The 56753-nt window shown below is 71.9% G+C and carries 52 protein-coding genes; 34 read left to right on the forward strand and 18 right to left on the reverse strand.

Features of this window, described 5'->3' with window-relative positions:
- Together ACWEEU_RS28140 and ACWEEU_RS28145 are read left to right on the forward strand one after the other, a co-directional pair.
- Nucleotides 1–375: ATP-binding protein (locus tag ACWEEU_RS28140; protein ID WP_451736010.1), on the forward strand; the 375-nt coding region annotated here is incomplete at its 5' end.
- 250 nt (nt 376–625) lie between these two features.
- Nucleotides 626–3223 (forward strand): SpoIIE family protein phosphatase, encoded by a 2598-nt coding sequence (locus ACWEEU_RS28145; protein WP_385742164.1) that lies wholly within the window; start codon nt 626–628, stop codon nt 3221–3223.
- Nucleotides 3224–3245: 22 nt separating this feature from the next.
- Here the strand turns inward: ACWEEU_RS28145 and ACWEEU_RS28150 are convergent, their stop codons facing one another.
- The gene (locus ACWEEU_RS28150) at nt 3246–4793 is read right to left on the reverse strand and encodes a hypothetical protein (protein WP_451736013.1); all 1548 of its coding nucleotides are present in this window, start codon (nt 4791–4793) and stop codon (nt 3246–3248) included.
- A 238-nt stretch (nt 4794–5031) separates the two neighbouring features.
- Between ACWEEU_RS28150 and ACWEEU_RS28155 the strand changes: the two genes are divergently transcribed.
- Entirely contained in the window at nt 5032–7167 is a 2136-nt protein-coding gene (locus ACWEEU_RS28155) for an ABC transporter family substrate-binding protein (protein ID WP_385742160.1), read from the forward strand.
- 78 nt (nt 7168–7245) lie between these two features.
- Here the strand turns inward: ACWEEU_RS28155 and typA are convergent, their stop codons facing one another.
- Nucleotides 7246–9153, reverse strand: a complete 1908-nt coding sequence (gene typA, locus ACWEEU_RS28160) for a translational GTPase TypA (protein ID WP_199585084.1) — start codon at nt 9151–9153, stop codon at nt 7246–7248.
- 914 nt (nt 9154–10067) lie between these two features.
- Between typA and ACWEEU_RS28165 the strand changes: the two genes are divergently transcribed.
- The 6 genes from ACWEEU_RS28165 to ACWEEU_RS28190 all read left to right on the forward strand — a co-directional run bounded on the left by ACWEEU_RS28165 (nt 10068) and on the right by ACWEEU_RS28190 (nt 16534).
- Nucleotides 10068–11714, forward strand: a complete 1647-nt coding sequence (locus tag ACWEEU_RS28165; protein WP_451736018.1) for a peptide ABC transporter substrate-binding protein — start codon at nt 10068–10070, stop codon at nt 11712–11714.
- A gap of 180 nt (nt 11715–11894) precedes the next feature.
- On the forward strand, nt 11895–12821 hold the full coding sequence (locus ACWEEU_RS28170) for an ABC transporter permease (protein WP_451736021.1): 927 nt from the start codon (nt 11895–11897) through the stop codon (nt 12819–12821).
- A gap of 33 nt (nt 12822–12854) precedes the next feature.
- Complete coding sequence (locus ACWEEU_RS28175) at nt 12855–13778, forward strand: ABC transporter permease (protein WP_385742154.1); 924 nt, start codon at nt 12855–12857, stop codon at nt 13776–13778.
- A 51-nt stretch (nt 13779–13829) separates the two neighbouring features.
- A complete protein-coding gene (locus ACWEEU_RS28180; RefSeq protein WP_385742152.1) occupies nt 13830–14876 on the forward strand; it encodes an ABC transporter ATP-binding protein in 1047 nt (348 codons plus the stop codon).
- Nucleotides 14869–16023 (forward strand): ABC transporter ATP-binding protein, encoded by a 1155-nt coding sequence (locus ACWEEU_RS28185; protein ID WP_385742150.1) that lies wholly within the window; start codon nt 14869–14871, stop codon nt 16021–16023. The genes ACWEEU_RS28180 and ACWEEU_RS28185 overlap by 8 nt, the downstream gene beginning before the upstream one ends.
- A gap of 118 nt (nt 16024–16141) precedes the next feature.
- The gene (locus tag ACWEEU_RS28190; RefSeq protein ID WP_385742148.1) at nt 16142–16534 is read left to right on the forward strand and encodes a VOC family protein; all 393 of its coding nucleotides are present in this window, start codon (nt 16142–16144) and stop codon (nt 16532–16534) included.
- Nucleotides 16535–16550: 16 nt separating this feature from the next.
- Here the strand turns inward: ACWEEU_RS28190 and ACWEEU_RS28195 are convergent, their stop codons facing one another.
- From ACWEEU_RS28195 to ACWEEU_RS28215, 5 genes are read right to left on the reverse strand one after another with little or no spacing between them, the layout of a single operon-like run.
- Nucleotides 16551–17546, reverse strand: coding sequence for an ABC transporter ATP-binding protein (locus ACWEEU_RS28195; protein WP_451736082.1), 996 nt, complete (start codon nt 17544–17546; stop codon nt 16551–16553).
- Nucleotides 17547–17566: 20 nt separating this feature from the next.
- Nucleotides 17567–18583 carry an ABC transporter ATP-binding protein gene (locus ACWEEU_RS28200; RefSeq protein ID WP_451736026.1) on the reverse strand — a complete coding sequence of 339 codons (1017 nt, stop codon included), beginning with the start codon at nt 18581–18583 and terminating at the stop codon, nt 17567–17569.
- Entirely contained in the window at nt 18580–19503 is a 924-nt protein-coding gene (locus ACWEEU_RS28205) for an ABC transporter permease (RefSeq protein WP_385742144.1), read from the reverse strand. Before ACWEEU_RS28205 ends, ACWEEU_RS28200 begins: the two co-directional genes overlap by 4 nt.
- Nucleotides 19500–20564 (reverse strand): ABC transporter permease, encoded by a 1065-nt coding sequence (locus ACWEEU_RS28210; RefSeq protein WP_385742142.1) that lies wholly within the window; start codon nt 20562–20564, stop codon nt 19500–19502. Before ACWEEU_RS28210 ends, ACWEEU_RS28205 begins: the two co-directional genes overlap by 4 nt.
- 46 nt (nt 20565–20610) lie before the next feature.
- Nucleotides 20611–22479, reverse strand: a complete 1869-nt coding sequence (locus ACWEEU_RS28215) for an ABC transporter substrate-binding protein (RefSeq protein WP_451736030.1) — start codon at nt 22477–22479, stop codon at nt 20611–20613.
- A 405-nt stretch (nt 22480–22884) separates the two neighbouring features.
- On the opposite strand from ACWEEU_RS28215, the gene ACWEEU_RS28220 reads away from it, so the two are divergent.
- From ACWEEU_RS28220 to ACWEEU_RS28240, 5 genes are read left to right on the forward strand one after another with little or no spacing between them, the layout of a single operon-like run.
- A complete protein-coding gene (locus ACWEEU_RS28220; RefSeq protein ID WP_451736033.1) occupies nt 22885–24507 on the forward strand; it encodes a peptide ABC transporter substrate-binding protein in 1623 nt (540 codons plus the stop codon).
- 6 nt (nt 24508–24513) lie between these two features.
- Nucleotides 24514–25437, forward strand: a complete 924-nt coding sequence (locus ACWEEU_RS28225; RefSeq protein ID WP_385742139.1) for an ABC transporter permease — start codon at nt 24514–24516, stop codon at nt 25435–25437.
- A complete protein-coding gene (locus tag ACWEEU_RS28230; protein ID WP_385742138.1) occupies nt 25430–26413 on the forward strand; it encodes an ABC transporter permease in 984 nt (327 codons plus the stop codon). The genes ACWEEU_RS28225 and ACWEEU_RS28230 overlap by 8 nt, the downstream gene beginning before the upstream one ends.
- Nucleotides 26414–26420: 7 nt before the next feature.
- Nucleotides 26421–27395: an ABC transporter ATP-binding protein gene (locus tag ACWEEU_RS28235; protein ID WP_451736037.1), complete on the forward strand. Its 975-nt coding sequence runs from the start codon at nt 26421–26423 to the stop codon at nt 27393–27395.
- Nucleotides 27388–28434, forward strand: coding sequence for an ABC transporter ATP-binding protein (locus ACWEEU_RS28240; RefSeq protein WP_451736040.1), 1047 nt, complete (start codon nt 27388–27390; stop codon nt 28432–28434). Before ACWEEU_RS28235 ends, ACWEEU_RS28240 begins: the two co-directional genes overlap by 8 nt.
- A gap of 117 nt (nt 28435–28551) precedes the next feature.
- On the opposite strand, the gene ACWEEU_RS28245 is transcribed toward ACWEEU_RS28240, so the two are convergent.
- Complete coding sequence (locus ACWEEU_RS28245; protein WP_451736043.1) at nt 28552–30672, reverse strand: alpha/beta fold hydrolase; 2121 nt, start codon at nt 30670–30672, stop codon at nt 28552–28554.
- 202 nt (nt 30673–30874) lie between these two features.
- On the opposite strand from ACWEEU_RS28245, the gene ACWEEU_RS28250 reads away from it, so the two are divergent.
- Nucleotides 30875–31069, forward strand: a complete 195-nt coding sequence (locus ACWEEU_RS28250) for a hypothetical protein (protein WP_018544306.1) — start codon at nt 30875–30877, stop codon at nt 31067–31069.
- A gap of 46 nt (nt 31070–31115) precedes the next feature.
- On the opposite strand, the gene ACWEEU_RS28255 is transcribed toward ACWEEU_RS28250, so the two are convergent.
- Genes ACWEEU_RS28255 through ACWEEU_RS28265 form a run of 3 tightly spaced genes read right to left on the reverse strand, consistent with a single transcriptional unit; the run spans nt 31116 to nt 32777 of the window.
- The gene (locus tag ACWEEU_RS28255; protein WP_451736047.1) at nt 31116–31658 is read right to left on the reverse strand and encodes a hypothetical protein; all 543 of its coding nucleotides are present in this window, start codon (nt 31656–31658) and stop codon (nt 31116–31118) included.
- A 16-nt stretch (nt 31659–31674) separates the two neighbouring features.
- Nucleotides 31675–31905, reverse strand: coding sequence for a DUF397 domain-containing protein (locus ACWEEU_RS28260; RefSeq protein WP_451736049.1), 231 nt, complete (start codon nt 31903–31905; stop codon nt 31675–31677).
- Nucleotides 31902–32777 carry a helix-turn-helix domain-containing protein gene (locus ACWEEU_RS28265; protein ID WP_451736052.1) on the reverse strand — a complete coding sequence of 292 codons (876 nt, stop codon included), beginning with the start codon at nt 32775–32777 and terminating at the stop codon, nt 31902–31904. Before ACWEEU_RS28265 ends, ACWEEU_RS28260 begins: the two co-directional genes overlap by 4 nt.
- 158 nt (nt 32778–32935) lie before the next feature.
- Between ACWEEU_RS28265 and ACWEEU_RS28270 the strand changes: the two genes are divergently transcribed.
- The 8 genes from ACWEEU_RS28270 to ACWEEU_RS28305 all read left to right on the forward strand — a co-directional run bounded on the left by ACWEEU_RS28270 (nt 32936) and on the right by ACWEEU_RS28305 (nt 40822).
- Nucleotides 32936–33406 carry an ATP-binding protein gene (locus tag ACWEEU_RS28270; RefSeq protein WP_385742126.1) on the forward strand — a complete coding sequence of 157 codons (471 nt, stop codon included), beginning with the start codon at nt 32936–32938 and terminating at the stop codon, nt 33404–33406.
- Nucleotides 33407–33456: 50 nt separating this feature from the next.
- On the forward strand, nt 33457–34299 hold the full coding sequence (gene mshB, locus ACWEEU_RS28275) for an N-acetyl-1-D-myo-inositol-2-amino-2-deoxy-alpha-D-glucopyranoside deacetylase (RefSeq protein ID WP_385742124.1): 843 nt from the start codon (nt 33457–33459) through the stop codon (nt 34297–34299).
- 20 nt (nt 34300–34319) lie between these two features.
- Nucleotides 34320–34712, forward strand: a complete 393-nt coding sequence (locus ACWEEU_RS28280) for a DUF6113 family protein (protein WP_385742226.1) — start codon at nt 34320–34322, stop codon at nt 34710–34712.
- Nucleotides 34713–34864: 152 nt separating this feature from the next.
- On the forward strand, nt 34865–37177 hold the full coding sequence (locus ACWEEU_RS28285) for a hypothetical protein (RefSeq protein ID WP_451736056.1): 2313 nt from the start codon (nt 34865–34867) through the stop codon (nt 37175–37177).
- A 171-nt stretch (nt 37178–37348) separates the two neighbouring features.
- Nucleotides 37349–38281: an ABC transporter ATP-binding protein gene (locus ACWEEU_RS28290; protein WP_385748073.1), complete on the forward strand. Its 933-nt coding sequence runs from the start codon at nt 37349–37351 to the stop codon at nt 38279–38281.
- Complete coding sequence (locus ACWEEU_RS28295; RefSeq protein ID WP_385748071.1) at nt 38278–39021, forward strand: ABC transporter permease; 744 nt, start codon at nt 38278–38280, stop codon at nt 39019–39021. Before ACWEEU_RS28290 ends, ACWEEU_RS28295 begins: the two co-directional genes overlap by 4 nt.
- Complete coding sequence (locus ACWEEU_RS28300) at nt 39018–40211, forward strand: sensor histidine kinase (protein ID WP_385748069.1); 1194 nt, start codon at nt 39018–39020, stop codon at nt 40209–40211. Before ACWEEU_RS28295 ends, ACWEEU_RS28300 begins: the two co-directional genes overlap by 4 nt.
- The gene (locus tag ACWEEU_RS28305) at nt 40208–40822 is read left to right on the forward strand and encodes a response regulator (RefSeq protein WP_451736060.1); all 615 of its coding nucleotides are present in this window, start codon (nt 40208–40210) and stop codon (nt 40820–40822) included. The genes ACWEEU_RS28300 and ACWEEU_RS28305 overlap by 4 nt, the downstream gene beginning before the upstream one ends.
- A gap of 163 nt (nt 40823–40985) precedes the next feature.
- On the opposite strand, the gene ACWEEU_RS28310 is transcribed toward ACWEEU_RS28305, so the two are convergent.
- A complete protein-coding gene (locus ACWEEU_RS28310; protein ID WP_451736063.1) occupies nt 40986–41876 on the reverse strand; it encodes a transglutaminase-like domain-containing protein in 891 nt (296 codons plus the stop codon).
- 8 nt (nt 41877–41884) lie between these two features.
- The gene (locus tag ACWEEU_RS28315) at nt 41885–42901 is read right to left on the reverse strand and encodes a GNAT family N-acetyltransferase (protein WP_451736085.1); all 1017 of its coding nucleotides are present in this window, start codon (nt 42899–42901) and stop codon (nt 41885–41887) included.
- Nucleotides 42902–43041: 140 nt separating this feature from the next.
- Here ACWEEU_RS28315 and fdxA point away from each other — a divergent pair, with 140 nt between their 5' ends.
- Together fdxA and ACWEEU_RS28325 are read left to right on the forward strand one after the other, a co-directional pair.
- Nucleotides 43042–43362 (forward strand): ferredoxin, encoded by a 321-nt coding sequence (gene fdxA / locus ACWEEU_RS28320; RefSeq protein WP_018544323.1) that lies wholly within the window; start codon nt 43042–43044, stop codon nt 43360–43362.
- Between the two features lie 128 nt (nt 43363–43490).
- The gene (locus tag ACWEEU_RS28325) at nt 43491–44588 is read left to right on the forward strand and encodes a bifunctional succinyldiaminopimelate transaminase/glutamate-prephenate aminotransferase (RefSeq protein WP_385748063.1); all 1098 of its coding nucleotides are present in this window, start codon (nt 43491–43493) and stop codon (nt 44586–44588) included.
- Between the two features lie 132 nt (nt 44589–44720).
- Here ACWEEU_RS28325 and ACWEEU_RS28330 read toward each other — a convergent pair whose 3' ends face one another.
- Both ACWEEU_RS28330 and ACWEEU_RS28335 read right to left on the reverse strand, forming a co-directional pair.
- Nucleotides 44721–45011, reverse strand: coding sequence for a hypothetical protein (locus ACWEEU_RS28330; RefSeq protein ID WP_385748062.1), 291 nt, complete (start codon nt 45009–45011; stop codon nt 44721–44723).
- A 101-nt stretch (nt 45012–45112) separates the two neighbouring features.
- Complete coding sequence (locus ACWEEU_RS28335) at nt 45113–46105, reverse strand: heavy metal transporter (RefSeq protein WP_385748060.1); 993 nt, start codon at nt 46103–46105, stop codon at nt 45113–45115.
- A 73-nt stretch (nt 46106–46178) separates the two neighbouring features.
- Between ACWEEU_RS28335 and dapE the strand changes: the two genes are divergently transcribed.
- On the forward strand, nt 46179–47258 hold the full coding sequence (gene dapE, locus ACWEEU_RS28340) for a succinyl-diaminopimelate desuccinylase (RefSeq protein WP_385748058.1): 1080 nt from the start codon (nt 46179–46181) through the stop codon (nt 47256–47258).
- Between the two features lie 106 nt (nt 47259–47364).
- Complete coding sequence (locus tag ACWEEU_RS28345) at nt 47365–48123, forward strand: LOG family protein (RefSeq protein WP_385748056.1); 759 nt, start codon at nt 47365–47367, stop codon at nt 48121–48123.
- Nucleotides 48124–48168: 45 nt separating this feature from the next.
- Here the strand turns inward: ACWEEU_RS28345 and folP are convergent, their stop codons facing one another.
- Nucleotides 48169–49029 carry a dihydropteroate synthase gene (folP, locus tag ACWEEU_RS28350; protein WP_385748054.1) on the reverse strand — a complete coding sequence of 287 codons (861 nt, stop codon included), beginning with the start codon at nt 49027–49029 and terminating at the stop codon, nt 48169–48171.
- 139 nt (nt 49030–49168) lie between these two features.
- Here folP and ACWEEU_RS28355 point away from each other — a divergent pair, with 139 nt between their 5' ends.
- Both ACWEEU_RS28355 and ACWEEU_RS28360 read left to right on the forward strand, forming a co-directional pair.
- Nucleotides 49169–49516: a DivIVA domain-containing protein gene (locus ACWEEU_RS28355; protein ID WP_451736070.1), complete on the forward strand. Its 348-nt coding sequence runs from the start codon at nt 49169–49171 to the stop codon at nt 49514–49516.
- Nucleotides 49516–50112, forward strand: coding sequence for a DNA-3-methyladenine glycosylase I (locus ACWEEU_RS28360; RefSeq protein ID WP_385748050.1), 597 nt, complete (start codon nt 49516–49518; stop codon nt 50110–50112). Before ACWEEU_RS28355 ends, ACWEEU_RS28360 begins: the two co-directional genes overlap by 1 nt.
- A gap of 31 nt (nt 50113–50143) precedes the next feature.
- Here ACWEEU_RS28360 and chcB read toward each other — a convergent pair whose 3' ends face one another.
- Nucleotides 50144–50947 (reverse strand): 2-cyclohexenylcarbonyl CoA isomerase, encoded by an 804-nt coding sequence (chcB, locus tag ACWEEU_RS28365; RefSeq protein WP_385748048.1) that lies wholly within the window; start codon nt 50945–50947, stop codon nt 50144–50146.
- Nucleotides 50948–51323: 376 nt separating this feature from the next.
- Between chcB and ACWEEU_RS28370 the strand changes: the two genes are divergently transcribed.
- The gene (locus tag ACWEEU_RS28370) at nt 51324–51491 is read left to right on the forward strand and encodes a DUF3117 domain-containing protein (protein ID WP_018544333.1); all 168 of its coding nucleotides are present in this window, start codon (nt 51324–51326) and stop codon (nt 51489–51491) included.
- Between the two features lie 87 nt (nt 51492–51578).
- Here ACWEEU_RS28370 and ACWEEU_RS28375 read toward each other — a convergent pair whose 3' ends face one another.
- The gene (locus ACWEEU_RS28375) at nt 51579–52277 is read right to left on the reverse strand and encodes an O-methyltransferase (RefSeq protein WP_451736088.1); all 699 of its coding nucleotides are present in this window, start codon (nt 52275–52277) and stop codon (nt 51579–51581) included.
- A gap of 172 nt (nt 52278–52449) precedes the next feature.
- Here ACWEEU_RS28375 and sigE point away from each other — a divergent pair, with 172 nt between their 5' ends.
- The 4 genes from sigE (at nt 52450) to ACWEEU_RS28395 (ending at nt 56516) form a co-directional block, all read left to right on the forward strand.
- On the forward strand, nt 52450–53229 hold the full coding sequence (gene sigE, locus ACWEEU_RS28380; protein WP_385748045.1) for an RNA polymerase sigma factor SigE: 780 nt from the start codon (nt 52450–52452) through the stop codon (nt 53227–53229).
- Nucleotides 53226–54176, forward strand: a complete 951-nt coding sequence (locus ACWEEU_RS28385; RefSeq protein WP_451736075.1) for an anti-sigma factor family protein — start codon at nt 53226–53228, stop codon at nt 54174–54176. Before sigE ends, ACWEEU_RS28385 begins: the two co-directional genes overlap by 4 nt.
- A gap of 147 nt (nt 54177–54323) precedes the next feature.
- Entirely contained in the window at nt 54324–55994 is a 1671-nt protein-coding gene (locus tag ACWEEU_RS28390; protein WP_451736078.1) for a trypsin-like peptidase domain-containing protein, read from the forward strand.
- 84 nt (nt 55995–56078) lie between these two features.
- A complete protein-coding gene (locus ACWEEU_RS28395; RefSeq protein ID WP_385748039.1) occupies nt 56079–56516 on the forward strand; it encodes a sec-independent translocase in 438 nt (145 codons plus the stop codon).
- Nucleotides 56517–56753: the final 237 nt, after the last annotated feature.

The raw sequence follows: 56753 nt of genomic DNA on the forward strand, positions 1-56753 counted from the left end.
GCCGAATGGACGTTCGCCGCGGAGCCGGGCGCGGTGCGCGCCGCCCGCGCCGCCGTCCGCGGCCAGTTGCGCCACTGGGACCTGGACAGCCTCGCAGAGCTGACGGCGTTGCTGGTCAGCGAGCTGGTCACCAACTCCCTGCGACACGCCACCGGCCCCATCGGCGTCCGTCTGGTACGCCCGGCAGGACTCGACGGCTCCCTCCTGGTCGAGGTCTCCGACCCGCTGCCCGACCCGCCGCGCGAGCGGATCGCCCGCCCCGAGGACGAGAGCGGCCGCGGACTGCAACTGGTCGCGGGCGCCTCGCAGCGCTGGGGCACCCGTCCTGGTGAGACCGGTAAGACCGTGTGGTTCGAACTCACGGTGCCGGGGTGAACCGGGGGCGCGCCGCGCCGTGCGCCGGTGGCGCCGCACACCACGCCGACGACGCGTGCCCGTGTGGGTGATTCGAGGACGTGTTCCCTGGTTAGAAGAGTGGAAGTGTTGTCGCGGCCCGGTCCGGAACTCACCCGCACCGAGCTGTGATCGTGAACACCGTGTCCTACGGCGCCGTAGTGCTGGATACTGCGGGCAGCCGCCCCCGGTGACCGGTGCCGGACGCGGTGAGCTGGAGGGGACGGTTCGCGTGAGCGAGATACCAGCGAAGGCCACGGAGTCCGAGGACCCGTCGGACGGCGCCAGGAGTGAGGTCGCGGCTGCCGCCGCGCGCGGTGAGACGCCGTCCGCCGACCTGTGGCAGAGCAGCCCGCCCGGCTCCATCTACGAGTACATCAAGGTGGCGTCCTTCTCCATCGGCCCCGGCGGCCTGGTCGAGCAGTGGAGCCTGCGGGCCGAGCAACTCCTCGGCGTCCCGGCCGAACGCGCCGTCGGCACGGACCCCATCGAGGCGTTCGTCGACCCCGACCTGCACATTCGCGGCCACCGTAAGATGGCCGAGATCCTGGACGGGCGGGAGTGGACCGGCGTGGTCCCCTTCCGGATGCCGGACCGCGAGGACGGCACGCGCGGCGAGGAGGGGCTGGCCGAGGTCTACGTCATGCCCACGAGGACCGCCGACGGGGAGAACGCCGCCGTCTGCATCGTCGTGGACATCCGCACCCTGCGCAGCATCGAGACCGATCTCGCCGCCTCGCAGGCGATATTCGGCCAATCTCCCTTCGGCTTCCTGCTGATCGACGACGATCTGACGGTCCGCCGGGCCAACGCGCGGTTCGCGTCCATCTTCGGCGGGACGCCCGACGACCACCGGGGCAAGGGAGTTCACGACTATCTCCCGCGCGCCGAGGCCGACCGGGTCGCCGCCACCCTGCGCCGGGTGATGGAGACGGGCGACTCCATCACCGACATGCACGTCACCGGCTTCGTGCCCGGCTCCGACGAGCGGCGGCACTGGTCGATCAACCTCTACCGCGTCTACAGCGGCAGCGGACGCCCCATCGGCATCGCCTGGCTCGGCACCGACATCACCGCCCGTCGCGCCGCCGCCCGCGAGGCCGCCGCCGCCCGGCGCAACCTCGCCCTGCTCAACGAGGCCGGCGCCCGCATCGGCAACAGCCTCGACCTGGAGACCACCGCGCGCGAACTGCTCGACGTGGTCGTCCCCGGCTTCTGCGACCTGGCCACCGTCGACCTCTGCCAGGGTCTGCTCACGGGCGACGAGAACCCGCCCGGTCTGGCCGACGGCAGCGCCGAGCTGCGCCGGGTCGCCTTCGCCAGCGCCGTCTCCGACGTGCCCTTCGACGACTCCGATGAACCGGTCGAGGTCGGATCGGTCCACCGCTTCCCGTTCAACTCCGCCTGCGCGGACGCCCTGCGCACCGCCCGCCCGCAGCGCGTGCCCGCCGGGGAGGGCGGGCTCGTGCAGTCCACGCTGGCCGTTCCGATGGTCGCGCACGACACCGTGGTGGGCATCGTGCAGTTCGCCCGCACCAAGGGCAGCGAGCCCTTCGGGGACCGCGACCGTGACCTCGCCGTCGAACTCGCCGCGCGCGCCGCCGTCTGCATGGACAACGCGCGCCTGTACCGCCGCGAGCACGAACGCGCCCTGATACTCCAGCGGTCCCTGCTCCCGCCCGACGACCCCGAGGCGTCGGGGCTGGACATCGCCTGCCGCTACCTTCCCGGCAACGCCGCCACCGAGGTGGGTGGCGACTGGTTCGACGTCATCGAACTGCCCGGCCACCGCACCGCGTTGGTGGTCGGCGACGTGATGGGCCGCGGTCTGCGCGCGGCCGTCGCGATGGGTGAACTGCGCACCGCCGTGCGCACGCTGGCGCTGCTCGACCTCGAACCGGCCGAGGTCCTCTCGGCGTTGGACGAGATCGCCCGCGGCCTCGGCACCTCGGGGAACGTCCAGCAGGCCACCCGCGCCGCCCGCCAGCCGCGCGACGCCGACCTGTGCGAGGTCTACCTCGCCACCTGCGTCTACGCGGTCTACGACTCCGTCACCCGGCGCTGCACCTTCGCCAACGCGGGCCATCTGCCCCCGGTCCTGGTGGAGCCCGGCGAGTCCGCGCTGATGCTCGACGTGCCGCCCGGGATGCCGCTCGGCGTGGGCGGCGAGCCCTTCGAGGAGGTCGAGGTCGAACTCCCCGAGGGCGCCCTGCTCGCCCTCTACACCGACGGCCTGGTCGAGTCCCGCGACCACCCCCTGGACGAGGGACTGCAAGCCTTCGTGGGCGCGCTCACCGACCCGGCCCAGCCCCTGGAGGACGTGTGCGACCACGTCCTGAGCAGCCTGGACACCCGGCACGGCGAGGACGACATCGCCCTCCTCATGGCCCGCGTCCAGGGACTGCCCGCCGATTCGGTCGGCGACTGGACCCTGCCGCGCGAACCGCGCAGCGTGGGCCGCGCCCGCGAGTACGCCCGCACCCAGTTGCTCGCCTGGGACCTGGAGCCCCTGGTCGACACCACGGAACTGCTGGTCAGCGAGCTGGTCACCAACGCCCTGCGGTACGGCGAGGGCGAGATCAGACTACGGCTGCTGCTCGACCGCACCCTGGTCTGCGAGGTCTGGGACGCAGGGCTGGTCCAGCCCCGCCGCAGGCGCGCCCGCGACACCGACGAGGGCGGGCGGGGACTTCAGCTGGTCGGGCTGCTCAGCGCGGCCTGGGGCTCGCGCCGTACCCCGCGCGGCAAGACGGTGTGGTTCGAACTCCCGCTGCCGGGCGCCGAGCACACGCTGACGGACCCGGCGGAGGCGCTGCTGAGCCTGTTCTGACCCGGGCCGGGGGACAGGACGGTCAGGACAGCCGTCGGCGGTCCCGTGTCGCGGGGCCGCCGTAGCTCGCCGGCGGGCCGCCGTCCGGTTCCTCGCCGAGCAGGACCCCGCCGAGGACGGCACCGGCGAGCCCGGCGGGATGCCCGGGTTCCTCGGCGTACGGAGAGGCGTACGCGCGCACGTCCTCCTCGGCCGACTCCCGGGCGCGCCGGGCCAGCACGTCCGCCTCGGCGTCGTACTCGGCGCGCCGGTCCGTCGCCGCGAGCGCCTGCCGGGCCGCCGCGAGCAGGGTGCGGGCATCGGCGCCGACCGCTCCCCGGCGCACCGCGAGGTAGTCCGCCGCCTCCTCGGTGGCCGCCTCGGCCACCAGGCGCGCCGCCTCCCGCAACACCTCCGCCCGCGCTTCCCCCGGCCGCCGCACGGCCCCCGTGATCCGGCGCAGCGCGTCCAGCGGGTCGTACGGAGCGGGCGCCTCGCGGGCGGCCAGCACCTCCCCGGCCCGGGCGGGTGCCGCCGGGTCCTCCTCGGCGGCGGCGAGCGCGACCGGGACCAGCGCGGCCGCCGCGTCCAGCCGGGCCGCGAGCCGTTCCACGCCGTCGACCTGGACGGCCGCCTGGGATATGGCGCCTTCGGCGGCGCGGAGCTGACGGGCCGCCATGCGGTCGTCGCCCGAATCGGCGGCACGTCGTGTCTCGTTGAGCCGGGCGGTCGCGAACACCAGGCGGTCCAGCGCCACTTCGGTGTGCGCGTCGGCTCGTACGCCGTAGCGCTCCCGCAGCACCGCCACCGTGCCCTGTGCGGCCGCCGCCCGCGAGGTCAGCTCGCGGAAACGGCGCTCCGCGACCCCGAGCGCCGGACCCACCCCCGCCTGAAGCCCCCGCAGCCGGTCCAGGGCGGCGGCCTCCGTGTCCAGGCGCCGCCCGGCTTCCTCGCACCGGCCGACCACGCCGACCAGGGCCTGGCGCCGGGCGTCCGCGTCCTCGGGGACGCCCTCCGTGCAGCGCCGGAAGATCGCGAAGGCGGCCGTCAGCTCCGACTCGGCGGCGCGCAGCGCCTCACGCGCCGGTCCGCCCTCCGGCTCCGCGACGTACGACAGCTCCTCCGCCGAGGCCCGTACACAGTCGTCGGCGCGCACCAGCGCCTCCCGCGCCCGCCGCTCGGCCTCGCCGGTGTCCCGCGCGGGCGGCGCCGACGGCATCACCGCCGGGGTCGTCCGGGTCCGCACCCGCCGGGTCCGCCGTACATAGCCGTACCCGGCGACCACCACGGCGGCGACGGCCACGACGAGCGGCAGGGCGAGGTCGACGGCGGAGCCGTCCTGCCGCGCGGTCTCGGAGGCGGCGGCCGCAGGGGCGGTGCCGGAAGAGGCGGCGACCACGGGGGCGGAAGCGGTCGTGGACACCCCCGTCGAGGACACCGAGGTGGGGACCGTGACCGGATGCCCCGGAGCGTGGGCCGTGGCCGGGAGCAGGAGCCAGACCGCCGCCGCCGTCCCGCCCGCCAGGGCGTGAGCCACACGCACGCGTATGTGCGCCGTCGCATGGCGGGGGCGGCCCAGTGTGCTGGTCACATTTCGGAGCGTATGGGCGGCCGGGCGGCGCCGCGAGTGGGCGGGAGGCGGTGTTTTCCGGCGGCGCACGCCCGCGCGCCCGGACAGGTTGCGCCGCACGGGTGGGCTTGTCGTACGACTCCGCCGTGTCGCCGCCGTTCAAACGACAAGGTCGTTTTCAGTGGGGCCATAGATCTGATCAGCTCCATATACCGCCAAAAGTGATCCTCACGTCCGCGGCTTCCCGGAGGTAGCACAGATGTCCCACGACGGCGTCGGCCTGCGCGCGGTCATGCGCGCGGTCACCTTCCTCACCGCGGGCGCCCTCGCGGTACCCCTCCTGTCGGGGTGCGGCTCGGACGACAAGGCCGACCGCCCCCTGGCCCCGCAGGACATCGCCCTCGCCGCCCGCACCCAGGTCGCCGAGGGCGGCACCCTGAAGTGGGCCGTGGACGCGGTGCCGCAGACCTTGAACACCTACCAGGCCGACGCCGACACGGGCACCACCCGGGTCGCCCAGGCCGTCCTGCCGTCGATGTTCCGCCTCGACGCCAACGGCGCCCCGGAGGCCGACCCCGCCTACCTGGAGTCGGCCAAGGTCATCGAGACCGAGCCCCGCCAGGTCGTCCTGTACAAGCTGAACCAGCAGGCGGTCTGGAGCGACGGCCGGGAGATCGGCGCCGCCGACTTCGTCGCCCAGTGGCGCGCCCTGTCCGGCAAGAACACCGCCTTCTGGACCGCCCGCAACGCCGGGTACGACCGCATCGAGAAGATCGAGCGCGGCGCCAGCGACCTCCAGGTCCGGGTCACCTTCTCGCGCCCCTACGCGGACTGGAAGTCACTGTTCTCCCCGCTGTACCCGAAGGACGTCATGGGCACCCCGGACGCCTTCAACGACGGCGCGCGCCGCCAGCTCAAGACCACCGCGGGCCCCTTCAGGGTCGAGAAGGTCGACACCGCCGCCAAGGACGTCGTCCTCACCCGCAACCCGCGCTGGTGGGGCGAGTCCGCCAAGCTCGACCAGATCGTGCTGCACGCGGTGCCCCGCACCGACCGCACCACCGCGCTGGCCGACGGCACCGTCGACCTCGCGGACATCGACGCCGCCGACGCCCAGCGGATCGGCTCCGCCAGCGGCGGCAACGGCTCGGGCAGCCCGCTCCAGGGCGGCGGCAAGACCTCCGTGAAGAAGCTCCGCTCCTGGGCGCTCGCCCACGGCCTGGAGTCCGAGAAGGTCCACGCCGGGAAGAAGACGCTGCGCAAGGCGATCACCCGGTACCTGGACGAGCAGGAGGCGCTGCGCTCCTACGACGTCCGCAAGTCCCTGGAGCCCGCCTACACCCAGCTCGCCATGAACGGCGCGAGCGGCCTCCTCTCCGACGAGCGGGTCCGCCGTGCCGTGGCCCGCGCGCTGGACCGCACCGAGCTGGCCAAGCTCGTCCTCACCCCGCTCGGCCTGCCCGCCGTACCGGTCGGCAGCCACCTCGCGCTCGCCGGGCAGCCGGACTACGCCGACGGCAGCGACGCCCTCGGCGGACAGGACACCAAGGAGGCCCAGGCCCTGCTCTCGGAGGCGGGCTGGGTGCCGGGCGGCCCGGTCAAGCAGAAGAAGCCGGACAAGGCGGCCGGGCCGCAGGCGACCAAGGCGGCCGAGGACCAGTCCGACGGCGGCAAGGACGGCGAGTACATCGTCGGCGAGGACAACAAGCACCCCGGGAAGTCGGACGGCAAGGGCTCCGACGGCAAGCAGTACTCCGGGCAGGGCGGGGCGCCGGGAGCCTACGCCCCGAAGGGCACCGCCGCCCCGGCGGGCGCCGTCACCGGCCCGCTCGCCAAGGACGGCCAGGCGCTCGACCTGCGCTTCGTGCTCCCCTCGGGCGCGGGCTCGCAGACCCTGGACGCCGTCGCCCGCAAGATCACCACGATGCTGGAGAAGGTCGGCATCCGCACCACGATCACCAAGGTCCCGGACGACAGCTACTTCAAGGACCACATCGCGGCCGGCGACTTCGACCTCGCCCTGTACTCCTGGCCCGGCACCGCCTTCCCGGCCACCGACGGCCGGCCGATCTACGCCAAGCCCGCCGCGTCCGCCGACGGCTCGGTGAACATCGAGCAGAACTACACCCGTCTCGGCACCGACCAGGTCGACCAGCTCTTCGACCAGGCTGCCGCCACCCTCGACAGCGACGAGGCACGCGACCTCATCCGCAAGGCCGACTCCCGCATCTGGGCGACCGCGGGCTCCATCCCCCTCTACCAGCGCCCCCAGCTCGTCGGCGCCCGGAAGAACCTGGTCAACGCGGGCGCCTTCGGCTTCCGCACCCCGGTCTACGAGGACATGGGCTTCCTGAAGAAGGGCGCGAAGGTCTCGCCCAGCCCGTCCAAGAGCTGACCGCCCCCCAAAAAACGGCGCCGGCCGCCCCTCGCAATGGAGCGAGGAGCGGCCGGCGTCACGTACTGCGGGGGAAGATCAGCCGTGCTTGGCGCGGCTCGCGGTGCGACCGCGCTCCTTCTGGTCGAGGACGACCTTGCGGATGCGCACGGCCTCCGGGGTCACCTCGACGCACTCGTCGTCGCGGCAGAACTCCAGGGACTGCTCCAGGGAGAGCTTGCGCGGCGGGACGATCGCCTCGAACGAGTCGGCCGACGAGGACCGCATGTTCGTGAGCTTCTTCTCCTTGGTGATGTTGACGTCCATGTCGTCGGAGCGCGAGTTCTCGCCGACGATCATGCCCTCGTACACCTCGGTGCCGGGGTCGGTGAACAGCACACCGCGCTCCTGGAGGTTCGTCATCGCGAACGCGGTGACGGCGCCGGAGCGGTCCGCGACCAGCGAGCCGTTGTTACGGGTCTGCAGGTTGCCGAACCACGGCTCGTGGCCCTCGTGGATGGAGTGGGCGATGCCCGTGCCGCGGGTCTGGGTCAGGAACTCGGTACGGAAGCCGATCAGACCGCGCGAGGGGACGACGAACTCCAGGCGGACCCAGCCGGAGCCGTGGTTCGACATGTTGTCCATGCGGCCCTTGCGGACGCCCATGAGCTGCGTGACCGCGCCCATGTGCTCCTCGGGAACGTCGATCGTCATGCGCTCGACCGGCTCGTGGACCTTGCCGTCGATCATCTGGGTGACGACCTGCGGCTTGCCGACGGTCAGCTCGTAGCCCTCGCGGCGCATCTGCTCGACCAGGATGGCGAGCGCCAGCTCACCACGGCCCTGGACCTCCCAGGCGTCGGGACGCTCGGTCTCGAGGACGCGCAGCGAGACGTTGCCGATCAGCTCGCGGTCGAGGCGGTCCTTGACCTGGCGGGCGGTGACCTTGCGGTCCTTGACCGCGGCCTTGGCGTCCGCGCCCTTGCCCGTGCCACCGCGGCCGACGAGCGGCGAGGTGTTGGTGCCGATCGTCATGGAGATCGCGGGCTCGTCCACCGTGATCAGCGGCAGCGCGACCGGGTTCTCGGTGTCGGCCAGGGTCTCGCCGATCATGATGTCGGGGATACCGGCCACGGCGCAGATGTCACCGGGGCCCGCGACCTCGGCGGGCTTGCGGGTGAGCGCCTCGGTCATCATCAGCTCGGTGATGCGCACGTTCTGGATCGAGCCGTCGCGCTTGATCCAGGCCACGGTCTGGCCCTTGCGCAGCTCGCCCTGCTCGACACGGAGCAGCGCGATACGGCCGAGGAAGTTGTCCGCGTCGAGGTTGGTGACGTGGGCCTGGAGCGGCGCGTCCTCCTCGTACGTGGGGGCCGGGATGTGCTCCAGGATCGTGGAGAAGAACGGCTCCAGGCTGGTGGAGTCCGCGGGGACCGTGCCGTCGTCGGGCTTGGTCAGCGAGGCGATGCCGTCACGGCCACAGGCGTAGACGATCGGGAACTCGATCTGCTCCTCGTCCGCGTCCAGGTCCAGGAACAGGTCGTACGTCTCGTTGACGACCTCGTCGATCCGGGAGTCGGGGCGGTCCGTCTTGTTGATGCAGAGGATGACGGGCAGCCGCTGCTGGAGCGCCTTGCGCAGCACGAAGCGGGTCTGCGGCAGCGGGCCCTCGGAGGCGTCCACCAGCAGGACCACGCCGTCCACCATCGACAGACCGCGCTCGACCTCACCACCGAAGTCGGCGTGGCCGGGGGTGTCGATGATGTTGATGGTGATCGGCTCGCCGCCGTCCTTGGGGTGGTACTTCACCGCCGTGTTCTTGGCGAGGATCGTGATGCCCTTCTCACGCTCCAGGTCGTTCGAGTCCATGACCCGGTCGTCGACGGAGTCGAGCTGGTGAGCGGCGAACGCGCCGGCCTGCTTCAGCATGCCGTCGACGATGGTGGTCTTGCCGTGGTCGACGTGGGCGACGATGGCGACGTTACGGATGTCGTGGCGCGTGGCCATATTGCGGCGTACTCCCGGAGTATGAGGATTGCCCTGCGCGGACGTCTGTGTTTGCGCGGGCCCTGCCGGGCTGGACACGCCACGGCCATACCCCATCGTACGTCCCGGAGCGCGCTGGGGCTCGCCGGGTGGCCCGGGCCATCCTCCCAAGCCCCCCGAAGCGGGGTGTTTCCCGGCGTAAGCCGCTTTTCCTGCTGAATCCGACATGAAGATCGCGAATGCAAAGAAGATCGGGCCGGGAGGGGTGCGCGGAGAAAGCCCGCGGGTGATCGACGACGCGGGTGGCCGGAGGCGAGGTCACCCGCCCCGTGAAGAGGCCGTCCGCCCTATGGAAGGGGAAGGGAGGGCGTCGCCCTATAAGAGGGGTGTCCGCAGAGGCGAGGTTTCCGAATTCCACCGGCTCCGGGTGCCAGGTCAGGGTCGTAGAGGGTTTTCCCTAGGGTCTGCCGTGATGGCCTGATTCCGTCGGCTCGGGCATGTTCGCGACGCTAGGGTTGGCCGGACGTGGGCCCCAACCCGTCGGCGTTCCGCCGCGCTTGAGGGCGGGCGGTGTGCGAGATCGATCTCCACCGCCGGGCGCAACTCATTTCCTCATCGCATGTCCGCTATTCGGACGACACGGACCGATACTCGTGTAACAAGTCCGTTTCGCAGGGATCTTTCGGCAATCTGTTTGTCCGGATTTCGGAAGAAGTTAACGCCAGGTGTGATCGAACCGAGACCAAATCACTGTGGTCGGCCGGTGAAGCCATGGCAGATAGTTAGGCGCGTAGAGCTCGGGTCTACGGGTCACGCGCCGTGGGAGGCGCCGACTCGCGAGCATTGCGGGTGCACTTGACTTTCCTCAATCCTCGACGGCTGCGGAATGTCCGGTACTCCCCGTGCGGTGAACAAATACTCAGGAGGAGGAACCCATGCGCGGTGCCAAGAGCGCCAAGTGGGTCGCGGGCGCGATCGTCATAGCCCTGGCCGCGACTGCCTGCGGCAGCAGTGACGATGGCGGTAGCAACAAGGGCTCTGGTCAGAAGGGCGGGACCTTCCGGCTGGGTATCACCGAGCCGGTGGCCATCGACCCTTACAACGCGCAGGAGTCCGAGGGCACCCTCGTCGCGGACAACCTCTTCACGGGCCTTTACGAGCCCTCCGCGGACGGTCAGGTCATCCCGGAGCTCGCCACGTCGAAGAAGGTCAGCGCCGACGGCAAGACCTGGACCTTCACGATCAAGAAGGGTACCAAGTTCAGCAACGGCGAGGCGGTCGACGCCGAGTCCTTCATCCGTGGCTGGAACCGTGTGGCGCAGAAGTCGGCCGCGTCCGACGTCGCGTACCACATGGCCGGCATCGCGGGCTTCGCCGACGCCCAGTCCGGCAAGTCGAAGACCATGTCCGGTCTGTCCGCCCCGGACCCGTACACCCTGCAGGTCAAGCTCTCCGCCCCGGACTTCGAGTTCTACATCAAGACCACGCACACGGTGTTCAGCCCGGTGCCCAAGGTCGCGGGTGACGCGAAGAACAAGAAGTACAACGAAGCCCCCATCGGCAACGGCCCGTTCAAGATGCAGGGCCGCTGGGAGCACAACAAGTCGATCACGCTGGTCCGCAACGACAGCTACGGCCTGAAGAAGGCCCACCTGGACAAGGTGCAGATCGACATCCTCAACTCCGCCAACGGCGTGACCCTGGAGTACCAGGGCTTCGAGTCGGGCCAGTACGACTGGGCCCGTATGCCCACCCCGCAGCTGCCGGCCGCCAAGGCCAAGTACGCGCCGCAGGGTGAGTGGATCGACGAGGACACGAACGGGATGAACTACCTCCTCCCGATCACCGACAACGGTCCGCTGAAGTCCGCGAAGGCCCGCGAGGCGGTCTCCTACGCGATCGACCGCGACGCCATCATCAAGGGCGTCTTCCAGAACATGCAGACGAAGTCGACGACGATCCTGCCGCCGGTCTTCAAGGACGTGTACCAGAAGGACCTGTGCGCCTCCTGCGTCAAGCAGGACAAGGCCAAGGCCAAGCAGCTCGCCAAGGAAGGCGGCCTGAAGCCGGGCACCACCGTCGAGCTGGCCTACAACACCGGTGCCGGCCACGAGGAGTGGATCCAGGCGGTCAAGCAGCAGCTCGAGAGCGTGCTCGGCATCAAGGTGAAGGCCACCGGCAAGCCGTTCGCCGAGCTGCTCGCCGACCAGCAGAAGCCGGGCGCCACCGGTGCCTACCGCTTCGCCTGGGGTGCGGACTACCCGACGCCGGACAACTTCCTGTACCCGCTGCTGGACACGGCCTCCATCAACAAGGACGCCAACGGCAAGGTCACCGGTGACAACCGCGGCCGCTACAGCAACAAGAAGTTCGACGCGCTGCTGGCCAAGGCCCGCGCCACGCAGGACCAGGCCGGCCGCAACGACCTGTACAAGCAGGCCGAGAAGGTCGCGCTGGACGACATGGCGCTGATCCCGCTGTGGAACCGCACCCAGCTCCGCCTCGCGAACACCAAGAAGTTCTCCAACATCAAGATGGACTTCCACGAGGACCCGAACCTGGCTGAGCTCAGCCTGAAGTAACGGGTCACCGCGCAAGCGGAATCCGGCAACCGGGGGTCGTGGTGTTCCGAGTGTCCGCTCGGCCGCCACGGCCCCCGACGACCGTCGGGAGAGGTTGATCCACTTCTCCCGCTCCACCCCACGCCCGTGAAGCGGGGCGAGGGAGCGCTGCGGCACAGGCAGCGAGGCAGAGAGGCAGTCATGGGAAGGTATGTGGTCCGCAGGCTGGGCCAGTTGGTCGTCGTCGTGCTCGGCGCGACGATGGTCCTGTTCGCCTGCCTGTTCGTGCTCCCGGGTGACCCGGTGGGCCAGATCGCGGGCAGCGACAAGGCGCGTGACCCCGCGGTCATCGCCGAGCTGCACAAGCAGTACGGGCTCGACAAGCCGCTGGTGGTCCAGTACGGCACCTACGTCGGGAAGCTCGTCACCGGCGATCTGGGCACGGACTACACACAGGGCCGGCCGGTCACGGAGATCCTGGCCCCGAAGCTCGTCAACACGGCCAAGCTGGCGGTCGCGGCGATCGTCATCGACATCGTCATCGGTATCTCCGTCGGTGTCCTCGCCGCCATGCGCAGATACTCGATCTGGGACGTGTCGGCGACCCTCGTCACGACCCTGGCCATCGGCGTACCGTCCATCGTGCTCGGCATGATCATGCAGCGTGTCTTCGTGATCGAGCTGGACTGGTTCCCGCTCATCGCCGGCGACGACTTCAAGGGCATCATCCTGCCCGCCTTCACGCTCGCCATCATCGACGCGGCGCTCGTCGCCCAGCTCGCCCGCAGCACGATGCTGGAGGTCCTGCGCGCCGACTACGTCAAGACGGCGATCGCCAAGGGCCTCCCGCGTCGCACGATCCTGACCCGGCACGTCCTGCGGAACTCGGTCATCCCCGTGATCACCTACCTGGGCATCTCCTTCGGCGGTCTGCTCGGCGGTGCGATCATCACCGAGACGATCTTCAACTGGAACGGCATCGGTCTCGCGCTCATCCAGGCGATCCAGCAGAACAACAACCCGATCATCGTCGGGGTCGTGACGATCGGTGTGGCGGTCTTCGTCCTGCTGAACCTGATCGTCGACCTGCTGTACGCCGCCCTCGACCCGCGCATCCGCCTCGCCTGACCCGCGGGATCGCCCCCTTCTAGGAGTCTCACAATGACCGAACTCGTCTCGCAGACCGAAGAGGCGACGGCGGCCGGTCCCGTTCCGGCGCCCCCGGGAGCCGAACCGAGCGTCGCCCGGGTCAGCCAGTGGTCCGACATCCGGCACCGCTTCTTCGCCAACAAGCTCGCCGTGGTGGGCCTGGCCATCATCGTGGTGCTGGTCCTGGTCGCGATATTCGCGCCGCTGCTCGCGCCGCACGACCCGCTCAAGCAGGACCTGACCAACACCCTGCAGTCCCCGGGCGCCAGCCACTGGCTCGGCACCGACGCGCTCGGCCGCGACCAGCTCTCCCGCCTCATCTACGGCAGCCGCATCGCGGTGGTCGTGGGTCTGGCCTCGATCCTGGTCGCCCTCGTCATCGGCGTGATCCTGGGCGCGGTGGCCGGCTACTACGGCCGCTGGGTCGACACGGTGATCATGCGTGTCGCCGACGTCTTCTTCGCCTTCCCGCTGCTGATCGGCGCCATCGTCATCATCCTGCTGATGGGCCGCGGTGTGCTGCCCGTCGTGCTCTCGCTGGCCATCTTCTCGTGGGCGACCTTCGCCCGGCTGCTGCGCAGCCAGGTGCTCTCGGTGCGCGAGATGGACTACGTCCACGCCGCCAAGGCGCTCGGCGCCGGGCAGGGCCGGATCATCCGCCAGCACATCCTGCCCAACTCGCTGACCTCCGTGCTGGTGTACGGCACCAGCAACGTCGGCATCGCGATCGTGACCGAGGCGTCGCTGTCGTACCTCGGCGTCGGCGTCGACCCCGAGGTCGCCGAGTGGGGCAACATGATCTCCGCGGGCCGCAACTTCATGGGCGTCAAGGACTTCATGTGGACCTACCCGAGTCTCGCGATCGTCATCACCGCTCTCGGCTTCATCCTGCTGGGCAACGGTCTTCGCGACGCGCTCGACCCGAAGCTCCGGTGACCGACCGCCATGAATCCAACCCCTTTGGCCAAGCACGATGAAGGTGACGGCATGACCAGCCTGGAGACGGCTCCCAGTGAAGCCGGGGCGGACGGGACCACTCCGCTCCTGGAGGTGCGCGATCTGCACGTGGAGTTCGAGGTCCGCGACTCCGTGACCAAGGCGGTCAACGGTGTCAACTACAGCGTCAGCGCGGGCGAGACGCTCGCCGTTCTCGGCGAGTCCGGGTCCGGCAAGTCGGTGACCGCGCAGGCGATCATGGGCATCCTCGACAGCCCGCCCGGACGGATCGCCAAGGGCGAGATCTTCTTCCAGGGGCAGGACATCCTGCTGCTGTCGGAGGCCGAGCGGCGCAAGCTGCGCGGCGCCAAGATGGCGATGATCTTCCAGGACGCGCTGTCCTCGCTCAACCCGGTCCTCTCGGTGGGCTTCCAGCTCGGCGAGATGTTCCGCGCGCACCAGGGCCTGTCCCGCAAGGAGTCCAAGGCCAAGGCGATCGAGCTGATGGACCGCGTGCGCATCCCGGCCGCGGCCCAGCGGGTCAACGACTACCCGCACCAGTTCTCGGGCGGTATGCGCCAGCGCATCATGATCGCCATGGCGCTGGCCCTGGAGCCGGACCTGATCATCGCCGACGAGCCGACCACGGCCCTCGACGTGACCGTCCAGGCCCAGGTCATGGACCTGCTCGCCGAACTCCAGCGCGAGTACAACATGGGCCTGATCCTCATCACCCACGACCTCGGTGTCGTCGCGGACGTCGCCGACAAGATCGCGGTGATGTACGCGGGCCGGATCGTCGAGACCGCCCCGGTGCACGAGCTGTACAAGCGTCCGGCCCACCCCTACACCAAGGGCCTGCTGGAGTCGATCCCGCGCCTGGACCAGAAGGGCCAGGAGCTCTACGCCATCAAGGGCCTGCCGCCCAACCTCCAGGCCATCCCGCCGGGCTGCGCCTTCAACCCGCGCTGCAGTGCGGCGCAGGACATCTGCCGCACCGATGTACCGCCGCTGGTGCAGGTGACCGAGCCGGACGGCACGGCGCTTCCCGGCCGCTCCTCCGCTTGCCACTTCTGGAAGGAGACGATCCATGGCTGAGTCCACGAATCTCGCGAAGGACGACGAGTCCAAGGACGCCACGCCGAACGTCTCCGAGGTCGAGACCGTCGACGCGGCCACCGAGACGGAGGCCGTCGCCGCCATCGAGGCGCCCGTCGAGCGGGGCGAGCCGATCCTCCAGGTGCGCAACCTGGTGAAGCACTTCCCGCTCACCCAGGGCATCCTGTTCAAGCGGCAGATCGGCGCCGTCAAGGCCGTCGACGGCATCTCCTTCGACCTCTACCAGGGCGAGACCCTCGGCATCGTCGGCGAGTCCGGCTGTGGCAAGTCCACCGTCGCCAAGCTGCTGATGAACCTGGAGCGGGCGACCGCGGGCGAGATCTTCTACAAGGGCCAGGACATCACCAAGCTGTCGGGCCGCGCCCTGCGCGCGGTGCGGCGCAACATCCAGATGGTGTTCCAGGACCCGTACACCTCGCTCAACCCCCGTATGACGGTGGGCGACATCATCGGCGAGCCCTTCGACATCCACCCCGAGGTGGCCCCGAAGGGCGACCGGCGCAAGCGGGTGCAGGAGCTGCTGGACGTCGTCGGTCTGAACCCGGAGTACATCAACCGGTACCCGCACCAGTTCTCCGGCGGTCAGCGCCAGCGCATCGGCATCGCCCGCGGCCTCGCGCTCAACCCCGAGATCATCATCTGCGACGAGCCGGTCTCGGCGCTGGACGTCTCCGTCCAGGCGCAGGTCATCAACTTGATGGAGCGGCTGCAGGACGAGTTCAACCTGTCCTACATCTTCATCGCGCACGACCTGTCGATCGTCCGGCACATCTCGGACCGCGTGGGCGTGATGTACCTCGGCAAGATGGCCGAGATCGGCTCGGACGAGCAGATCTACGACCACCCGACGCACCCCTACACCCAGGCGCTGCTGTCGGCGGTCCCGGTGCCGGACCCGGACGCCCGTGAGCACCGCGAGCGGATCATCCTCACCGGTGACGTGCCTTCCCCGGCCAACCCGCCCTCGGGCTGCCGCTTCCGCACCCGGTGCTGGAAGGCCCAGGACAAGTGCGCCGAGGAGGTGCCGCTGCTGGCCGTGCCCGAGCGCTTCCAGGGCAGCGACACCCCGGCGGCCCACGAGTCGGCCTGCCACTTCGCCGAGGAGAAGGACGTGGTCCACGCCTGACCCGCCCCGGCTTGTCGTGTTCCCGGTGCCCTCGACGCAGAGGGCGCCGGGAACACGGCGTTTTCCGGGAACCTTCTTCCGAGAGCCTTTCCGCCGAGAGCTTCGCTGGAGTCGCGCGATGACCCTGCACCACGTCGAACTGTGGGTGCCCGACCTGCCCCGCGCCGAGGCCGAGTGGGGCTGGCTGCTCGGCCGCCTCGGCTACGAGCCGTACCAGAGCTGGGAGCACGGCCGCAGTTGGCGGCTTGGACCCACGTACGTCGTCGTCGAGCGGTCACCGGCGCTGCGCGGCACCGGGCACGACCGGCTGCGGCCCGGGCTCAACCACCTCGCCTTCCACGCCGGGACGCCCACCGAGGTGGACGTCCTCGCGGCCCAGGCGCCCGAGCACGGCTGGCAGTTGCTCTTCCCCGACCGTCATCCGCACGCGGGCGGCCCCGACCACTACGCGGCCTATCTCGCCAACTCGGACGGTTTCGAGGCCGAGTTGGTCGCCTCCCCGAAGGACTGACCCGGCCCCGCGAGAGCTACGCCGTCACCTGCGCGTGCACCCAGTGGCAGGCCGCCTGCGCGGTGGGGCCCGCGTCGAGGACGGCCGGGTCCTCGGTGCGGCAGGCGTCCGCCACGCCCGCCCGTTCCGCCTCGCCGCTCGCCAGGACCGGGCAGCGGGCCCGGAAGCGGCAGCCGGTGGGGATGCGGGAGGGGTCCGGGGGTTCGCCGGTGAGGACCACGGGGTCGCCGGGCGCGTCCGGGAGGACGGACAACAGGGCCTGTGTGTACGGGTGTCGGGGAGCGGTGAGGACCTGCTCGACCCGGCCCGTCTCCACGATCCGGCCGAGGTACATCACCGCCACCCGGTCCGCGATGTTCCAGGCGAGACCCAGGTCGTGGGTCACCACCAGCGCGGCGAGGCCCAGTTCGGAGCGCAGGCGCAGCAGCAGGTCCAGGATCTCGCCGCGCACCGAGGCGTCGAGGGAGGCCACCGGCTCGTCGGCGACGAGGAGTTCGGGCTCCAGGACCAGCGCGCCCGCGATGACCACGCGCTGGCGCTGACCACCGGACAGCTCGTGCGGGTAGCGCAGGAAGAACCGCTCCGGGGGTCGCAGCCCGGCCCGGGAGAGCGCGTCGGCCACCGCCGCCCGCTCGTCGCCGGAGTGCCCGTGGATGCGCAGCCCCTCGGCCACCGCGTCGTACACCGTGTGCCGGGGGTTGAGCGAGCCGATGGGGTCCTGGAGGACCAGTTGGGCGCGGCGGCGGTAGGCGCGCAGGGCGCGGGTGGAGTACGCCAGCGGGCGGCCGGCGAACGACACCTCGCCCGCCGTCGGCTTCACGAGCCCGAGCAGGGCCCGGGCGAGCGTGGACTTCCCGCAGCCGGACTCGCCTACCAGCGCGACGATCTCGCCCGGGCGGATCTCCAGCTCGACCTGGTCGACGGCGCGCGCGGGCGCGGCCCCGGACCGGCCGGGGAAGACCACGCGCAGGTCGCGCGCGCTCAGCAGGGCGGGCGGCTCGGTCGTCGGCATGGGCTGCTCACCGGTCGTCGTCATGGGGTGCTCCCGGTGTTCTCCGGTTCCGTCGCGTCGTCTCGTGCCGTTCCCGCGGGTCCGCTCGGCGCCCCCACGTGGACGCACGCCGCCAGCCGCCCGGCTCCCGCCTCGCGCAGCGGCTGGTCCTCCGTGGCGCACTCGGGCAGCGACACCGGGCAGCGCGGATGGAAGGCGCACCCGGCGGGGAGCGCGAACGGGTCGGGCGGGTCGCCGGGCAGCCCGCGCGGGGCGAACCGGGAGGCCGGGTCCCCGATGCGCGGGAACGCCCCCGACAGCGCCTGGGCGTAGGGGTGCCGGGCGTTCTCGTGGACGGCGCGGGCGGGGCCCTCCTCCACGACCCGGCCCGCGTACATCACCGCGAGCCGGTCGCAGGTGTCCGCGAGGACCGCGAGATCGTGGCTGATCATGACCAGGGCCACGTCCTGCTCGCTGACGAGCCGCTCGATCAGCCGGAGGATCTGCGCCTGGATCATCACGTCGAGCGCGGTGGTCGGCTCGTCCGCGACGACCAGGTGGGGGTCGCAGGCGAGCGCCATGGCGATCATGACGCGCTGGCGCTGGCCGCCGGAGAGTTCGTGCGGGTACGCCGTCGCGCGTGCGGCGGGCAGACCGACCTGCTCCAGCAACTCGCCGGTCCGCTTCTTCGCGGCCGCCGCCGTCGCCCGGCCGTGCAGCAGGATCGGCTCCGCGATCTGCTCGCCCACCCGGTGCACGGGGTTGAGGGAGTGCATGGCGCCCTGGAAGACGATGGAGGCGCCCGCCCAGCGCACCGCGCGCACCCGGCCCCAGCGCATCGTCAGGATGTCCTCGCCGTCCAGCAGGATCTGCCCGCCCACCTCGGTGCCGGCGGGCAGCAGCCGCAGCGCGGCGAGCGCCAGCGTGGACTTGCCGCAGCCGGACTCCCCGGCGATGCCGAGCTTCTCGCCCGCCGCCACCGACAGGTCCACCCCCCGGACGGCGGCGGCGCCGCCCGGGTACGTCACGGTCAGGTTCCGCAGTTCGAGCAGGCTCAACGGGCCACCCCCAGACGGGGATTGAGAACGGACTCCACGGCGCGCCCGCACAGCGTGAACGCCAGCGCGACCAGGGCGATCGCGATGCCGGGCGGCACGAGATACCACCAGTCGCCCGCGCTCACCGCGCCCGCCTCGCGCGCGTCCTGGAGCAGTCCGCCCCAGGAGACGACGGACGGATCGCCGAGCCCGAGGAAGGCGAGGGTCGCCTCGGCGAGGATGGAGGAGGACACCATCAGCGTGGTCTGCGCGAGCACGAGCGGCATGACGTTGGGCAGCACGTGCCGGGTCATGACGTGCCAGTGGCCGCCGCCGAGCGCGCGGGCCCGTTCGATGTACGGGCGGGACTCCACGGCCAGCGTCTGCGCCCGTACGAGGCGGGCGGTCGTCGGCCAGGTCGTGACGCCGATGGCGAGGATCACCGTGCCGAGCGAGCGGGACATCACGGTGGCCAGCGCGATGGCGAGCACCAGCGTGGGCATCACCAGGAACCAGTCGGTGATCCGCATCAGCACGGTCGCCCACGCCCCCCGGAAGTGCCCGGCGACGATCCCGACGACCGCGCCGATCGCCACCGACAGCACGGCCGCGAGCAGCCCGACCAGGAGGGAGACCCGGGCGCCCCAGATCACCAGGCCCAGCAGGTTCCGCCCGAACCGGTCGGTGCCGAGCGGGAAGTGGCCGCTCGGCGCCTCAAGGGGGTTGCCCGGCGCGTCGGTCACCCGGGCCACGTCGGAGCCGACGGTCAGCGGCGCGGTGAGGGCGATCAGCGCGAACAGCACGAGGGCGGCGAGCCCCGCCACTCCGGCGCGGTGGGTGCGGTACTGCCGCCAGAACCGCAGTGCCGAGCGGCGGCGGCGCTGCCAGGCGAGCGTCCGGGGTCCGGGTCCTGACCCGGGCTCGGCGACGGTGGTGGTCATCGGCCCACCCGGGGGTCGAACAGCGGGTAGACCAGATCGGCCAGGGTGTTCATGACGATCACCGCCGAGGCGAAGAGGAGGAACAGCCCCTGCACCAGGGGCAGATCGGGCACGCTCAGGGCCTGGTAGAAGAGTCCGCCGAGACCCGGCCAGGAGAAGACGGTCTCGACCAGGATCACGCCCGCGACGGTCCGGCCGAGGTTGACGAAGACCAGGGTGACGGTGGGCAGCAGGGCGTTGGGCACCGCGTGCCGACGGCGCACCAGATCGTCCCGCAGGCCCTTGGCGCGGGCCGTCGTCAGGTAGTCGCTGCCCATCTCGTCCAGCAGCGCCGAACGGGTGACCAGCAGCGTCTGGCCGTACTCGACGGCAACCAGGGTGATCACCGGCAGGACCATGTGGTGGGCGACGTCGAGGACGTACGCGAAGCCGCTCGTGTCGCCCGACTCCATGCCGCCCGTCGGGAGGAGTCCCGGGATCGGGCCCATGCCCACCGAGAAGACGATGATCAGCAGCAGGCCCAGCCAGAAGGACGGCAGCGAGTAGAGGGTCAGCGCGAGTCCGGTGTTGAGCCGGTCGCCGAGGCCGCCGTGCCGCCAGGCGGAGCGGGTGCCCAGGTACATGCCGAGCGCGGTGTAGAGCACGAACGCCGTGCCGGTGAGCAGCAGGGTGTTGGGCAGCGCCTCACCGATCTTGTCGCTGACCGGGGTGTGGAACTGGTACGACGTGCCCAGGTCGCCGGTGAGCGCCTTGCCGCAGTACTGGGTGAACTGCTGCCACATCGGCAGGTCGAGGCCGAACTCGCGCCGGTAGGCGGCGAGCTGTTCCGTCGAGACCCGGCGGCCGCCGGTCATGGCCTTGACCGGGTCGCCGGGGATGAGCCGGAACAGGAAGAAGCCGGTGACGAGGACGGCGAACAGCGAGACGACGGCGCCGCCGAGCTTGCCCGCGACGTAGCGGGCGTACCCGGGCCAGGTGCGTGCCCGGGGGCCGCCGATGTCGGGCGTGACGGCGGCCGGGCCCGGGACGCCGGCCTCGGCGGGGGTGAGTTCAGCGGCCATCGGGCACCGCCCGCCGCCGGGCCGGGTGGATCATCGGTTCCATGGGCTACTCGCGGTCGTCGGCGGAGGCGCGGCGCCGCCGGGTGAACAGGAACGCGGCACCGGCGAGGACCACCACGCCGACGACGACCCCGACCACGACACCGGTCGAGCCGGAGTCCTCCGACTTCTGGGAGGCGGCCGGGACCGCCGACCACCAGCTCCAGTAGCCGTCCTGGCCGTAGATGTTGCCCGCCGACTTGGGCATCGTCTCGATCGACTTGATCTGGTCGGTGCGGTAGGCCTCCACCGCGTTCGGGTACGCCATGACGTTCATGTACCCCGTGTCGTACAGCCGCGACTCGGCCTGCTTGACGAGTTCAGCCCGCTTGGCGGAGTCGTACTCGGCCAACTGCTTCGCGTACAGCTCGTCGAACTTCTTGTCGCAGATGAAGTTGTCGGTGAGCCCGGTGTCCTTCGGGGTGGCGGGCAGGGCCGCGCAGGTGTGGATGGACAGGACGTAGTCCGGGTCGGGGTTGACGGACCAGCCGTCGAAGGCGAGGTCGTACTTGCCGGCGAGCCAGGGGTCGGTGACGTTGTCGAGGCAGTCGAGCGACATGCCGACGCCGAGCTTGCCCCACCACTCCTTGAGGTACTGCCCGACCGCCTTGTCGTTCGGGTCGGTGGCGTGGCACAGCACGCGGTAGTTCAGCGGCTTGCCGTTCTTGCCGGTGCGCTTGCCGTCGGCGTTCTTCTTGTACCCGGCCTTGTCGAGCAGCCTGCCCGCCTCGGCGGGGTCGTAGCCCCGCTCCTGGTCGGCCGAGGGCTTCCAGAAGTACGAGGAGAAGCGGGGCGGGATGTAGCCCTGGCCCTGGACGGCGTGGCCCTGGAACACCTTGTCGATGAGGGTCTTGCGGTCGACCGCCATGAAGAGGGCCTGCCGCACCCGGGGGTCGAGCAGCGAGGGGTCGCCGTCGCCGAACTTCTCGCCGTTCCTGGCGCGGGCGCCGGGGTTGACGGCGAGGGCGTAGAAGCGGCGCCCTGGGGCCTCGTTCAGGTGAATGTCCGGCTGGCCCTTGAGGGAGGCGGCCTGCGCGGGGGTCAGGGAGGGCGACCCGGCGACGAAGGAGACCTCGCCCTTGCGGAGGGCGGCGACGGCGGCGTCCTGGTCCTTGTAGTACTTGAAGACCAGGTTGTCGAACTTGGGGGCCCCGCGCCAGAAGCTCTTGTTGGCCTTCAGCCGGACGTAGCTGTCGGGCTTGTAGGCGGTGACGGTGAAGGGGCCGTCCCCGACGAGGGGGAACTTCTTGTCGTTGGTGAACTTGGCGATGTCGCCGACGTTCTTCCAGACGTGCTCGGGCACGATCGGAACATCCAGGGCCGTCATCGTGGCCTGCGGCTTCTTCAGCTCGACGACCAGCTTGTCGGGGCTGGGCGCCGACACCTTGCGGAAGTTCGTGACGAACCCGCCGTTGGCCGTCGCGGCCGCCTCGTCGGTCATCATCTTGTTGAAGGTCCAGGCGGCGTCCTGGGCGGTCACCTTCTGCCCGTCCGTCCACTTGGCGTCGGAGCGGATCGTGTAGGTCCAGGTGAGCTTGTCGGCCGACGGGGTCCACTTGGTGGCGAGACCGGGGATCGGGTGGCCGTCGCCCGGGTCGTAGTCGGTCAGGTACTCGTACGTCAGCCGCAGGACGCTCGTGCTGAGCAGGCGCACCGCCAGGAAGGGGCTGAGCGAGTCGACGCTCTGCGCGACGGCCACGGTGAGCGTCTTGCCCTCGGGCGCCGCCTCGGCACGCTGGGGCGCCGGAGCGAGCGGCGTGACGAGTCCCGCCGTGACCGTCAGGGCGGCCGCCGCGGCGGCGGTCAGGCGGCGCACCGGGGACCACGGGCGTCTTGGCGTCAACTCTCGTCCTCCGTACTGGCCGTGTGTGCTCATAGGTCGTGACCTCACGTCATCGCTCGCACGGAAACCGCTTGTTGGACTGCCCGGTCACGGCCGGCGGTATGCCGTCGGCCGAAAGTGATGAGCTTGTCTATCAGGGTGATCTGCACGCGTCAACGGTCCCGAGACCCCCTGTGGCCTGCGGAAAAGCCCAGGTGAGCGGGGGTGTCGCGGACATTGGTCCAGTCCGGTGAAGACCTGCTGGTGAGGGGCTGACGGCACATGCGTACGACACCGCGCGCCCGGTCGGAGCCGCTGCGCCACAGCTCGGAGCAATCACGCAACCCGAACGAGCTAAGCGGCACCCGCAGACGGCCGCCTGCGCATGCGAGGGAAGCGGCGCCCGCCGATATTCGGAACCGGGACGACCGAGACGGCACCCCTCACGAGGAGGCACCCATGGGCCCATCCGCGCGCCCCCGGCTGGCCGCCGGTGTTCTCGCGCTGGCGTTCCTCGCCACGGGCTGCGCGGGCGGAGGGAGCGGGGCGGGCGGCGGCGGGGTGCTCAGTTCGTCCTGGGGGGACCCGCAGAACCCCCTGGAGCCCGCCAACACCAACGAGGTGCAGGGCGGCAAGGTGCTCGACATGGTCTTCCGGGGGCTGAAGAAGTACGACCCGAGGACCGGCGCCGCCACCGACATGCTCGCGCGGAGCATCGACACCAGCGACTCCCGGCACTTCACCGTCAAGGTCAGGGACGGCTGGACCTTCTCCAACGGTGAGAAGGTGACCGCCCGCTCCTTCGTGGACGCCTGGAACTACGGCGCGAGCCTGAAGAACAACCAGAAGAACGCGTACTTCTTCGGCTACATCGAGGGCTACGACAAGGTCCATCCCGACAGCGGAAAGCAGAGCGCCGACACCCTTTCCGGGCTGAAGGTGGTGGACGACCACACCTTCACCGTCACCCTCGGCCAGAAGTTCTCCGGCTTCCCCGACACCCTCGGCTACGCCGCCTTCGCGCCGCTGCCCCGCGCCTTCTTCACCGACCACGCCGCCTGGGTGAAGAGACCGGTGGGCAACGGCCCGTACACGATCGAGGCGTACACCAAGGGCTCCCAGATGAACCTGAAGAAGTGGGACGCCTATCCCGGGCCGGACAAGGCGCGGAACGACGGCGTGGACCTCAAGGTCTACACCGACAACAACACCGCCTACACCGACCTGATGGCCGGCAACCTCGACCTGGTCGACGACATCCCCGCCGCCCAGCTCAGGAACGTGAAGACCGACCTCGGGGACCGGTACATCAACACCCCCGCCGGGATCATCCAGACGCTCGCCTTCCCGTTCTACGACGCCCGCTGGAACACGCCTGGCGCCGAGAAGGTGCGCACCGGGCTCTCCATGGCGATCAACCGGAAGCAGATCACCGACACGATCTTCCGGCAGACCCGCACCCCCGCCACCGACTGGACCTCACCAGTGCTCGGCAAGGAGGGCGGCTTCAAGGCGGGGCTGTGCGGGCACGCCTGCGAGTACGATCCCGCCGAGGCGAAGCGGCTGGTCAAGGAGGGCGGCGGTCTCCCCGGCGGTCAGGTGAAGATCACGTACAACGCCGACACCGGCTCCCACAAGGAGTGGATCGACGCCGTCTGCAACTCCGTCAACAGGGCGCTCGGCAAGGACGACGCCTGCGTCGGCAACCCGGTCGGCACCTTCGCCGACTTCCGCAACCAGCTCGGGCAGCACAGGATGACCGGTCCCTTCCGCGCGGGCTGGCAGATGGACTACCCGCTCATCCAGAACTTCCTCCAGCCGCTCTACTACACCGACGCCTCCTCCAACGACGGCAAGTGGGACAACGCCCAGTTCGACCAGCTCGTGGACCGGGCCAACGCCGAGACGGACACCGCCAAGTCGGTCGCCACGTTCCAGCAGGCGGAGGAGGTGGTGCGGGACCACATGGCCGCGATCCCGCTCTGGTACCAGAACGGCAGCGCGGGCTACTCCGAGCGGCTCTCGGGTGTGGAACTCAACCCGTTCAGCGTCCCCGTCTACAACGAGATCAAGGTCGGCTGAGCCGCCATGGGGCGCTACGTCGTCCGCCGACTGCTCCAGATGATCCCGGTGTTCTTCGGGGCCACCCTGCTGATCTTCCTCATGGTCAACGTGATGGGCGATCCCGTCGCCGGACTGTGCGGGGAGCGGGCCTGCGACCCGGCCACCGCCGCCCAGCTCAAGGCGGAGTTCGGCCTCGACCGGCCGCTGTGGCAGCAGTACGCGACCTACATGGGAAACGTCTTCACCGGCGACTTCGGCACCGCCTTCAACGGCCAGCCCGTCACCGAACTGATGGCGGCCGCGTTCCCGGTGACCATCCGGCTCACCATCGTCGCGATCGTCTTCGAGATCGTCGTCGGCGTCACCCTCGGCGTGCTGACCGGGATGCGGCGCGGACGGCCGGTGGACACCGCCGTGCTGCTGCTCACCCTGGTCGTCATCTCGGTGCCGACCTTCGTCACCGGCCTGGTGCTCCAACTGCTCCTCGGCGTCGAATGGGGCTGGATCAGACCCTCCGTCGCCCCCGAGGCGCCCTTCGACCAGCTCATCGTGCCGGGTCTGGTCCTCGCCTCCGTCTCGCTCGCCTACGTCACCCGGCTCACCCGCACCTCACTCGCCGAGAACCGCCGCTCCGACTACATCCGCACGGCCGTCGCCAAGGGGCTGCCCCGGCGCCGGATCGTCGTCCGGCACCTGCTGCGCACCTCGCTGATCCCGGTGATCACCTTCATCGGCACCGACATCGGCGCGCTCATGGGCGGCGCCATCGTCACCGAGCGGATCTTCAACATCCACGGCGTCGGCTTCCAGCTCTACCAGGGCATCCTGCGCCAGAACACCCAGACGGTCGTCGGCTTCGTCACCGTGCTCGTGCTGGTGTTCCTCGCCGCGAACCTGCTGGTCGACCTGCTCTACGCCGTACTCGACCCGAGGATCCGCTATGCCTGAGCAGGGGTACGACAACGGCGGCGCCATCGCCTCGACCGGCATGGGCGGCGCGATGGACCTCGCGACCGGCGAGGCGAGCGCGCTGGAGCGTGCCCCGGGCGGCGGACCCGGTGGCACCGGACCGCGCGGCCGGCCACGCTCCCTGTGGTCCGACGCCTGGCGCGACCTGCGGCGCAACCCGGTGTTCGTCGCCTCCGCGCTCGTCATCCTCTTCCTGGTGTTCATCTCCGTCTGGCCCTCGGCCATCGCGTCGGGCAACCCGCTCGACTGCGACCTCGCCGACGCCCAGCGGGGCTCCGCGCCCGGCCATCCCTTCGGCTTCGACGGCCAGGGCTGCGACGTGTACACACGGACCGTGTACGGCGCCCGTACGTCCGTCACGGTCGGCGTCTGCGCCACGCTCGGCGTCGCCCTGCTCGGGTCGGTGCTCGGCGGGCTCGCCGGGTACTTCGGCGGGGCGGGGGACGCGGTGCTGTCCCGGATCACCGACATCTTCTTCGCGATCCCGGTCGTGCTCGGCGGGCTCGTGCTGCTCTCGGTGGTCACCAGCAACTCGGTCTGGCCCGTCGTCGGGTTCATGGTGCTGCTGGGCTGGCCGCAGATCTCCCGCATCGCGCGCGGCTCGGTCATCACCGCCCGACAGCACGACTACGTGCAGGCCGCCCGCGCTCTCGGCGCCTCCGACACCCGCATCCTGCTGCGGCACATCGCGCCCAACGCCGTCGCACCCGTGATCGTCGTCGCCACCATCGCGCTCGGCACCTACATCTCCCTGGAGGCCACGCTGTCCTACCTCGGCGTCGGGCTGAAGCCGCCCAGCGTCTCCTGGGGCATCGACATCTCCGCCGCCTCGCCGTACATCCGCAACGCCCCGCACGCCCTGCTGTGGCCCTCCGGGGCGCTCGCCATCACCGTGCTGGCCTTCATCATGCTCGGCGACGCGGTGCGCGACGCCCTCGACCCGAAGCTGAGGTGACGGCGCGATGCTGCTCGAAGTCCGGGATCTGCACGTGGAGTTCCGCACGCGGGAGGGGGTGGCCCGTGCGGTGGACGGGGTGTCGTACACCGTGGACGCGGGGGAGACCCTGGCGGTGCTCGGGGAGTCGGGCTCCGGCAAGTCGGTGACCGCGCAGGCCGTGATGGGCATCCTCGACACCCCGCCCGCGCGGATCACCGGCGGACAGATCCTCTTCCAGGGCCGGGATCTGCTCACCCTCAAGGAGGACGAGCGGCGCCGGATCAGGGGCGCCCGGATGGCGATGATCTTCCAGGACGCGCTGTCCGCCCTCAACCCCGTGCTCAGCGTGGGCGACCAGCTCGGGGAGATGTTCGTCGTGCACCGGGGCATGTCGAAGCGGGACGCGCGCGCCCGGGCGGTCGAGCTGATGGACCAGGTGCGCATCCCGGGCGCGGCCCAGCGGGTGCGCGACTATCCGCACCAGTTCTCCGGCGGGATGCGCCAGCGCATCATGATCGCGATGGCGATCGCGCTGGAGCCCGCCCTCGTCATCGCGGACGAGCCCACCACCGCCCTCGACGTCACCGTGCAGGCTCAGGTCATGGACCTCCTCGCGGAGTTGCAGCGCGAGTACCGCATGGGGCTCGTGCTCATCACCCACGACCTCGGCGTCGTCGCGGACGTGGCGGACCGGATCGCGGTGATGTACGCGGGCCGGATCGTGGAGTCCGCCCCCGTCCACGACCTCTACAAGGCACCCGCCCACCCCTACACCCGGGGTCTGCTGGACTCCATCCCGCGCCTGGACCACAAGGGCCGTGAGCTGTACGCCATCAAGGGCCTGCCGCCGAACCTCGCCCACGTTCCGCCCGGCTGCGCCTTCCACCCGCGCTGCCCGATCGCCCGCGACGTCTGCCGCACGGACGTGCCCCCGCTGTACCGGGTCTCCGAAACCCGGCGCAGCGCCTGCCACTTCTGGAGGGAGTGTTTGAATGGCTGAGCCGATCCTGGAGGTCAGCGGCCTCGTCAAGCACTACCCGCTCACCCGGGGCATCCTGTTCAGGAAGCGGATCGGCGCGGTCAAGGCGGTCGACGGCGTCGACTTCACCCTCGCCAAGGGCGAGACGCTCGGCATCGTCGGCGAGTCGGGATGCGGCAAGTCCACGGTGGCGAAGCTGCTGTGCAACCTGGAACGGCCGACGGCCGGCACCATCAGGTTCAAGGGCGAGGACATCACCCGGCTCTCGGGCCGCGCCCTGAAGGCCGTACGACGCGACATCCAGATGGTCTTCCAGGACCCGTACACCTCGCTCAACCCCCGCATGACCGTCGGCGACATCATCGGGGAGCCGTACGACATCCACCCCGAGGCAGCCCCGAAGGGCGACCGGCGCCGCAGGGTCCGGGAACTGCTGGACGTGGTCGGCCTCGACCCGGAGTACATCAACCGCTACCCCCACCAGTTCTCCGGCGGCCAGCGCCAGCGCATCGGCATCGCACGGGGGCTGGCGCTGCGTCCCGAGATCATCGTCGCCGACGAACCGGTCTCGGCGCTGGACGTCTCGGTCCAGGCCCAGGTGATCAACCTGCTCGACCGGCTCCAGGCGGAGTTCGACCTCTCCTACGTCTTCATCGCGCACGATCTGTCGATCGTCCGGCACATCTCGGACCGGGTGGCGGTCATGTACCTCGGCCGGATCGTGGAGACCGGCACGGACGAGGAGATCTACGAGCACGCCACGCACCCCTACACACAGGCGCTGCTGTCGGCGGTACCGGTGCCCGACCCGGAGGCGCGCGAACACCGCGGCCGGATCATCCTGACCGGGGACGTCCCCTCGCCGACCGACATCCCCTCCGGCTGCCGCTTCCGCACCCGCTGCTGGAAGGCTCAGGCGCGCTGCGCCACGGAGGTCCCGGCGCTGGCCGTGCCCGAGGAGTTCCGCTCCACCGCCGGACCCGTGGCCCACGACTCGGCGTGCCTGTTCGCGGCCCCGCTGCCGGTCACCCTGGAGAAGAACGGCAACGGGCCGGGGTGACATGGTGCACCCCGGCCCGTACACGGCACCCGCACGGCCGTACGTTCTTCAGTCTGGCGCGTTCGTATATCGGTGCCACTTCAGTGGAGTTGCTGGAGTGTTAAACCCCGTTCACCGTCACTGAACGGGCGTCAGGGACCGCTTGAGGAAGTCGACCTGGAGCAGCAGCAGGTTCTCCGCGACCTGTTCCTGCGGGGTCATGTGGGTGACGCCGGACAGGGGCAGCACCTCGTGCGGCCGGCCCGCGGCCAGCAGGGCCGAGGACAGGCGCAGGGTGTGTGCGGCCACCACATTGTCGTCGGCCAGACCATGGATGATCATCAGCGGGCGGTGCGGCTCGGCGGGGTCGGACAGGCCGTCGTCGGTGACGAGGGAACTGCGGGCGTAGACCCCCGGGTCCTGGGCGGGGTCGCCGAGATACCGCTCGGTGTAGTGGGTGTCGTACAGCCGCCAGTCGGTGACGGGGGCGCCCGCGATACCCGCGTGGAACACGTCCGGGCGGCGCAGCACGGCGAGCGCGGAGAGGTAACCGCCGTACGACCAGCCCCGGATGGCGACCCGGTCGAGGTCCAGCGGATAGCGCTTGGCGAGGTCGTGCAGGGCCTCGATCTGGTCGTCGAGGGTAAGCGTGAAGTCGTGGTGGATCGCCTTCTCCCACGCGGGGGAGCGGCCCGGGGTGCCCCGGCCGTCCGCGACGATCACCGCGAAACCCTGGTCGGCGAACCACTGCGAGGTCAGATGGGCGTTGTGGGCGGCCACCACCCGCTGGCCGTGCGGGCCGCCGTAGGGGTCGAGGAGCACGGGGAGGAGTGCGTCACCGGGGTAGTCCGTAGGCATAAGCACGGCGCACGGAATTCGCTGTGCGCCCCCCTCGGTGAGTGTCACGCGGGGGGACATACCGGGATCTTCGGCGTACGACGGGACAGCGGTCGCCGCTTTTCCGTCACGGAGCACCTGGACACGGGCGCCCGGGCTGTCGAGCGTCGCGGAGATCAGCACGGTCGTGTCGCCGCCCCGGACCGCCGTGTGCACGCCGGGCACCTGGGACACCCGCTCCACGCCGAGTTCGTTCACCCGGTACACATGGATCTCGCCGATTTCCGGGTCTTCGGCGGCCTCGCCCGCGGAGGCCGAGACGAGCACCTCGCCGTCCGCCACATCGAGCACCGAACGGATGTGCAACTGCGGTCCGGTCAGGGGACGTTCGCCCACGACGAGGACCCGTGCCCCGCCCTCGTCCGCGATCCGGACGAGCTGTCCCGAGGGGGTCCAGCACGGCACGGAAGGGAAAAGATCAAGCCATGTTGGATCATCGTCGGCGTGCACCGTGCGAGTGGTCCCGGTGTCCGGGTCGACCGCCAGGACGAGCTGGCCGCGCTGGTCGCGGGACTGCACCAGGAGGAGTGGCGCACCCGCCGCTGACCAGTGCACTCGCGCAAGATAGGGGTACCGCTCGCGGTCCCAGGCGACCTCGGTGCGCTCGCCGCCGAGCCCGATGACGAAGAGCCGTACGTCCGCGTTCGCCGTGCCCGCCGCCGGGTAGCCGACGTGGTGTGGCTCACGCTCCGGGTGGGCGGGGTCCGCGATCCACCAGCGCCGCACCGGCGTGTCGTCCACGCGCGCGACCAGCAGCCGGTCGGACTCCGGGGACCACCAGAAGCCGCGCGAACGGTCCATCTCCTCGGCCGCGATGAACTCCGCCAGCCCGTAGGTGACATGGTCGGACTCGGGGGTGGCGAGGGCCCGGTCGTCCGCGCCCTCCGCCCCGACCACGCGCAAGTGGCCGTCCGCGACGTACGCGATGTGCCGGCCGTCGGGGGAGGGGCGGGGGTCGATCACGGGTCCGGGGACGGGGAGTTCACGTGCCGTGCCCGCGTGCAGCTCGGACGCGAAAAGCCGCCCCGACAAGGCGAAAGACGCCAACTCCACGGCCGTGTCGGTGGCGTAGCCGACGATGCCCGCGCCGCCCTCACGGCTGCGCTCGCGCCGGGCACGCTCCTCAAGCGACAACTCCTCGTCGCCGCCCGCGAGCAGGGCGCGCGGGTCGGCGGCGGGGCGCTCCGTGCCGTCAGAAGTGTCCCTGACCCAGAGGGAGTTGGTCCGGTCGGTGCCGGACTCCGACCGGAGGAAGACGACACGCGAACCGTCCGGTGCCACGGTGAACGCGCGCGGCGCGCCGAGCGTGAACCGCTGGGTACGGGCGTGCCGTCGGGGGAAGGACTCAGCCTCGGTTGTCATACCTCGACCATATTGGCCATGCGCCCCCTTGTGCGGCCGTGCGCCGAGCGATGCGCGAGCACGGATAGTTATGATCACTGTCGCAGCGTGGGTATGAACCAGGCGGCGTCCGCGTGGACTTGCTCCACCGGTGCAGAACCGAACGACAACCCCCATAGTCCGAACCCCCCGCGTCCCCGGGATTCTTTGGAGGTGAGCCGCCGTGGCACTCTCGATTTCGGCGGTGGTGCTGCTGGCGATCATCGTCTTCCTCCTGATCAAAAAGTCAGGACTGAAGGGTGGCCACGCGGCGATCTGTATGCTCCTCGGCTTCTACCTCGCCTCCTCGACGATCGCCCCGACGATCAGCGAGCTGACGACGAACGTGGCGAGCATGATCGGGAGCATCAAGTTCTGACGGGCCGTGCGGGGCGCCGAGCCGTCCGGCGGCGTCCCGGCCTCCGCTAGCAGGTCACCTCTACGGACAGCGAGGAGCCGCTGGACTTTCCGTCCTGTGCCGATGCCTTCACGGTGGCCATGAGGCCCGACGAGGAACAGAGTCCGGCGGTCTTCTGGTCCACGTGGGCGACGAACCTCAGGAAACCGCCTCCGCCCGGGGCGTACGAGCCGATGTTGATCCCCACGTCCGCGATGGTGTCCGTGGTGAGGGACTTCCACTTGTTGTCTGTAGAGCTCGCCGAGAACTGCGTCGTGCCGCGCATGTACACGGCTCCCGCTGGGAGCTTCATCCGCACGACGACGTTGTCCTGCTGGACGTCACCGTCGTTCAAGTACAGGACCTTGTAAACGACTTGTCCCGGCCCTGTCGGCTGGACCGCACCCTCTGGTGTTCCCGCGGACCCGTTCGCGCCCTTGGCCTCGGCCGCCTTGTCGTCGCCGGGAAAGTACGTCGGGACGAGTGCGATGAGGGCGGCGGCGATCGCCGCCGCCACGGCTCCGGCGAACGCCCACTTCGCATTGTGCGTCGCCTCTTCGGACACAGCCACCCAGAGCCCCTCCCGGTCACCGGAAGGACATTGAACACCGCCCAGGGCGCACGCCGGTGACGAACGCCGTCCATGTCGCCTGGGTGAGGGCGAGCTGGGGGCCGGTCTTCTGCTTGGAGTCGCGGACGTGGATCGTGCCGGGGGTGACGGCGACCTCCACGCAGGAGTTGCCGTCCGTGCCGCCGCTGTAGCTGCTCTTGAACCACGCCAGCTCGGAGGTGTTCCCGGCGGTGGTGTCGCGGATCATTTCTCTCCCAGCAGTTGTTCGATGAAGGCCAGCGACTCCCTTGGCGAGAGCGCCTGAGCCCGGATCGTGCCATACCGCAGCTCAAGGATGCGCAACTGTTTGGGGTCCAAGGTCGGCCGGCCATTGAAGGCGCCGTCGGAGCGGCCCATCGCGCTGCCGTCCTCGAACTTCAAAAGCTCGATCCTGCCGTCCAGTCCCGGATGCGCTTCGGTGTTCGTCCGCATGACCTGAAGCGTGACATTGTGCAAACTTGCCACCTCCAGCAGATGTTCGAGCTGCTGCCGCCAGGCCATTGTGCCTCCAACCTGGCGGCGCAGCGGTGCCTCTTCCAGGACGAAGTGGATGGGCGGCGCCGGGTCGCGGTCGAAGACCGACTGGCGCGCCATGCGTGCGGCCACCATGCGTTCCACGTCATCCCGTGAGTACGGAGGCTGCGCCGCCTCGAACAAGGCGCGTGCGTGTTCCGGCGTCTGCAGCAGCCCCGCGACGATGTTGCACTCGTACACCCCGATCTCGACCGCCTGCGACTCCAGCTTCCCCAGCTCCCGGACCTTCCTGGGATACCGGACCTTCTTCACGTCCTCCCAGGCCGCCGAGACGAGCCCGTCCGCCTTCAGGAGTTCGTCCGCCCTGTCCAGATACTCCCGGCGGGGAATCCGCTTGCCGCCCTCGATCTTGTAGACCAGGTCCTCGCCGTAGCCGATCGCCGCCCCGAACTCGGCCGCCCGCAGGCCCGCCGCCTCGCGGCGCAGCTTCAACTGCCTTCCCACCATGGCGATGACGGCCGCACCCCACTCGTCGTCGGGCTCGACCTCCCAGCCGGACTCGTCCGGCTCCGCCGCGGTCCGTACCGTCTCGCCGTCCACCGACATGCGCAACTCCTCCGGTGCGTCGTACCGCCCCCGCACCGGCTGCCGACAGGATGGACACCACCGGACCAGATGCCGACAGTGACCGTACGCGACGGTGCGTTCACTCTTCACGGTAGGGCGATGCGGCAACCCTGGGTGATGTGAATGAGGAAAACACCGTGGCCACGGCCCAACCCGCCCACCTTGCGGGTGACTTCAGCCTGCTGTTCTCGTCCACGCCGCGAGGCGCCCGGCTCGCCCGGCTTCTCGCCGCCGATCAGCTCCAGAGCTGGGGGCTGCCGGGTGGGGAGGCGAGCCAGATCGTGGCGGAGCTGGCGGTCAACGCCGCCACCCACGGCCGGCTCCCCGGCCGCAGCTTCCGGATGACGCTCGCCCTCTCCGGCGGCACGCTCCGTATCGAGGTGACCGATACGCGCGGTGACCGTCTCCCGGAGTGCCGCGAGCCGGACCCCTGTGCCGAGTCGGGGCGCGGCCTGCTCCTCGTGGCTGCCCTGGCCGACCGCTGGGGTGTGGCCGAGGACAGCTTCCCGCGCAAGATCGTGTGGGCCGAGCTGGATCTGGGAGGACCGGAGGCAGGCCACTCGGATGCCGGTGACGGGAGCGGGCGGCCAGACGCGCGGCACCGGTGAAGGCACCCCTCGTCCCGGGACCCGGCCGCCCGGGCTCGTACGCTGGTCCCATGACGGATCTCCCCGCCCGGCGGCTGCTCCTGGTGCACGCGCACCCGGACGACGAGTCGATCAACAATGGCGCGACCATGGCGAAGTACGCGGCCGAGGGTGCGGCCGTGACGCTGGTCACCTGCACCCTCGGGGAGCGGGGGGAGGTCATCCCGCCGGAGCTGGCGCATCTGAGCGGGGCGGCGCTGGGGGAGTACCGGCGCGGTGAGCTGGCGGCCGCCATGCGCGAGCTGGGAGTCACCGACGTACGGCTGCTCGGGTACGGCGACTCCGGGATGATGGGGCTGCCCGACAACGACGAGCCGGGGGTCTTCTGGCAGGCCGATGTCGAGGAGGCGGCCGGCGCCCTGGCGGACGTCATCCTCGAAGTGCGCCCGCAGGTCGTCGTCACCTACGACGACAACGGCGGCTACGGACACCCCGACCACATCCAGGCCCACCGCGTCGCCATGCGCGCCGTCGAGCTGGCCGCCGGGCGGGGGTACGAGGTCGCCAAGGTGTACTGGAACCGCATCCCGCGCTCGGTCGCCGAGGAGGGCTTCGCCCGGCTCGCCGAGGAGCTGCCGGACCTGCCCTTCCCCAAGAGCGCCGCCATCGGGGACCTGCCCGGTGTCGTGGCGGACGCGCGGATCACGACCGCCGTCGACGGCACCGCGCACGCCGCCGCCAAGGCCGCCGCCATGCGCGCCCACGCCACCCAGATCACCGTGAGCGGACCGTACTTCGCGCTCTCCAACGACCTGGCCCAGCCGCTGTTCACCACCGAGTACTACGAGTTGGCACGCGGCACGGGCGAGGCCGGGGAGAGCGACCTGTTCGCGGGGATCGAGGTGGCGTCGTGAGCGGGGACGGACGCGGGTCGATGCTCGCGCAGCCGCTGCGTCCGCCGTCGGCGGGACGGGCCTTCGCGCTGTTCGGGCTGTTCGTGCTCGGCGCGGTCGTCGGTCTGGCCGGGTCGCTGATCCAGGACGCCTGGTTCCCGGGCGGGCTGCTGCTCGCCCTCGCGGGCGCGGCCGGGGCGTTCCTCGGCGGGGCGTACGCCATCGGCGCCCGCTCCGGTGCCGTCGCGCCGGTCATCGGCTGGGTCGTCGCCGTCGTCCTGCTCACCGCCAGCCGCCCCGAGGGCGACTTCCTCTTCGGCGCGGGCGGCGGCTCCTACTTCTTCCTGCTCGGCGGCATGGCCATCGCTGTGATCTGCGCCACCCTCGCCCCGGGGCGGCAACCCCCCGCGCGCTCCGGTCGACTTGGCAACTGACGTACCACTTCGTGCGACAACCGTGCGGGTCCGGTGCGCATTTCCCCGACGGTCGTGGGATACGCGCCAGAAGTGGCCAGTATGGTGGTGCGCGCCGCCGAGAAGCCCGCTGAGGTCGTGACGGGCGGCGGAGCCAACCGGGAGAACCTGCCTTGAGTCGTGAAACTGACACTCCGTCCTCCGGGAGCAACGGGCGCGGCGGAGCCGCATATCCCTCCGGGACGCCGCCGTACGGAACCCCCACCGCCGCCGACGGCGGTACGGACGCGGGCCGTTCGGGCGCGCGGTCCGAGGAGCGCAAGACGGAGACCACGCTGACCACCCGCATCCGGATCAACATCCCCGGATCGCGGCCCATCCCGCCGGTGGTCGTGCGCAAGACCGTCGGGGACGGCGAGGGCGCCGGGGACGAACCGGCAGCCGAGGCACGGCCCGAGGCCGCCGCCGCGCCGGATACGGCCACCCCCGAAGCCGCTCCCGACCCTGCCGCCCCGCAGGCCGGGGAGAAGACCAGCGACTGGTTCGCGCCCCGCAAGTCCGGCCCCAAGGGCGCTGGTCCGGCCGCGGGCGGTACCAACGGTGCCGGGCTGCCCGGTGCAGCGGCGGCCGGCGCCACCGGTGCCACCGGTTCCGCGCCCGCGCTCCCGGCCGGCGGCCAGGGCGCCCTGCCGACCCGTCCGGCCGGCGGTGCCTCCGGCACGCCCCCGCTGCCGACCCGTCAGGGCGGCGCCACGCCTCCGCTGCCGACCCGTCCGGGTGCCGGTGCCGGTGCCGGTGCCGGTGCCGGTCGTCCCGGCGGTACGAACGGTGCCGGGCTGCCCGGTGCCACCGGCGGTCCGGTCGCCCCCGGGCACGGCGGCGGCACCGGTTCCTTCGACGTGACCGAGGCGCTGTCCTCCGGTCCGCTCGGCGGCGGCTCGCGCCCCGGCGGCCCGGGTGCTCCCGACGCCTCCTCCGGCGGTCCCGGCGCCCCGGCCGGTCCGGCTGCCTCCGGCGCCTCCGGCGGCGAGCCCACCCGTGACGACCTCCCGTACTTCTCCGACGGCCCCGCCCGCGGCGGCGCCACCGGCGGGGCGAGCGGGCGCGGTCCCGGCGGCACCGGCGGCTTCAACGGCCCCGGCGGCCCCGGCGCGCCCGGTCCCAAGGGTCCCGCGGGCCCGACCGGTGGCCCGGTCACCGGCGACGCCCCCCTCGGCGGCCGTCCCGGCGCCCCCGGTACCCGTGGTCTGGAGCCCGGCGAGCCCTTCGACGGACCGCCCGCCTTCCGCGCCCCCGGCGCCTCCGGCGGCGCCCCGTTCGCGCCCGCGGGTGCCCTCGGCGAGGACACCGCGGTCCTGACCCCGCAGCCGCAGGCGGCCCTCGGCCACCGGCCGCCCGGCGTCTCCGGACCCACCGTCAGCAGCGGCGCCCCGGCCACCGTGGGCACCCCCTTCGCGCCCGGTGCCCGTCCCGACGGCCCGGCCGCGCCCACGCCCGCCGCCCCCGCCCAGCAGGCCAAGGGCAAGGGCAAGCCGAAGAAGAAGGGCCGCAGCAAGCTGGTCCTGCTCGTCGCCGCCGTGGTCGTCGTCGCGGGCGGTGCCTACGGCGCCGGTCTGCTGATGAACCGCAGCGACGTGCCCAGCGGCACCACCGTGCTCGGCGTCGACATCGGCGGCGGCACCCGCGACGACGCCGTCAAGAAGCTGGACGACGCGTTCGGCAGGAGCGTCGTCAAGCCGCTGCGCCTGGAGGTGGGCGGCAAGACCGTCTCGCTCACCCCCGACAAGGCCGGGCTCCAGTTCGACTACCAGGCGACCGTGAGCAACGCCGCCAAGAGCGACTACAACCCGGTCTCCGTGATCGGCTCGCTCTTCGGCCAGAAGCGCGTCGTCGATCCGGTCATGCCGGTGGACGAGGAGAAGCTCCAGGCCGCGCTGGAGAACACCGGCGGCGGCTCCGGCTCGGTCGTCGAGGGCGGCATCAAGTTCGAGGCGGGCAAGGCCGTGCCGGTGTACGGCAAGGCGGGCCGGGCCATCGACGCGGCCCGCTCCACCGACGCCGTCCGGCAGGCGTACCGCACGCTCGTCGAGACCGGCGACGCGATCCCGGTGACCGTGCCGACCACCGAGAAGCAGCCGACGGTCTCCAAGGCCGAGGTCGACCGGGAGATGAAGGAGTTCGCCAAGCCCGCGATGTCGGGCCTGGTGACCGTCCGCACCGACGCCGCCCACCAGGTCGTCTTCAGCCCGCAGAACTCCCTGTGGAAGTTCCTCCGGGTCAAGGCGGTCTCCGGGGGCAAGCTGGTCGACGCCCCCGACCAGGCCGCGCTGAAGGCGCTGTACGGCAAGACCTTCGACAACGTCCTCATCACCCGGGCCACCGGGCAGAAGACGCCCGTCACGGTCCAGGACGTCTACGGCGCCCTGCGCCAGGCCCTGCTGAGCACCTCCAACCGGACCGCGGTCATCGACACCAACCCGAACTAGCGGCCCGCAGTCGACGAGGGGCCGCCCGGCACAGCGCCGGGCGGCCCCTTCGCCGTACCCCGCCCGCCGCTCCCACCAGGGCTGTCACCGCATCCGCATGACAGATGTCATCCCGCACCGTGGACCCCCGACACTGCCTAGCCCCCGCCCCCTCCCGCCACCATGGTCGGCATGACGACGACAGCGGCACCCCCGGCCACCACCGCAGCGGTGGCCGGGTTTGACCAGGTGACCAAGACCTACGGCAGCGTCCGGGCGGTCGACGGCCTCTCGCTCACGCTGCACCCCGGCGAGACCGTCGCCCTGCTCGGCCCCAACGGCGCGGGCAAGTCCACCACCCTCGACCTGCTCCTCGGACTCAAGCACCCCGACAGCGGCACGGTCCGCCTGTTCGGCACCACCCCGCGCGAGGCGATCACCGCCGGGCGGGTCGGCGCCATGCTGCAGAGCGGCGGGCTCATGGAGGACGTGACGGTCGCGGAACTGGTCCGCCTGGCCTGCGCGCTGCACCCCAAGCCGCACAAGCCCGCCGACGTGCTCGCCCGCGCGGGCATCACCCAGATCGCGGACCGCAAGGTCAACAAGCTCTCCGGCGGCCAGGTCCAGCGCGTCCGCTTCGCCCTCGCCACCGCCGGGGACAGCGACCTGATCGTCCTGGACGAGCCCACCACCGGCATGGACGTCTCCGCCCGCCAGGCATTCTGGGCCACCATGCGCGAGCAGGCCGACCAGGGCCGTACCGTCCTCTTCGCCACCCACTACCTCGAAGAGGCAGACGCCATCGCGGACCGTGTGCTCGTGCTGCACCGCGGCCGCCTGCTGGCCGACGGCACCGCCGCCGAGATCAAGGCCCGCGCGGGCGCCCGCCGCATCGCCTTCGACCTGGAGGGCGAGATCGACGAGACCGCGCTCGCCGGACTGCCGTTCCTCACCTCGTTCGACGTCTCCGGGCAGACCGTGCGCCTGCAGTCCACCGACGCCGACGCCACCGTGCACGCCCTGTACGGCCTCGGCTTCTACCCCCGCAATCTCGAAGTGGCCGGACTCGGCCTGGAGCAGGCGTTCGTCGCCCTCACCGCGGCCGAGGAGGCCAAGCAGGCATGACCCCGCTGATCAAGCTCGAACTCACCCGCGCCCTGCGCAACCGCAAGTTCCTGTTCTTCTCGGTGCTCTACCCCTCGGTCATCTTCCTGATCTTCTCCAGCAGCGGGGGCCCGAACGCCAAGGTCGACGGCAGCGGCGGCCTGACCGTGGCCACCTATCTGATGGTCTCCATGGCCTCCTTCGGCGCCCTGACCGCCGTCCTCATGGGCAACAGCGAGCGCATCGCCAAGGAGCGCGAGAGCGGCTGGGTACGGCAGCTCCGGCTCACCTCGCTGCCCGGCCACGGCTACGTCCTCGCCAAGACCGCCGGCGCGGCCGTGGTGAGCCTGCCCTCCATCGTCATGGTCTTCGTGGTCGCCGCCGTCGTGAAGGACGTACGCCTCGACGCCTGGCAGTGGCTCGCCCTCACCGGCGTCATCTGGGCCGGCAGCCTGGTCTTCGCCGCGCTCGGCGTCGCCATCGGCTACCTCGCCTCCGGGGACGCGGTGCGCCCCATCACGATGATCGTGTACTTCGCGCTGTCGCTGCTCGGCGGTCTGTGGATGCCCTCCACCGGGTTCCCGAAGCTTCTGCAGAACATCGCCGACTGGCTTCCCACACACGCGTACGCTGCCCTGGGACGCGCGATCGAACAGAGCCAGGCCCCGCACGCGCGGGACGTCGCCGTCCTCGCCGTCTACTTCGTCCTCTTCGCGGGCGGGGCGGCCTGGCTGTACCGGAAGGACACGCTGAAGGCGTGAGCGTGACGACGGAAGACCGGAGCGCCGGGTCCGCGATGGACACCCCCATGGGCCGTCCGCCGCGCACCCGGCGCGAGCTGTGGGTGAAGCTGCTGTGGATCGGCGTCTGGCTGGTCTTCCTCAGCTCGCCGGTCCAGGACCTGGTCGACGGCCACCACGGCACGGGAGCCACCTGGGGCGGAGCACTCGGCCTGACCGCGTTCGTCGGCGTCTATCTGAGCCTCGTCTTCCGCAACATGGGCCGGCCGTACTCCGGGCGCGTCGTGATCGTGCTGCTCCTGGTCCTCGGCGTCCTCGCCCCGCTCCTCGCCTACTCCCTCGGCGGCGCCTGGCTCGGGCTGTTCGTCTACCTGTCCGTGGCCTGCGGGGCGACCCTGCCGCCCCGGGCCACCTACTGGGCGATCCCGGCGTCGGCGGCCCTGATGTACCTGGTCGGGCTGCACACCGGCGAGGCCGAGGCCCGCGATCTGCTGCTCCTGGTGGTGCTCATCGGGTTCGCGATGGTCGGCGTCGGACAACTGATCCGCACCACCGTCGAGCTGCGCAAGGCACGGGCCACCGTCGCCCAGCTCGCCGCCAACGAGGAGCGCCTGCGCCTCGCCCGCGACCTGCACGACCTGCTCGGCCACTCCCTCTCGCTGATCACGCTGAAGAGCGAGCTGGCCGGGCGGATGCTGCCCGGACAGCCGGAGAAGGCCGCGCAGCAGGTCGCCGACATCGAGCGGGTCAGCCGCCAGGCGCTGGTGGACGTGCGCGAGGCGGTCACCGGCTACCGGCGCCCCCGGCTCGCCGCCGAACTCGCGGGCACCCAGGTCGCCCTGACCGCCGCCGGAGTGGTCTGCGACGTGCCCGCCGAACCCGACCTCACCGGCGTCCCCGAGGAAGCCGAGGCCGCGCTCGCCTGGACCCTGCGCGAGGCGGTCACCAACGTGGTCCGGCACAGCGGCTCCGACCGCTGCGCCGTCGAGCTGCTGCGCCGCCAGACCCTGGACGGCCCGGTCCTCGAACTCACCGTCCAGGACAACGGCTCGGGCGGCCCCGCCACCGTGCCGGGCAACGGGCTCACGGGGCTCGCCGAGCGGCTGGAGAAGGCCGGCGGGAGTCTGGAGGCGGGCCGGGCCGGTCGCGGCTTCCGGCTGGTCGCCCGCGTCCCCGTGTCCGCCGCGGCGGACATAGGATCCGGGGCATGACGCGCACGATCAAGGTCCTCCTCGCCGAGGACCAGTCGATGGTCCGCGAGGCGCTCGCCGCCCTGCTCGGCCTGGAGGACGACATCGAGGTCGTGGCCCAGGTGGCACGCGGCGACGCGGTCCTGCCCGCCGTCGCCGAGCACGGCGTGGACGTGGCCCTGCTCGACATCGAGATGCCCGGCTGCACCGGCATCGAGGCGGCCGCCCAGGTGCACCGCGCGCACCCCGGTGTGAAGCTCGTCGTGCTCACCACCTTCGGGCGGCCCGGCTATCTGCGCAGCGCCATGGAGGCGGGCGCCGACGCGTTCCTCGTCAAGGACGCCCCCGCCGCCCAACTCGCCGCCGCCGTACGGCGCGTGCTCGACGGGGAGCGGGTCATCGACCCCACGCTCGCCGCCGCCGCGCTGGCCGAGGGCGCCAACCCGCTCACCGACCGCGAGCGCGAGGTGCTGCGCGCCGCCGCCGACGGCTCCACCAACGCCGAGCTGGCCAAGGCCCTGCACCTGTCCCAGGGGACCGTGCGCAACTACCTGTCCACCGCGATCCAGAAGCTGGCGGTGCGGAACAGGGCGGAGGCGGTGCGGATCGCGCGGGAGAAGGGGTGGCTGTGAACGGCGCTTTCAGCGCTTTCGGCTGTGAGCAGCTGCCGCGTCGGTCGTGGCGGTGCTCCCGGCGGTGAGCGGCTGCCGCGTCGGTAGTAACGGCCCTTCCGTCTGTGAACCGCGCTTTCAGTGTTCTCGGCTGTGAAGCCCGCGCCCAGCTCCGCTCCCGCCGTCAGTTGAGCAGCGCCCGCGCCGCCCGCGCCTGGGTCCGCGCCCGTTCCTCCGCCACCGGATCGACCACCGCGACCAGCTCCGCGTACGCCTCCAGCTCCGCCGCGCCCTCCGTGAACGCGCCCCGCTGGACGAGCAGCCGCGCCCGGTCGTAGCGCAGCCGCGCCGGATGCGCGGGCAGCAGCAGCCCCAACTCCACGGCCAGCAGGGCGATGTCCGAGCGCTCGGGCCGGGCGGCGGCCCACGCCCGCACGTTGTTCAGGATTCGCTGGACCACCTCGACGGGCGTCGCGGGCACCAGCATCGCCGGGTCCAGCGGCGCCCCCGTCGCCCCCACCACCAGCAGGTCGGCGTCCGCCCGGGTCAGCAGCCGGCCCCCGTCGAACGGGTCCGCCAGGACCATCTCCTCGCCCGAGGGCCCGAAGCCCACCACGAAGTGCCCCGGCAGCGACACGCCGTACACCGGCGCGCCCGCCCGCCGGGCCACCTCCAGCCACACCACCGACAGCAGGATCGGCAGCCCGCGCCGCCGCCGCAGCACCTCGTGCAGCAGCGAGGACTCCAGCCGCTCGTAGTCCCCGGCCGTGCCCCGGAACCCGCACTCCTCGCCGAGCAGCCGGGCCAGCGCCTCCGCCCAGGCACGAGGGCCGCCGGGACGGTACGGCACCCGCCCGGCCAGCTCGTCCAGCGCCAGTTGTGCCGCGTCCAGCCCGGCCTCGTCCAGCGAGCCGTCCGCCTCCGCGCCGATCAGCAGGCACAGCGCGGAGAGGTCCGGCCGGGACGAGCGGGCCTCCTCCGCGAACCTGCGCCGCAGCTCCGCCGACCGCTCGGCGGGCGGCGGGTACGGAGGCGGGAGGTGGGGCGGGCGCTTCGCCGGTTCCTGGCCGTCCACGGCGCCTCCTACGGCCGCCCGGCGCCGGAGCCGTCCGGTGCCCGGTAGTGGTGGTAGGCGTGGTGCGGGGCGAAGCCCAGGCGGTCGTACAGCGTCCGCGCGCCCGTGTTGGACTCCTCCACCTGGAGCCACGCCGCCGAGGCGCCCTCGTCGAGAGCGCGCCGGGCCAGCGCGGCCATCACCTCGGTCGCCTGCCCCTGCCGCCGCCGGGCGGGATCGACCTCGACGGCCGCGAAACCGGCCCACCGTCCGTCCACGACGCACCGCCCGATGGCGGCGGGTGCCTCGCCCGCCGCGCCGGGCACCGTCGCGAACCACACCGAGGCTCCTTGGCCGAGCACCCGCAGGGCCACGTCGCTCACTCCCTTGCGCTGGTACCGCGCGAGCCACGCCTCGTCCGCCTCGCGGGAGAGGACCACACCGGCGCCCTCCGCCCGGTCCGCGACCGGCGCCAGACCCCCGGTCCACAGCTCCGCCGTGACCTCCCGGGTCCAGCCGCGCCGCTCCAGCTCCGCGCACAGCGGCTCCGGCACGCCGTCGGGGCCGCTCGCGGTCTGGACGTAGGCGGGCAGGCCGCGCTCGTCGTACCAGCGTCGTACGGCGAGCAGGGCCGCGTCGAGCGGAAGGCCCGGATCGCCCAGCGGGAGCACACTGTTCGCCCGCCGGGTGTATCCCCCGGCGGCCCTCAGCTCCCACCGCCCGAGCCACTCGCTCTCCACCGGCCGCCACGCCCGCGCGGCGACCTGGGTCAGCTCCGCGTACCCGGCCGCCGGACCGCGCCGACGTGCCGGAACGGCCGGAACGACCTTGCCCGCGACGAGCCCGGTTTCCTCGATCCGTACCGTTCGGCCGTCCCGTTGTGTGATCATGAGCACGCCGTTGTCCCATGATGCGAGAACACCTACCGTGTCGGTGAACTTCTCACCCGGCCTCCCGGTCTGCGTCAACCGTCGCACCGAGACCCGTTTGCCCACGTCAGCAGGGGCAATTCGGACCTCGAAGCGTCCTGGCGCCGATATTTCCACTGGTCGGTCCACCCCTCCTGTTCGGATCACGTCCCGAAACGGAGATACTAGGGGCGGGCATCGACGACGCCGCGCTCCCGCGCGCCAGGCGGCGGAGCCTGAGGAGGCCCGCCAGCGCCCTATCGAGGAGGAACGACAGCGTGACCTACGTCATCGCGCAGCCTTGTGTAGACGTCAAGGACAAGGCGTGCATCGAGGAGTGCCCGGTCGACTGCATCTACGAGGGCCAGCGGTCCTTGTACATCCACCCGGACGAATGCGTCGACTGTGGTGCCTGTGAGCCGGTCTGCCCGGTCGAGGCGATCTTCTACGAGGACGACGTCCCGGACGAGTGGAAGGACTACTACAAGGCGAACGTCGAGTTCTTCGACGAGCTCGGCTCGCCCGGCGGTGCCAGCAAGCTGGGCCTGATCGAACGCGACCACCCCTTCGTCGCCGCGCTGCCGCCGCAGGGCGAGTGACGCCGGGGCCGCCCCGCGCGGCCCGCACGAAGACAGCACCGCCTCGGTCCCGTACGGCCCGGCCCCTCGGGGCCACCGCCGTACGGGGCCGAGGCGTTCGCCGTTACCCACGAAAGCGAGCAAGTCCCGTGTCCGCAGTCTCCGACCGGCTCCCCACCTTCCCCTGGGACAAGCTGGAGCCGTACAAGAAGACCGCCGCCGCGCACCCCCGTGGCATCGTCGACCTCTCGGTCGGCACCCCGGTCGACCCGGTCCCCGAGCCGATCCAGAAGGCCCTGATCGACGCGGCCGACTCGCCCGGCTACCCGACGGTCTGGGGCACGCCCGTGCTGCGCGACGCGATCACCGGCTGGCTGGAGCGCCGCCTCGGCGCCCGCGACGTCACCCACCGCCACGTCCTGCCGGTCGTCGGCTCCAAGGAGCTCGTCGCCTGGCTCCCCACCCAGCTGGGTCTCGGCCCCGGTGACCGGGTCGCCCACCCGCGCCTGGCCTACCCCACCTACGAGGTCGGCGCCCGCCTCGCCCGCGCCGACCACGAGGTCTACGACGACCCGCGCGACCTCGACCCCGAGGGCCTGAAGCTCCTCTGGCTGAACTCCCCGTCCAACCCGACGGGCGCGGTCCTCTCCCAGGAGGACCTCGCGGGGATCGTCGCGTGGGCCCGTGAACACGGCGTCCTGCTCGTCTCCGACGAGTGCTACCTGGAGCTGGGCTGGGAGGCCGACCCCGTCTCGGTACTGCACCCGGACGTCAACGGCGGGTCCTACGACGGCATCGTGGCCGTCCACTCCCTCTCCAAGCGCTCCAACCTGGCCGGCTACCGCGCCGCCTTCCTCGCGGGCGACCCGGCCGTCCTGATGCCGCTCCTGGAGATCCGCAAGCACGGCGGCATGATGATCCCGGCCCCGACCCAGGCGGCGATGGCGGCGGCGCTCGCGGACGACGAGCACGTGCGCGTGCAGCGGGCCCGCTACGAGTCCCGTCGTACGCGTCTGCGGGACGCCCTGCTCGCGCACGGGTTCCGTATCGACCACAGCGAGGCGAGCCTCTACCTCTGGTCCACCCGCGGCGAGTCCTGCTGGGACACGGTGGCGCATCTGGCGGACCTGGGCATCCTGGTGGCGCCCGGCGACTTCTACGGCGAGGCGGGCGCGGAACACGTCCGTGTGGCTCTGACGGCCACGGACGAGCGCATCGACGAGGCGATCACCCGCCTCAAGGCGTGACCGGCCGGAGGCCGGCCGCCGCTACCGCTGTGCCCACCCTCCTCCGAGCGCTCGACTTCGCTCGAGCAGGGGGGTGCGCCCATCGCCCCGCGGGACGACTGCCCACAGCGGTAGCGGCAGCGATACCCGGCGTCAGCCGAGCGGCAGGCCGCTCTTGGACACGTTCCCCAGCAGCCCCCCGGCCGTCCCCGTCGCCTTGCTCGCCGCGGGCGCCGCGTTCTTGACGGCTCCCGCCGCCGGCACCGCGTCCTGCACGACCTTGTTGCCGGCGAGGTGGGACACCCCGTCCAGCGCGCTGAGCCCACCGAGGCCCGGCGCCGCGGACGGGTGCTGGGCCGCCGCTCCCGCGGTCCCGGCGACACCGACCCCCGCCACCGCCCCCACCGCGGTGAGAAGCACGGCACGGGCAATCCGACGGCTCACAGGCACAGACATGGTCGCTCCAATCAACGGCGATGAACTCTGCCGTGACTACCGCGCGAACCCGCCGAAGGTTGCGGACACCCAAGGTAAAAAGACAATAATTACGGCCCGGTGACGATCCGTACGCTCGCCGGAGAGGACTCGGCGCCCGCAGTGCCCCCGCCCGGCGCCGGATGCCAGTCGCCTCCGCCGTTGGACGCGGTCCACTCCCGCCCCGCGTACGTCACCCGGGAGATCCGCAGCGCGGAGGAGTTGGCGACCGCCCACTGCGCGAGCTGCCACCCCCGCTCCCGCTCGTCGCGCCCGCTGGCGTCCGTCCGGTCGCCCTGCGGCACGGGAACCGTCACCGTCCGCCCGCGCGCGGTCGCGGTCACGCTCGGGGACGGCGAGGGCGAGGGAACGGTCGTACCGCCCACCTCGGCACCGGTCTCCTGGAGCGCGTCGCGCCCGAAGTCCCTTACCAGCGCGGTCCGCACGGCGTCGGGACCCACCGCGCCGGACGCCTGCATGGAGCGGCCGTCGCAGGTCAGGGTCGCCGCCGAGTAGCCGGTGAGCGCGGTGGCGAGCAGCGCGGCGTCCGACTCGTGCTTGGCGTACGCCTCGGGGAAACCGCTGCGCTGGACCTTCTGCGCCGCGACGGTGAGCGGGAGTTCGGTGTAGTCCGGCACTCGCGCGAGATGGGCGTAGAAGATGCCCGCCGCGTACGCCGGGTCCATGATCTGCTGCTGGGATCCCCACCCCTGGGAGGGCCGTTGCTGGAAGAGGCCGAGCGAATCCCGGTCGCCGTGCTCGATGTTGCGCAGCCCGGACTCCTGGAGCGCGGTGGCCAGCGCGATCGTCACCGCCCGCAGCGGCATACCGCGCCCGGTGCCGACGGCGGCGATGGTGGCCGCGTTGCCCGCCTGCTCGGGGGTGAACTCGTACGAGACGCGCTCGTCCGTCGCCGAGACCACCTTGCAGCCGCGTGCGGCCCCGCCTCCGGTGACGTACTGCACCACGAGGTAGGCGGCGACGGCGGAGAGGACGACCAGCGCCGCACAGACGCGCACGACACGGCGGCGCCGCCTGGGGCGGGAGGGGGACGGCTCTGACACGCGTACAAGGTACTGGAGTACGCAACCCCGTTCGCACGGGGACGGCGGCGGGGCCCGCGTTAGGGTCGGGAGCATGGCCGAAACCTCGCTTGACCTCACGCTGGACGCCGCCGAGCTCACCGCACGGCTCGTGGACGTCCCCTCCGAGAGCGGCACCGAGAAGCCGCTCGCCGACGCCATCGAGGCCGCCCTGCGCGGTCTGCCGCATCTGACGGTGGAACGCTTCGGCAACAACGTGGTCGCCCGGACCGGACTCGGCCGCGCGGAACGGGTGATCCTCGCCGGGCACATCGACACCGTGCCGATCGCGGACAACGTGCCCTCCCGGCTCGACGAGGACGGCGTGCTGTGGGGCTGCGGCACCTGTGACATGAAGGCGGGTGTCGCGGTCCAGTTGCGCATCGCGGCCACCGTCCCCGAGCCCAACCGCGACCTGACCTTCGTGTTCTACGACAACGAGGAGGTCGCCGCCGAGCTGAACGGTCTGAAGAAGCTGGCGGAGACTCACCCGGAGTGGCTGGAGGGGGACTTCGCGGTCCTGCTCGAACCCTCCGACGGCCAGGTCGAGGGCGGCTGCCAGGGCACGCTGCGGGTCCTGCTGAAGACCAAGGGCGAGCGGGCGCACTCCGCGCGCGGCTGGATGGGCTCCAACGCCATCCACGCGGCCGCCCCGATCCTGGCCCGCCTCGCCTCGTACGAGCCCCGGTGGCCGGTGATCGACGGCCTGGAGTACCGGGAGGGTCTGAACGCCGTGCGCATCGGCGGGGGAGTGGCGGGCAACGTCATCCCCGACGAGTGTGTGGTCACGGTCAACTTCCGCTACGCGCCCGACCGTTCGGAGGAGGAGGCGATCGCGCACGTCCGTGAGGTGTTCGCGGACTGCGGCGTCGAGGAGTTCGTGATCGACGACCACAGCGGCGCCGCGCTGCCCGGCCTCTCCCACCCGGCCGCCGCCGCCTTCATCGACGCCGTGGGCGGCGTCCCGATGCCCAAGTACGGCTGGACGGACGTCTCCCGCTTCGCCGCGCTCGGCATCCCGGCGGTCAACTACGGCCCGGGAAACCCCCACTTGGCGCACAAGCGGGACGAGCGCGTGGAGACCGCGAAGATCCTCGCGGGCGAGGAGCGGCTGCGCGGCTGGCTGACCGCCTGAGCCCCGCACCGCACGGCGCCTCGTCCCGGACATGCCCACGTCCCCCCGCCGTAACGGATGCGGATCTAGGCTGAGGACGAAATACCGGCAAGTGGAGGGAGCGCACATGGCCACGGGAAACCCCGAGGGGAAGAAGCGCCCGCCGGACGAGCAGCGTCTCGGTCCGGTCCTCAGGCGGCGCGGCCAGGTGCAGGCCAGCACCACCGACCAGCGGCTCCTGGACGAGCGCGCCCCCACCGACTGGGTGCACACCGACCCCTGGCGGGTGCTGCGCATCCAGTCGGAGTTCATCGAGGGCTTCGGCACGCTCGCCGAGCTGCCCCCCGCGATCAGCGTGTTCGGCTCGGCGCGCACCCCGGTGGACTCGCCGGAGTACGACGCCGGGGTGCGGCTCGGACGCGGCCTGGTGGAGGCCGGCTGGGCGGTGATCACCGGAGGCGGTCCCGGCGCCATGGAGGCGGCCAACAAGGGCGCCCTGGAGGCGGGCGGCATCTCGGTCGGCCTCGGCATCGAGCTGCCCTTCGAACAGGGGCTGAACCCGTACGTCGACATCGGCCTGAACTTCCGGTACTTCTTCGTCCGGAAAATGATGTTCGTCAAATATGCCCAAGGTTTCGTCGTCCTGCCCGGCGGGCTCGGCACCCTGGACGAGCTGTTCGAGGCGCTCACCCTGGTGCAGACCCAGAAGGTGACCCGGTTCCCGATCGTCCTGTTCGGCAGCGCGTACTGGGGCGGCCTGGTCGACTGGCTGCGCGGCACCCTGGTCGCCCAGGGCAAGGCGTCGGAGAAGGACCTGATGCTCTTCCACCTCACGGACGACGTGGACGAGGCGGTCGCCCTGGTCTCCAAGGAGGCGGCCCGCTGAACCGCGCCCCAGGGGCGGCGCGCACCGCCCCTGGGGCCGCACCCCTCAGGCCAGGCCCCGTCGCGCCGTCGCGGGCGGCCGGTGCCCGGCGATCGACGCCACCATGTCGAGGACCTGCCGGGTCTCCGCGACCTCGTGCACCCGGTACACCTGAGCGCCCAGCCAGGCCGACACCGCCGTGGTCGCGAGCGTTCCGATCAGCCGCTCCTCGACCGGTTTGTCCAGGGTCTCCCCGACGAAGTCCTTGTTGGACAGCGACACCAGCACCGGCCAGCCCGTCGCCGTCATCTCGCCCAGGCGTCGCGTGGCCTCCAGGCTGTGCCGGGTGTTCTTGCCGAAGTCGTGCCCCGGGTCGATCAGCACCGACTCGCGCGGCACGCCGAGCGCCACCGCCCGCTCGGCGAGGCCCACGGTGACGTCCAGGATGTCGGCCATGACGTCGTCGTACGCCGCCCGGTGCGGGCGCGTACGCGGCTCGGCGCGGCCCGCGTGCGTGCACACCAGGCCGACGCCGTGGCGTGCGGCGACCTTCGCGAGTCCGGGGTCGGCGCCGCCCCACGCGTCGTTCAGCAGGTCCGCGCCCGCCTCGCACACCGCCTCGCCGACCTCGGCGCGCCAGGTGTCCACGCTGATCACCACGTCCGGGAACCGGCGCCGCACCTCGGCCACGAAACCGACCGTGCGCCGCGCCTCCTCCTCGGCGGTGACCTCCTCGCCGGGTCCCGCCTTCACCCCGCCGATGTCGATGATCGCGGCCCCCTCGGCCACCGCGCGCTCCACGCGCGCGAGCGCGGCCTCGTCGGTGAACGTGGCGCCGCGGTCGTAGAAGGAGTCCGGGGTCCGGTTGACGATCGCCATCACCACCGGCTCGTGCGGCCCGAATTCCCGCGTGCCCAGCCTGAGCATCCCCTGTGACCTCTCCTCACCCGCCCACGGCGATCCCGTCCGTGGGCCCTGACTGTCAGCGTCGCATGGCACGATCGGACCCAGACACATTGGGCCACCGGCACCGCGCCGGGCACATCGAGCTTGGGGAACCCTGGCGATGCTGATGTTCTTGTTCCTGGTCGTCGCGCTGGCCGTCGTGGTGGCCGCGGTGACGCTCGCCGTGGTGGGCGGCGGGGAGAGCACCCCGCTGCCGGAGGCCGCGCCCGAGCGGCTGACGGACCCGCTGCCCGCGGACCGTCCGGTCGGCGGCGCCGACGTGGAGAGCCTGCGCTTCCCGCTGGCCCCGCGCGGCTACCGCATGGCCGACGTGGACGACGCGCTCGGCCGGATCGCCGCCGAACTCGCCGAGCGCGACGCCCGGATCGCGGAGCTGGAGTCCGCGCTGGCCGGGGCCCGCGGCACCGGGACCACCCGGCTGGACAAGCCCGGCCCCGAGGAGGCGTGATGAGCGACGGCATGGCACTGGCGGGGGCCGACGGAAGGCTCCGCTGCCCCTGGGCCCTGTCCGCCGAGGAGTACGTGGCATACCACGACGAGGAGTGGGGCCGCCCGGTCCACGGCGACGACGCCCTCTTCGAGCGGCTCAGCCTGGAGGCGTTCCAGTCCGGCCTGTCCTGGATCACCATCCTGCGCCGCAGGCCCGGCTTCCGCGCCGCGTTCGCGGGCTTCCACATCGAGAAGGTCGCCGCCTTCACCGACGTGGACCGCGAGCGGCTGCTGGCCGACACCGGGATCATCCGCAACCGCGCCAAGATCGACGCCACGCTCGCCAACGCGCGCGTGCTCGCGGAGTGGTCCGAGGGCGAGCTGGACGAGCTGATCTGGTCCCACGCCCCGGACCCGGCCGGACGCCCGGCGCCCAAGGTCCTCGGGGACGTGGCCGCCGTGACGCCCGAGTCCACCGCCTTGTCCAAGGCGCTGAAGAAGCGGGGCCTGCGCTTCGTCGGCCCCACGACGGCGTACGCGCTGATGCAGGCCTGCGGGCTGGTCGACGACCACCTGGAGACCTGCGTCGGCAGAGGGATCACGCGAGGCGCCTGAGCGAGCGCGGGTTTTTCCGAGACGCCCCCGGTCAGCGGCCGAGGTACGTCGGCTTCCGCTTCTCCACGAACGCCCGCACCGCGATCGCGTGGTCCTCGGAGGCGCCCGCGCGGCTCTGCAGCTCGTCCTCCTTCTCCAGGGTCTCGGCCAGGGAGTGGGTGAGGCCGTAGGCCACCGACTCCTTCAGCGCCGCGTAGGCCACCGTCGGGCCCTCGGCGAGCCCGCGCGCCACCCGTTCGGCCTCGGCGCGCAGTTCGGCGGCGGGCACCAGGCGGTTGGCGATCCCCAGCTCCAGTGCCTCCTGGGCGGTCAGGGAGCGGGGGAAGAGCAGCAGGTCGGTGGCGCGGCTCGGGCCGACCACACGGGGCAGCGTCCAGGAGATCCCCGAGTCGGCGGTCAGCGCGACCCCGGCGAACGAGGTGTTGAAGGACGCCGTGTCCGCCACCAGCCGGTAGTCCGCCGCGAGCGCGAAGCCGAAGCCCGCCCCCGCCGCGACCCCGTTCACCGCCGCGACCACCGGCTTCGGCGCGTCCACCAGCGCCCGCACGATCGGGTTGTAGTGCTCCTTGACGGTGCTCATCGTCTGCCCCGATCCGGACTTCCGGTCGGCGGCGAGGAGCCCGATGTGTTCCTTGAGGTCCTGGCCGACGCAGAAGGCCCGCTCGCCCGCCGCCGTCAGCAGCACCGCCCGCACCGCCGGGTCGGAGCCGGCCGCCTCCGCCGCCTCGCGCAGGGCGTTCTTGGTGGCGATGTCCAGGGCGTTCATCGCCTCGGGACGGTTCAGCTCGATCGTCGCGAGCCCGTCGTTCACCTCGTAGAGCACGGTGTCGGCCATGGCGCGTCCCCTCCGGTGTCGCGGCTGTGACGTACCGACCGGTACGCCCTTGTCCGAGGACAGCATGGCGGAGATCGCCGCTCCTGGGCCGCACCGTCCGTGTGACCTGCGTCAAAGAAAACCGGTACGGAGTGCCCCGGGAGCCGTGCGCGCGGCGGCGAAGTATCGCAGGCACATCCCCGAATTGAGTGGTTTTGCTCGCGCGCGTTGCCCAAGCGATGCCGACCGATGTTGGTCATCGGGTCCTGCGATGCGGGATAATGGCTGGGAAGCAATGTGTTCGATGCCGGTGTCGTGTGTCCCCTGAGTGGACCGCGGGTGCCCTCCGTGGGGTCGTCGGCAGACGATGAGCCTGGTTTCAGGAAGGGGTACGAGCATGGCGGCCATGAAGCCGCGGACGGGTGATGGCCCGCTCGAGGTGACCAAGGAGGGGCGGGGCATCGTCATGCGCGTTCCGCTCGAAGGCGGCGGTCGACTCGTCGTCGAGCTGACCCCTGACGAGGCCGAGGCGCTCGGCGACGCCCTCAAGAAGGTCGTCGTCTGACGCGTTCCCGATCTCCTGACCCCGGTACCGCTCGCGGTGCCGGGGTCATCGCGTTTCCGGGGCGCGTTCGGCCCGCCGGGAATCGGCTCAGCGCTTGACGCCGCAGAGCAGCCCGTCGCCCACGGGCAGCAGCGAGGTCACCAGCTCCTCGCTCTCGCGCACCGTGCGCAGCAGCTCGCGCAGGCGCAGCACCTCGGTCGGCTGGGGGCCGGAGTCGACCGTACGGCCGCCCGCGAAGACGCCCTCGAAGACCACCAGACCGCCGGGGCGCAGCAGCCGCAACGATTCAGCGAGGTAGCTGGAGTACTCCAGGCGGTCGCCGTCGCAGAAGACGAGGTCGTAGCCCGCGTCCGCGAGGCGGGGCAGCACGTCGAGGGCGGGACCCGGGATGAAACGGGCCCGGTTGCTGGCGAAGCCGCAGGCGCGGAAGGCCTGCCGGGCGAACTGCTGGTGCTCCGGCTCCGGATCGACGGTCGTGAGCACTCCGTCGGGGCGCATCCCGTGCAGCAGGTGGATCCCGGACACGCCGCAGCCGGTGCCGATCTCGGCGACCGCCTTGGCGTCCACCGAGGCGGCCAGCAGCCGCAGCGCGGCACCCGTGCTGGGCGTCACCGACCGCAGCCCCGCGTCCCGGGCCCGGTCGCGGGCCCAGAGCAGTGCTTCGTCCTCGGCGACAAAGGCGTCGGCGAACGCCCAGCTCGTCTGCCGGTTGCCGGTAATGGCCCTCTCCTGTCCCCGTAATTGCCTCGGCGTGACTGTATCCGTTGGGGACGGGAACCCGCAGATGGGACCGAGCGTTCAACAGGATGAGCCGGCGCATCGCCGGGCGGGTGGGACGCGACGGGGGCGAAGGGTGACGCAGGGTGCGGAACACAAGCGCACGCAGCCGGACGACCCGGGGCGCCGCGCGTCAAATTCTCGTAAAACCGCTTATCCGGAGCTAACGGGCGAGGTGGCTATGGTAGGGGCTCCACTGGACACCACCAGAGCCGACAGGGGAGGTGCGGCCGCGCCCGGGGACCGGGGAGGAGTGCTGCGGCGCTTTCTCGGGTCGGGCAGGCCGAAATCCGTGACCGACACCGCTGCCGACCGTCCCGCCGGAATCGCCGCGGGCGACTCCCAGACCGCGACCTTCGCCACCGACGCGGACGCACAGGCGTGGACTCCGCCCAGCTGGGAGGAGATCGTCAGCACCCACAGCGGCCGCGTCTACCGCCTGGCCTACCGCCTCACGGGCAATCAGCACGACGCCGAGGACCTCACCCAGGAGGTCTTCGTCCGCGTCTTCCGCTCGCTGTCGACGTACTCGCCCGGCACCTTCGAGGGCTGGCTGCACCGCATCACCACCAACCTGTTCCTGGACATGGTCCGGCGCAAGCAGCGCATCCGCTTCGACGCCCTCGGCGACGACGCGGCCGAGCGCCTGCCCAGCCGCGAGCCCACCCCCCAGCAGGTCTTCAACGACGCCCACTTCGACGCGGACGTGCAGCAGGCGCTCGACACCCTCGCCCCCGAGTTCCGCGCCGCCGTCGTGCTGTGCGACATCGAGGGGCTGTCGTACGAGGAGATCGCCGCGACGCTCGGCGTGAAGCTCGGCACCGTCCGCTCCCGCATCCACCGCGGCCGCTCCCAGCTCCGCAAGGCCCTCGCCCACCGCTCGCCCGAGGCGCGCCGCGCCGAGCGCCGCTCCTTCATGCCCGCGATGCCCGCACTCGGCGGAGGGGGCACACCCGCGTGAGCGCATCCCGGCCCGAACCCGCGACGGCACACCTCGCGGAACAGCACCTGGGAGACCGCCTCTCCGCCCTGGTCGACGGAGAACTCGGTCACGAGACGCGCGAGCGCGTCCTCGCGCACCTGGCCACCTGTGGCCGGTGCAAGGCGGAGGCGGACGCGCAGCGGCGCCTGAAGAACGTGTTCGCGCAGGCGGCCCCGCCGCCGCCCTCCGAGAGCTTCCTCGCCCGCCTCCAGGGCCTGCCCGGCGGCGGCCCCGACAGCGGGGACCCGTTGCCCGGCGGCACCTTCGGACCGGGCCCCGACGCCGGGGTCTTCGGCGTGCGCGACCCCGACCGCTTCGCCTTCGGCTACGTCCCGGCCGTACCGGCCCACGCGGCCGCGGAGCAGGGCTTCCGCATCCACCCCGTGGGGGAGCGGTCCGCCTCGCGCGGGCTGCGGTTCGCGGTCGCCGCCGCAGGTGCGGTCTCCCTCGCGGCCGTCGCCCTCGGCGGCGTGGGCGGTGCCCTCCCCGGCGACCTCACGGCAGACGCCCGCGGCGGGTCCGGCGCGGGCAGCAACGTGGCCCCGGCCCGTTCGGCCGGCACCGGCACGGGCACCGGCACACCGGGTACGGCCGCCGCGCCGGAGGCCCAGCGCCGGCGCGCCACGGCCCCGCTGCTCGCCCAGGGCGCCGGACAGCTCGGCCAGGTCCCCGTGGTGCCCACTTCCGTCTCCGCGCCCCTCCTGCCCGGCGTGCCCTCCCCGGCGGACGGCCGCGCCCAGGACACCGCGCGCGACCTCGCGCTGCCGTCGACGCCCTCGGCCGCCGCCACCCCGCTGATACGCCCGCTGGACGAGATCACCCCGTTCTCCGTCAACTCCGCCGCGCCCACGGCTTCCTGGGCCGCCGTCCCCGGACCCTCCGCCGCGCCCGCCCCCGCCACGTCCCCGTTCCGCCGGACCCCCTGACCGCCGACCACCGCCTGCGCTCCGCGCGGCGGACCTGGTTGAATCCTGTGAGCCGTGCCCGGACCGCTTGATCCCGGGCACCGCCAGGGGACCGAGTCCCGCGGCCACCACCGACACACACCGGCCGCGACCAGCCGTGGGGAGAGCATGAACGAGGGCAACCCGCCGTACGTCCCGGACGACGAGCGGGAGGGGACGCCCGCGGAGGTGTCCGCGGCTCCGCTCGGCAGCGCGGGACCCGGGACCGCCCCGCCCGCCGGACCGGACGCCGGTGGCGTGGTGACGGGGGCGGAACACCGGGGGGACGTCCCGGCCGCGCCGACGGGTGAGCCGGAGGCGGTGGGCGGACCGGTCGTGCCGGTGTACGAGGCGGAACCGGGAGACGGCCGCGCGCAGGCGCCGGCTCACGCCGTCCCCGCCCGCCCCGCCCCCCTGCACGAGCCCGACCCCTACGGCACCCCGCCCTACGGCGAGCCGGGCCCCTGGGCGCCCGCTCCGCCCTTCGAGGGCCCCGGGGCGACACCCGCCCACGGGGCGCCGCTGGTGCCCCCGCAGGCGCCGTATCCCGCCGCCGACGCCCTCCCCGACCCGGCGACCCCCGGCCACGCCCGGACGCGGGCGCCCCAGACCGGCCCCTGGGGCCGCTACGACCCCTGGGCCGTGCCGCACTCCCCCCTCCAGCAGACCGGCGTCGCCGTGCCCGTCGAACGGCGCCCGAAGCGGACGGTGCTGCTCGGGTGGGGGCTCGCCGTCGCGCTCGTCGCCGGAGGCGTCGGCGGCTTCGCCGGCGCCTGGCTGGAGCGGGCCGGGATCGGGGACGTGCATCTGCCGCGGGCGGCGAAGGTGCCCGCGGGCCGGGCGTCCGACAGCGTGGCCGGGATAGCCGCGCGGGCCCTGCCCAGCGTCGTCACCCTGCACGTCAGCGGCGACGACGAGGCCGGGACCGGCACCGGGTTCGTCCTCGACACGCGCGGCCACATCCTCACCAACAACCACGTCGTCGCGCCCGCCTCCTCCGGCGGCGAGATCACCGTGACGTTCAGCAGCGGCGACACCGCCCGGGCCCGCGTCGTCGGCCGGGACAGCGGGTACGACCTCGCCGTCGTCCAGGTCAGCGGCGTCAGCGGGCTCACCCCGCTGCCGCTCGGGGACTCCGACGACGTGCGCGTGGGAGACCCGGTCGTCGCCATCGGCGCCCCCTTCGACCTGGCGAACACCGTCACCTCCGGCATCATCAGCGCCAAGGAACGCCCCATCACCGCGGGCGGCGAGAAGGGCGACGGCAGCGACATCTCCTACGTCGACGCGCTCCAGACCGACGCGCCGATCAACCCCGGCAACTCCGGCGGCCCCCTCCTCGACTCGCACGCCCAGGTCGTCGGCATCAACTCCGCCATCCGCTCCGCCGACAGCGACGCGGACTCCGGCGAGAGCCAGGCCGGCTCCATCGGCCTCGGCTTCGCCATCCCGGCCAACCAGGCCCGGCGTGTCGCCGAGGAGCTGATCAACGACGGGCACGCCACGCACCCCGTCATCGGCGTCACCCTCGACATGGGTTACACCGGAGACGCCGCCCGCGTCTCCGCCAAGGGCGGCGCCGGCGGCCCCGCCGTGCAGCCCGGCGGCCCCGGCGACCGGGCCGGGCTGAAGGCGGGCGACCTGATCACGGCGGTCGACGGCCACCGGGTCCACTCGGGCGAGGAACTGATCGTCAGGATCCGCGCCCACCGCCCCGGCGACCGCCTCCGCCTCACCGTCGAACGCGCCGGAGCCAAGCACGCCGTCCCGCTGGTCCTGGGGGCCTCCGGGCGGAACTGACGGAAGTCTCACCCGGGCGCTGTACCGGACCGCCGACCGCGCCGGGTACCGTTGAGCGACCGAGGACATCCCAAGGAGCTTCAGGTGTTCAATGACATAGGGCCGCTTGAGCTGGTCACGCTCATCGTCCTCGCCGTGCTCGTCTTCGGTCCGGACAAGCTCCCCAAGTTCATCCAGGACGTCACGCGGACGATCCGCAAGATCCGCGAGTTCTCGGACAGCGCCAAGCAGGACATCCGCAGCGAGCTGGGCCCCGAGTTCAAGGACTTCGAGTTCGAGGACCTGAACCCCAAGACCTTCCTGCGCAAGCAGTTGGCCAACGACGAGCTGGGGCTCCAGGAGATCCGCAGCGGGTTCGACCTCAAGCGCGAGATGAGCGACCTCACCGACTCGGTCAACGGTCACGACACGGCCGTACCCGCCGCCCCGCAGACCCCGTCGGGCGGGCGGATCGACATGACCAAGCGTCCCGACACGCCGGTCCCGGACGAGCGTCCGCCCTTCGACGCCGACGCCACCTGAGCCCTTCTCACCCGTACGGCCCACCGCGCGACACGCGGTGCCGTCCGCCCCGCAGGACCCTTCCACGGCGCGTACCTGCCGACCATCGCGTCGGCCCGCTTCCCGCACGACCCACGAGCAGGGCGGTTTCCCAGCGGCTCTCAGCGGTGTGGATATGCTGCCGAGTTGTTGTGCGGGCCGGGCGCGTACGCCCGAAGGGGGGCGGGCAGCCCCGGTCCGACGAGAGCGAGGAGGCGT

It is taken from the genome of Streptomyces sp. NPDC005004, assembly GCF_053600675.1.

Bases quoted from the DNA above. Each gene is read 5' to 3' on its own strand.
- ACWEEU_RS28155 (WP_385742160.1), top strand. From the start codon at position 5,032: ATGTCCCACGACGGCGTCGGCCTGCGCGCGGTCATGCGCGCGGTCACC.
- typA (WP_199585084.1), bottom strand. From the start codon at position 9,153: ATGGCCACGCGCCACGACATCCGTAACGTCGCCATCGTCGCCCACGTC.
- ACWEEU_RS28165 (WP_451736018.1), top strand. From the start codon at position 10,068: ATGCGCGGTGCCAAGAGCGCCAAGTGGGTCGCGGGCGCGATCGTCATA.
- ACWEEU_RS28170 (WP_451736021.1), top strand. From the start codon at position 11,895: ATGGGAAGGTATGTGGTCCGCAGGCTGGGCCAGTTGGTCGTCGTCGTG.
- ACWEEU_RS28175 (WP_385742154.1), top strand. From the start codon at position 12,855: ATGACCGAACTCGTCTCGCAGACCGAAGAGGCGACGGCGGCCGGTCCC.
- ACWEEU_RS28180 (WP_385742152.1), top strand. From the start codon at position 13,830: ATGACCAGCCTGGAGACGGCTCCCAGTGAAGCCGGGGCGGACGGGACC.
- ACWEEU_RS28185 (WP_385742150.1), top strand. From the start codon at position 14,869: ATGGCTGAGTCCACGAATCTCGCGAAGGACGACGAGTCCAAGGACGCC.
- ACWEEU_RS28190 (WP_385742148.1), top strand. From the start codon at position 16,142: ATGACCCTGCACCACGTCGAACTGTGGGTGCCCGACCTGCCCCGCGCC.
- ACWEEU_RS28195 (WP_451736082.1), bottom strand. From the start codon at position 17,546: ATGCCGACGACCGAGCCGCCCGCCCTGCTGAGCGCGCGCGACCTGCGC.
- ACWEEU_RS28205 (WP_385742144.1), bottom strand. From the start codon at position 19,503: ATGACCACCACCGTCGCCGAGCCCGGGTCAGGACCCGGACCCCGGACG.
- ACWEEU_RS28210 (WP_385742142.1), bottom strand. From the start codon at position 20,564: ATGGCCGCTGAACTCACCCCCGCCGAGGCCGGCGTCCCGGGCCCGGCC.
- ACWEEU_RS28215 (WP_451736030.1), bottom strand. From the start codon at position 22,479: ATGAGCACACACGGCCAGTACGGAGGACGAGAGTTGACGCCAAGACGC.
- ACWEEU_RS28220 (WP_451736033.1), top strand. From the start codon at position 22,885: ATGGGCCCATCCGCGCGCCCCCGGCTGGCCGCCGGTGTTCTCGCGCTG.
- ACWEEU_RS28225 (WP_385742139.1), top strand. From the start codon at position 24,514: ATGGGGCGCTACGTCGTCCGCCGACTGCTCCAGATGATCCCGGTGTTC.
- ACWEEU_RS28230 (WP_385742138.1), top strand. From the start codon at position 25,430: ATGCCTGAGCAGGGGTACGACAACGGCGGCGCCATCGCCTCGACCGGC.
- ACWEEU_RS28235 (WP_451736037.1), top strand. From the start codon at position 26,421: ATGCTGCTCGAAGTCCGGGATCTGCACGTGGAGTTCCGCACGCGGGAG.
- ACWEEU_RS28240 (WP_451736040.1), top strand. From the start codon at position 27,388: ATGGCTGAGCCGATCCTGGAGGTCAGCGGCCTCGTCAAGCACTACCCG.
- ACWEEU_RS28245 (WP_451736043.1), bottom strand. From the start codon at position 30,672: ATGACAACCGAGGCTGAGTCCTTCCCCCGACGGCACGCCCGTACCCAG.
- ACWEEU_RS28260 (WP_451736049.1), bottom strand. From the start codon at position 31,905: ATGATCCGCGACACCACCGCCGGGAACACCTCCGAGCTGGCGTGGTTC.
- ACWEEU_RS28265 (WP_451736052.1), bottom strand. From the start codon at position 32,777: ATGTCGGTGGACGGCGAGACGGTACGGACCGCGGCGGAGCCGGACGAG.
- mshB (WP_385742124.1), top strand. From the start codon at position 33,457: ATGACGGATCTCCCCGCCCGGCGGCTGCTCCTGGTGCACGCGCACCCG.
- ACWEEU_RS28280 (WP_385742226.1), top strand. From the start codon at position 34,320: ATGCTCGCGCAGCCGCTGCGTCCGCCGTCGGCGGGACGGGCCTTCGCG.
- ACWEEU_RS28290 (WP_385748073.1), top strand. From the start codon at position 37,349: ATGACGACGACAGCGGCACCCCCGGCCACCACCGCAGCGGTGGCCGGG.
- ACWEEU_RS28295 (WP_385748071.1), top strand. From the start codon at position 38,278: ATGACCCCGCTGATCAAGCTCGAACTCACCCGCGCCCTGCGCAACCGC.
- ACWEEU_RS28305 (WP_451736060.1), top strand. From the start codon at position 40,208: ATGACGCGCACGATCAAGGTCCTCCTCGCCGAGGACCAGTCGATGGTC.
- dapE (WP_385748058.1), top strand. From the start codon at position 46,179: ATGGCCGAAACCTCGCTTGACCTCACGCTGGACGCCGCCGAGCTCACC.
- ACWEEU_RS28345 (WP_385748056.1), top strand. From the start codon at position 47,365: ATGGCCACGGGAAACCCCGAGGGGAAGAAGCGCCCGCCGGACGAGCAG.
- folP (WP_385748054.1), bottom strand. From the start codon at position 49,029: ATGCTCAGGCTGGGCACGCGGGAATTCGGGCCGCACGAGCCGGTGGTG.
- ACWEEU_RS28355 (WP_451736070.1), top strand. From the start codon at position 49,169: ATGCTGATGTTCTTGTTCCTGGTCGTCGCGCTGGCCGTCGTGGTGGCC.
- ACWEEU_RS28360 (WP_385748050.1), top strand. From the start codon at position 49,516: ATGAGCGACGGCATGGCACTGGCGGGGGCCGACGGAAGGCTCCGCTGC.
- chcB (WP_385748048.1), bottom strand. From the start codon at position 50,947: ATGGCCGACACCGTGCTCTACGAGGTGAACGACGGGCTCGCGACGATC.
- ACWEEU_RS28370 (WP_018544333.1), top strand. From the start codon at position 51,324: ATGGCGGCCATGAAGCCGCGGACGGGTGATGGCCCGCTCGAGGTGACC.
- sigE (WP_385748045.1), top strand. From the start codon at position 52,450: ATGGTAGGGGCTCCACTGGACACCACCAGAGCCGACAGGGGAGGTGCG.
- ACWEEU_RS28390 (WP_451736078.1), top strand. From the start codon at position 54,324: ATGAACGAGGGCAACCCGCCGTACGTCCCGGACGACGAGCGGGAGGGG.